Source organism: Hymenobacter sp. H14-R3 (genome assembly GCF_030063445.1).
In the GTDB taxonomy this organism is placed as follows: domain Bacteria; phylum Bacteroidota; class Bacteroidia; order Cytophagales; family Hymenobacteraceae; genus Hymenobacter.
In genome coordinates this window covers 1-57,364 of record NZ_JASITD010000017.1, presented here as the reverse complement: position 1 = coordinate 57,364, position 57,364 = coordinate 1, and the positions used below count along the sequence as shown (strand labels likewise).

General features: G+C 61.3%; 46 protein-coding genes and 3 pseudogenes (1 of these 49 cut by a window edge). 30 read left to right on the top strand and 19 right to left on the bottom strand.

Annotated elements, in window-relative coordinates:
- Positions 1 to 3,572: the 5' portion of a PAS domain-containing protein gene (locus QMK33_RS15690; RefSeq protein WP_283565558.1), read on the bottom strand. It extends 631 nt beyond the left edge of the window; only the first 3,572 of its 4,203 coding nucleotides appear in the window; it begins with the start codon at positions 3,570 to 3,572; its stop codon lies off the left edge, out of view.
- Between the two features lie 312 nt (positions 3,573 to 3,884).
- Here QMK33_RS15690 and QMK33_RS15685 point away from each other — a divergent pair, with 312 nt between their 5' ends.
- From QMK33_RS15685 to QMK33_RS15660, 6 genes and pseudogenes are all read left to right on the top strand, one after another.
- Positions 3,885 to 4,538, top strand: a complete 654-nt coding sequence (locus QMK33_RS15685; RefSeq protein WP_283565557.1) for an urease accessory protein UreF — start codon at positions 3,885 to 3,887, stop codon at positions 4,536 to 4,538.
- A gap of 30 nt (positions 4,539 to 4,568) precedes the next feature.
- Entirely contained in the window at positions 4,569 to 5,384 is an 816-nt protein-coding gene (locus QMK33_RS15680) for a hypothetical protein (RefSeq protein WP_283565556.1), read from the top strand.
- A gap of 291 nt (positions 5,385 to 5,675) precedes the next feature.
- Positions 5,676 to 6,206, top strand: a pseudogene (gene ureG / locus QMK33_RS15675) (urease accessory protein UreG).
- A 349-nt stretch (positions 6,207 to 6,555) separates the two neighbouring features.
- On the top strand, positions 6,556 to 11,058 hold the full coding sequence (gene gltB, locus QMK33_RS15670; RefSeq protein WP_283565555.1) for a glutamate synthase large subunit: 4,503 nt from the start codon (positions 6,556 to 6,558) through the stop codon (positions 11,056 to 11,058).
- Positions 11,059 to 11,319: 261 nt separating this feature from the next.
- Positions 11,320 to 11,601 carry a hypothetical protein gene (locus QMK33_RS15665; RefSeq protein WP_283565554.1) on the top strand — a complete coding sequence of 94 codons (282 nt, stop codon included), beginning with the start codon at positions 11,320 to 11,322 and terminating at the stop codon, positions 11,599 to 11,601.
- Between the two features lie 144 nt (positions 11,602 to 11,745).
- Positions 11,746 to 13,215, top strand: a complete 1,470-nt coding sequence (locus QMK33_RS15660; protein ID WP_283565552.1) for a glutamate synthase subunit beta — start codon at positions 11,746 to 11,748, stop codon at positions 13,213 to 13,215.
- 91 nt (positions 13,216 to 13,306) lie between these two features.
- On the opposite strand, the gene QMK33_RS15655 is transcribed toward QMK33_RS15660, so the two are convergent.
- Positions 13,307 to 13,771 carry a DUF7683 domain-containing protein gene (locus QMK33_RS15655; RefSeq protein WP_283565551.1) on the bottom strand — a complete coding sequence of 155 codons (465 nt, stop codon included), beginning with the start codon at positions 13,769 to 13,771 and terminating at the stop codon, positions 13,307 to 13,309.
- Here QMK33_RS15655 and QMK33_RS15650 point away from each other — a divergent pair.
- Together QMK33_RS15650 and QMK33_RS23635 are read left to right on the top strand one after the other, a co-directional pair.
- Positions 13,760 to 14,128 carry an IS5 family transposase gene (locus tag QMK33_RS15650; RefSeq protein ID WP_283565550.1) on the top strand — a complete coding sequence of 123 codons (369 nt, stop codon included), beginning with the start codon at positions 13,760 to 13,762 and terminating at the stop codon, positions 14,126 to 14,128. The genes QMK33_RS15655 and QMK33_RS15650 overlap by 12 nt on opposite strands.
- A gap of 41 nt (positions 14,129 to 14,169) precedes the next feature.
- The gene (locus tag QMK33_RS23635) at positions 14,170 to 14,403 is read left to right on the top strand and encodes a transposase (RefSeq protein WP_502867069.1); all 234 of its coding nucleotides are present in this window, start codon (positions 14,170 to 14,172) and stop codon (positions 14,401 to 14,403) included.
- Positions 14,404 to 14,425: 22 nt separating this feature from the next.
- Here QMK33_RS23635 and QMK33_RS15645 read toward each other — a convergent pair whose 3' ends face one another.
- Together QMK33_RS15645 and QMK33_RS15640 are read right to left on the bottom strand one after the other, a co-directional pair.
- Entirely contained in the window at positions 14,426 to 15,274 is an 849-nt protein-coding gene (locus QMK33_RS15645) for an IS3 family transposase (protein WP_283565549.1), read from the bottom strand.
- The gene (locus QMK33_RS15640; RefSeq protein WP_283565548.1) at positions 15,265 to 15,555 is read right to left on the bottom strand and encodes a hypothetical protein; all 291 of its coding nucleotides are present in this window, start codon (positions 15,553 to 15,555) and stop codon (positions 15,265 to 15,267) included. The genes QMK33_RS15645 and QMK33_RS15640 overlap by 10 nt, the downstream gene beginning before the upstream one ends.
- A gap of 26 nt (positions 15,556 to 15,581) precedes the next feature.
- On the opposite strand from QMK33_RS15640, the gene QMK33_RS23630 reads away from it, so the two are divergent.
- Both QMK33_RS23630 and QMK33_RS15635 read left to right on the top strand, forming a co-directional pair.
- A complete protein-coding gene (locus QMK33_RS23630; RefSeq protein WP_502867072.1) occupies positions 15,582 to 15,749 on the top strand; it encodes a transposase in 168 nt (55 codons plus the stop codon).
- Between the two features lie 213 nt (positions 15,750 to 15,962).
- Positions 15,963 to 16,985 carry an RNA ligase (ATP) gene (locus QMK33_RS15635; protein ID WP_283565547.1) on the top strand — a complete coding sequence of 341 codons (1,023 nt, stop codon included), beginning with the start codon at positions 15,963 to 15,965 and terminating at the stop codon, positions 16,983 to 16,985.
- Between the two features lie 152 nt (positions 16,986 to 17,137).
- Here QMK33_RS15635 and QMK33_RS15630 read toward each other — a convergent pair whose 3' ends face one another.
- The 3 genes and pseudogenes from QMK33_RS15630 to QMK33_RS15620 all read right to left on the bottom strand — a co-directional run bounded on the left by QMK33_RS15630 (position 17,138) and on the right by QMK33_RS15620 (position 19,211).
- Positions 17,138 to 17,704 (bottom strand): YdcF family protein, encoded by a 567-nt coding sequence (locus QMK33_RS15630; protein ID WP_283565546.1) that lies wholly within the window; start codon positions 17,702 to 17,704, stop codon positions 17,138 to 17,140.
- Between the two features lie 43 nt (positions 17,705 to 17,747).
- Positions 17,748 to 18,572, bottom strand: a pseudogene (locus QMK33_RS15625) (urease accessory protein UreD).
- Between the two features lie 225 nt (positions 18,573 to 18,797).
- Positions 18,798 to 19,211, bottom strand: a complete 414-nt coding sequence (locus tag QMK33_RS15620) for a DUF6960 family protein (RefSeq protein WP_283565544.1) — start codon at positions 19,209 to 19,211, stop codon at positions 18,798 to 18,800.
- Positions 19,212 to 19,432: 221 nt separating this feature from the next.
- Between QMK33_RS15620 and QMK33_RS15615 the strand changes: the two genes are divergently transcribed.
- From QMK33_RS15615 to QMK33_RS15610, 3 genes and pseudogenes are all read left to right on the top strand, one after another.
- Complete coding sequence (locus tag QMK33_RS15615) at positions 19,433 to 20,812, top strand: T9SS type A sorting domain-containing protein (protein ID WP_283565543.1); 1,380 nt, start codon at positions 19,433 to 19,435, stop codon at positions 20,810 to 20,812.
- 325 nt (positions 20,813 to 21,137) lie between these two features.
- A pseudogene (locus tag QMK33_RS23625) lies at positions 21,138 to 21,590 on the top strand (lamin tail domain-containing protein); the annotation flags it as partial.
- A gap of 78 nt (positions 21,591 to 21,668) precedes the next feature.
- Entirely contained in the window at positions 21,669 to 24,473 is a 2,805-nt protein-coding gene (locus QMK33_RS15610; RefSeq protein ID WP_283565542.1) for an IPT/TIG domain-containing protein, read from the top strand.
- Between the two features lie 257 nt (positions 24,474 to 24,730).
- On the opposite strand, the gene QMK33_RS15605 is transcribed toward QMK33_RS15610, so the two are convergent.
- The gene (locus tag QMK33_RS15605; protein WP_283565541.1) at positions 24,731 to 25,189 is read right to left on the bottom strand and encodes a hypothetical protein; all 459 of its coding nucleotides are present in this window, start codon (positions 25,187 to 25,189) and stop codon (positions 24,731 to 24,733) included.
- Between the two features lie 228 nt (positions 25,190 to 25,417).
- Between QMK33_RS15605 and QMK33_RS15600 the strand changes: the two genes are divergently transcribed.
- Positions 25,418 to 27,307, top strand: a complete 1,890-nt coding sequence (locus tag QMK33_RS15600) for an alpha-amylase family glycosyl hydrolase (protein ID WP_283565540.1) — start codon at positions 25,418 to 25,420, stop codon at positions 27,305 to 27,307.
- Between the two features lie 81 nt (positions 27,308 to 27,388).
- On the opposite strand, the gene QMK33_RS15595 is transcribed toward QMK33_RS15600, so the two are convergent.
- Positions 27,389 to 28,018, bottom strand: a complete 630-nt coding sequence (locus tag QMK33_RS15595; RefSeq protein ID WP_283565539.1) for a nitroreductase family protein — start codon at positions 28,016 to 28,018, stop codon at positions 27,389 to 27,391.
- Between the two features lie 85 nt (positions 28,019 to 28,103).
- Positions 28,104 to 28,439 carry a protein-tyrosine phosphatase family protein gene (locus QMK33_RS23620; RefSeq protein ID WP_502867071.1) on the bottom strand — a complete coding sequence of 112 codons (336 nt, stop codon included), beginning with the start codon at positions 28,437 to 28,439 and terminating at the stop codon, positions 28,104 to 28,106.
- Between the two features lie 359 nt (positions 28,440 to 28,798).
- Between QMK33_RS23620 and QMK33_RS15590 the strand changes: the two genes are divergently transcribed.
- From QMK33_RS15590 to trpS, 7 genes are all read left to right on the top strand, one after another.
- Positions 28,799 to 30,637: a glycosyltransferase gene (locus QMK33_RS15590; protein ID WP_283565538.1), complete on the top strand. Its 1,839-nt coding sequence runs from the start codon at positions 28,799 to 28,801 to the stop codon at positions 30,635 to 30,637.
- A gap of 58 nt (positions 30,638 to 30,695) precedes the next feature.
- Complete coding sequence (locus tag QMK33_RS15585; protein ID WP_283565536.1) at positions 30,696 to 31,574, top strand: DUF4198 domain-containing protein; 879 nt, start codon at positions 30,696 to 30,698, stop codon at positions 31,572 to 31,574.
- A gap of 117 nt (positions 31,575 to 31,691) precedes the next feature.
- Complete coding sequence (locus QMK33_RS15580; RefSeq protein ID WP_151089188.1) at positions 31,692 to 32,066, top strand: STAS domain-containing protein; 375 nt, start codon at positions 31,692 to 31,694, stop codon at positions 32,064 to 32,066.
- A gap of 166 nt (positions 32,067 to 32,232) precedes the next feature.
- On the top strand, positions 32,233 to 33,150 hold the full coding sequence (locus QMK33_RS15575; RefSeq protein WP_283565535.1) for a ribonuclease Z: 918 nt from the start codon (positions 32,233 to 32,235) through the stop codon (positions 33,148 to 33,150).
- Between the two features lie 114 nt (positions 33,151 to 33,264).
- Complete coding sequence (locus QMK33_RS15570) at positions 33,265 to 34,017, top strand: queuosine precursor transporter (RefSeq protein ID WP_283565533.1); 753 nt, start codon at positions 33,265 to 33,267, stop codon at positions 34,015 to 34,017.
- Positions 34,018 to 34,073: 56 nt separating this feature from the next.
- Positions 34,074 to 34,757, top strand: coding sequence for a hypothetical protein (locus QMK33_RS15565; protein WP_283565532.1), 684 nt, complete (start codon positions 34,074 to 34,076; stop codon positions 34,755 to 34,757).
- A 10-nt stretch (positions 34,758 to 34,767) separates the two neighbouring features.
- Positions 34,768 to 35,742, top strand: a complete 975-nt coding sequence (trpS, locus tag QMK33_RS15560) for a tryptophan--tRNA ligase (RefSeq protein ID WP_283565531.1) — start codon at positions 34,768 to 34,770, stop codon at positions 35,740 to 35,742.
- A gap of 172 nt (positions 35,743 to 35,914) precedes the next feature.
- Here the strand turns inward: trpS and QMK33_RS15555 are convergent, their stop codons facing one another.
- Entirely contained in the window at positions 35,915 to 36,718 is an 804-nt protein-coding gene (locus QMK33_RS15555; protein WP_283565530.1) for a hypothetical protein, read from the bottom strand.
- 243 nt (positions 36,719 to 36,961) lie between these two features.
- Here QMK33_RS15555 and QMK33_RS15550 point away from each other — a divergent pair, with 243 nt between their 5' ends.
- The gene (locus QMK33_RS15550; protein WP_283565529.1) at positions 36,962 to 39,133 is read left to right on the top strand and encodes a S9 family peptidase; all 2,172 of its coding nucleotides are present in this window, start codon (positions 36,962 to 36,964) and stop codon (positions 39,131 to 39,133) included.
- A 165-nt stretch (positions 39,134 to 39,298) separates the two neighbouring features.
- Here QMK33_RS15550 and QMK33_RS15545 read toward each other — a convergent pair whose 3' ends face one another.
- A complete protein-coding gene (locus QMK33_RS15545; RefSeq protein ID WP_283565528.1) occupies positions 39,299 to 39,940 on the bottom strand; it encodes a Dps family protein in 642 nt (213 codons plus the stop codon).
- 390 nt (positions 39,941 to 40,330) lie between these two features.
- Between QMK33_RS15545 and QMK33_RS15540 the strand changes: the two genes are divergently transcribed.
- Positions 40,331 to 40,996, top strand: coding sequence for a response regulator transcription factor (locus tag QMK33_RS15540; protein ID WP_283565527.1), 666 nt, complete (start codon positions 40,331 to 40,333; stop codon positions 40,994 to 40,996).
- A gap of 1 nt (position 40,997) precedes the next feature.
- Complete coding sequence (locus tag QMK33_RS15535) at positions 40,998 to 42,377, top strand: sensor histidine kinase (protein WP_283565526.1); 1,380 nt, start codon at positions 40,998 to 41,000, stop codon at positions 42,375 to 42,377.
- A gap of 119 nt (positions 42,378 to 42,496) precedes the next feature.
- On the opposite strand, the gene QMK33_RS15530 is transcribed toward QMK33_RS15535, so the two are convergent.
- The 4 genes from QMK33_RS15530 to QMK33_RS15515 are packed head-to-tail and all read right to left on the bottom strand — an operon-like array spanning position 42,497 to position 45,476.
- Entirely contained in the window at positions 42,497 to 43,426 is a 930-nt protein-coding gene (locus tag QMK33_RS15530) for a glutamate--tRNA ligase family protein (protein WP_283565525.1), read from the bottom strand.
- A complete protein-coding gene (locus QMK33_RS15525; RefSeq protein WP_283565524.1) occupies positions 43,423 to 43,956 on the bottom strand; it encodes a hypothetical protein in 534 nt (177 codons plus the stop codon). The genes QMK33_RS15530 and QMK33_RS15525 overlap by 4 nt, the downstream gene beginning before the upstream one ends.
- Before the next feature lie 21 nt (positions 43,957 to 43,977).
- Positions 43,978 to 45,036: a selenide, water dikinase SelD gene (selD, locus tag QMK33_RS15520; RefSeq protein WP_283565523.1), complete on the bottom strand. Its 1,059-nt coding sequence runs from the start codon at positions 45,034 to 45,036 to the stop codon at positions 43,978 to 43,980.
- 50 nt (positions 45,037 to 45,086) lie between these two features.
- Positions 45,087 to 45,476, bottom strand: coding sequence for a VOC family protein (locus QMK33_RS15515; RefSeq protein WP_283565522.1), 390 nt, complete (start codon positions 45,474 to 45,476; stop codon positions 45,087 to 45,089).
- A gap of 84 nt (positions 45,477 to 45,560) precedes the next feature.
- On the opposite strand from QMK33_RS15515, the gene QMK33_RS15510 reads away from it, so the two are divergent.
- The 3 genes from QMK33_RS15510 to QMK33_RS15500 all read left to right on the top strand — a co-directional run bounded on the left by QMK33_RS15510 (position 45,561) and on the right by QMK33_RS15500 (position 48,748).
- On the top strand, positions 45,561 to 46,478 hold the full coding sequence (locus tag QMK33_RS15510; protein WP_283565521.1) for a carboxypeptidase-like regulatory domain-containing protein: 918 nt from the start codon (positions 45,561 to 45,563) through the stop codon (positions 46,476 to 46,478).
- A gap of 179 nt (positions 46,479 to 46,657) precedes the next feature.
- Complete coding sequence (locus tag QMK33_RS15505; RefSeq protein WP_283565520.1) at positions 46,658 to 47,434, top strand: bacteriorhodopsin; 777 nt, start codon at positions 46,658 to 46,660, stop codon at positions 47,432 to 47,434.
- A 255-nt stretch (positions 47,435 to 47,689) separates the two neighbouring features.
- A complete protein-coding gene (locus tag QMK33_RS15500) occupies positions 47,690 to 48,748 on the top strand; it encodes a Brp/Blh family beta-carotene 15,15'-dioxygenase (protein WP_283565519.1) in 1,059 nt (352 codons plus the stop codon).
- A 397-nt stretch (positions 48,749 to 49,145) separates the two neighbouring features.
- Here QMK33_RS15500 and mnmH read toward each other — a convergent pair whose 3' ends face one another.
- Positions 49,146 to 50,153, bottom strand: coding sequence for a tRNA 2-selenouridine(34) synthase MnmH (gene mnmH / locus QMK33_RS15495; protein ID WP_283565518.1), 1,008 nt, complete (start codon positions 50,151 to 50,153; stop codon positions 49,146 to 49,148).
- A 202-nt stretch (positions 50,154 to 50,355) separates the two neighbouring features.
- On the opposite strand from mnmH, the gene QMK33_RS15490 reads away from it, so the two are divergent.
- Positions 50,356 to 51,834, top strand: a complete 1,479-nt coding sequence (locus tag QMK33_RS15490) for a complex I subunit 4 family protein (RefSeq protein ID WP_283565517.1) — start codon at positions 50,356 to 50,358, stop codon at positions 51,832 to 51,834.
- A gap of 180 nt (positions 51,835 to 52,014) precedes the next feature.
- Complete coding sequence (locus QMK33_RS15485; RefSeq protein WP_283565516.1) at positions 52,015 to 53,439, top strand: NADH-quinone oxidoreductase subunit N; 1,425 nt, start codon at positions 52,015 to 52,017, stop codon at positions 53,437 to 53,439.
- A 528-nt stretch (positions 53,440 to 53,967) separates the two neighbouring features.
- Here the strand turns inward: QMK33_RS15485 and QMK33_RS15480 are convergent.
- Together QMK33_RS15480 and QMK33_RS15475 are read right to left on the bottom strand one after the other, a co-directional pair.
- Positions 53,968 to 54,738 carry a LytR/AlgR family response regulator transcription factor gene (locus QMK33_RS15480; RefSeq protein ID WP_283565515.1) on the bottom strand — a complete coding sequence of 257 codons (771 nt, stop codon included), beginning with the start codon at positions 54,736 to 54,738 and terminating at the stop codon, positions 53,968 to 53,970.
- Entirely contained in the window at positions 54,713 to 56,563 is a 1,851-nt protein-coding gene (locus QMK33_RS15475) for a sensor histidine kinase (RefSeq protein ID WP_283565514.1), read from the bottom strand. Before QMK33_RS15475 ends, QMK33_RS15480 begins: the two co-directional genes overlap by 26 nt.
- A gap of 119 nt (positions 56,564 to 56,682) precedes the next feature.
- Here QMK33_RS15475 and QMK33_RS15470 point away from each other — a divergent pair, with 119 nt between their 5' ends.
- Positions 56,683 to 57,300 (top strand): helix-turn-helix domain-containing protein, encoded by a 618-nt coding sequence (locus tag QMK33_RS15470; protein WP_283565513.1) that lies wholly within the window; start codon positions 56,683 to 56,685, stop codon positions 57,298 to 57,300.
- The last annotated feature ends 64 nt before the right edge of the window (positions 57,301 to 57,364 follow it).

Genomic DNA, 57,364 nt, shown 5'->3' with positions numbered 1-57,364 from the left:
AGGCTTTCGATGTTGGTGATGGGCGCCTTGAGGTCGTGCGAGGCGGTGTAGATGAAGTTATCCAGGTCGGCGTTGGTGCGCGTGAGGTGGGCGTTGGTGGTGCGCAGCTCGGCGTTGGCCTGGGCCAGCTGCTGGCGGGCCAGCTGGCGCTGGCTCACGTCGGTGGCCACTATTACCACCGCGGTCACCTGCCCTAGCTCATCGGCAAGCGGCTGGTATACAAAGTTAAAATATATTGTTTCGAGCGCGCCATGCCGTAGCAGCTGCGCGGGCTCGCCCTCGGACACAAACGGCACGCCCGTGCGCCGCACCTCATCAAGGAGGTGTGAGTAGCCCTGGTCTATCACCTCCGGCAGCACGCTAAACAGGGGCTGGCCCAGCACCTGGGTCAGTGAGCGCCCCCACATTGCGCAAATGGCCGGGTTGGCCACCTCCACCACGTAGGTGGGGCCCGCCAGCAGGGCCAGGGCCACGGGGGCCTGCTCAAACACAGTTTGCATGCGCGCCAGGCCAGCATCGTGCTCCTGGCGCGCGCGCACCTGCTCACTCACGTCATAGCCAAAAACGGAGACGCCCATAATCACCCCGTTTTCGCGGTAGGCCTGGTACGTAAAGTTGAAGTACCGCAGCAGCGGCGGGCCGGTAGGCTGCGTGATAGTCAGCGGCAGTTCGGTGCCCGAAAAGGCTTCGCCCGTTGCGTATACCTCCGCTACCAGCGTAAAAAAGCCCTGCGGCACCGTTTCGGGAAGGGCATCGGCTATGCGGCGGCCCCGCAGCTCGCGGCCGGGAAACAGCTGCACACACGCTTCATTCACGTAGTCGCACCGAAACTCGGGCCCATACATGAGGGCCACCACGGCTGGCGTTTGGGCAAATACCTGGTAGTAGGTTTCGCGCTCCTGGGCCCGGCGCTGCACGGCGGCCAGCACTTCGACCTGCAAGGCTTCAGCGTGCTGCTGCACCCGCACCTGGGCCGTAATATCGAGGGCAAACAGCAGCACCCCGTCGATGCGGCCGTGCTCGTCGTAGCGCGCCTGCTGCACGTACTGAAAGTAAAACTCGACTGCCGGGCCGCCGGGCTGCTGCACCAGCGGTACGCGCGCGCGGGTTTCCTCGTGCGTTTCGCCGGTGGCATACACCCGTTGCAGCTGCTGCCACACGGGCTGGCCAGCCAGCTCGGGCAGGGCCACCAGCAGCGGCAGCCCCAGCAGCGGGCGGGTATGAAACAGCCGCTGCAAGCCAGGGTTCACGAGCTCAAACACCAGGTTGGGCCCATCGAACACGCACACGGCCGCCGGGGCTTGCTCAAAAAAGCGCTCCAGGCGCTGGCGCTGGCGCTCGGCGGTGGCCTGGGCCCGCTGGGCCGCGGCTACGCCGGCGGCCACGCGGCACTCCAGCTCCTGGTTGAGCCGCTGCACCTGGCGGCGGGCCAATACCTGCTCCGTTACGTCGCTGGCAATGGTTAGCACCCCCGTTACCTGGTTCTGCTCGTCGAGCACGGGCTGGTACACAAAGTTGAAGTAGCCGGTTTCCAGCTTGCCGGCGCGGTGCACCAGCAGCTCCGTTTCCTGGCCCCGCAGGGGCGTGCGCGTGCGCACTACCCGGTGCAGCAGCTGGTCAAACCCTTTGCCTTGCAGCTGGGGCAGGGCCTCCAGCAGGGGGCGGCCCAGCAGCTCATGCGGGAGGCAGCCCCACACCTCGCCCGCCGTGGCATTAAAGGCTATCAGGCGCAGCTCGGGGCCCTCTACGTAGCCAATGGGCACAGGGGCCTGCTGGATGATGGCCTGGAGCTGCCGGCGCTGGGCTTCGGCCTCGGCGCGGGCGGCCTGGGCCTCGCGGGTGCGCTCCTGCACGCGGGTTTCGAGCTCGTGGTTGAGCTGCTGCACCTGCTGGCGGGCCAGCACCTGCGCCGTCACCTCAGTGGCAAAGATGAGCACGCCGTCTACGGCCCCGTGCTCGTTGCGGCGCGCCTGGTAGAGGCAGTCGAAGTAGCAGTCTTCCAGCTGCCGGCTGGGGGCGCGGGGCATTTGCATGTGCACTTCGCGGCCCTCGTAGGTGCCGCCCGTGTCGTACACGTTGCGCAGCAGGCCCATCACGGCCTGCTCGTCTACGCCGGGGTGCGCGGCGGCCAGCGACAGCCCCAGCAGGGGCTTGCCCGGAAAGAATTGCTGGTACACGGGATTCACCAGCTCGTGCACCAGTTCGGGCCCATCGAGAATACAGATGGCCACCGGCGACTGCCGGAACAACCGTTCCAGGCGCTGGCGCTGGCGCTCGGCCTCAGCCCGGGCCCACTGCGCCTCGGCCACGCCGGCCGCCAGCTCCTGGTTGAGCAGGTGCAGCTCATGCTGGGCAGTGGTTAGCTTATGGTAGCTGGTGCTCAGCTCCTCGTTAAAGGCGTGCAGCTCCTCATTCAGCTCCTGCACCTGGCGGCGGGCGGCTACCTGCTGGCTCACGTCGGTGGCTACCAGCGTTATGCCCGCCGGGCGGCCAGCAAGGTCGTAATAAGGCTGGCAAGTACGGTCCCAGAACGCCTGCCTCTGGTGGCCGGGCGGATGCTGCGGCGTGGGCAGCTCGCGGGCCACGTGCGGCTTACCGCTGGCCAGCACCCCGGTTAGCACAGGCTCCAGCTCCTGGTGCAGTGCGGGGGGCAGCGCCTCGCGCAAGGGCCGGCCCAGCACCTGCGCGGGCCGAAGGCCCCAGTGGGCGCAGGCCGCCGCATTGGCCATTTGCACCACGTGGTGCGGGCCCTGCAACACGGCAATGGCTACCGGGGCCTGCCCAAACAGGCGCTGCCACTCGCCCCATTGCGCCTCGTGGGCGCGGTGGGCCAGCACCTGCTCCGTCACGTCGAAGGCAAAAACGGTGATGCCTATTACCTGGCCCTGCTCGCGATAGGGCTGGTAGGTGAAGTTGACGTAGCGCGTCGGCGGCGAGCCGGGCGGCGTGGCTACTACCAGCGGCACCTCCGTGCTGGCGTATGTGGCCCCGGTGGCATACACCCGGTTCAGCGGTTCCAAAAAGCCCTGTGCCACCAGCTCGGGCAGCGCTTCGGCCATGCCGCGGCCCAGCAGCGGGCGGCCCGGAAACAACTCCTGGTAAGCCACATTGCAGTATTCGTACGCGTGCTGCGGCCCGCGCAGCACGCATATGGCGGCCGGCGCGTGCTCATACATTTCGTAGCGCGGGGCCGCCGGGGTGGGCACTTGCGTAAACAGCAGCACCAGGTGCGCTTCCTGGCGCTGGGCGGTTGCGCGCCAGTGGCCGCCGCTTGCATCCTGGTAGGCTTCGGGGCTGGGCGGCGCGCTGGGGGCTGCCCAGGCCGCCTGGCAAAGGGCCAGCAGTGCCGGCGCCCCGGGCGCGGGGGCCAGTAGCGTGCCGGCTGGCTGCCCGGGCAGCCCCAGCAGGCGCCGGGCGGCCGGGTTGAGCCGCACAAAAGCAAAGTCGGTTATAGTGGTATCACTGGCCGCGGCATACACGGGCCGCAGCTGCACCACGCCATCATGCAGGGCGTCCACCAGCGCGGCGGGCAGGGCCAGTTCGGCCGGCGTAGGAAGGATGGGAGAAGTCATGGCGCAGCCCAAGAGCCAGCGTTGGATAAGCACAAAGCAGGCAGCACTGCCTCCTCTACGGCGCAGGGCGTACCCAGTACTCAGGCAAATTTACGTGGTATAATTATCTAATAGTAAGTTGTTTACATTTTTACTCGGCATGCTAACCCTCCGCCCGGTGTTCCTCCGGCAGGCCAAGCCAACCGGCACCTGCCGCTAGCGGCTGGCGGCCAAATATAGGCCCGCAGGTTAATGTTGCGCTTACGCCCAGTTGGGTGCCCAGCTACCAGGTTCGTTGTAGCTCAACAGTTCCTGGCACCAGCAGCACTGGGCATGAACACTCTACCGCTGGTGCGTAGCCTGCCCACCGGCTCCTTCGCCTACTCCTACGGCCTGGAAAGCAGCCTCACCTTCGGCCTGCTCCGCACCGAAACCGAGTTTCGGTCCTATCTCTACTCCTTTCTTCAGCAAGCAGCTAGCTCTGAGCTGCCGTTTAGTACTTCGGCTACCTTATTACCCTGCAATGAGTTAGCAATCATACTCGCCGAGTACGATGCCCAGCTGCTCGCGCCCGCGCTACACCGCGCCAGTCTCACGCAGAGCAAGAGCTGGCTCAAGCTGCTCGACTCGTTTTACCCAGTAGCCGGGCTGGCTGACCTGGGCGCAGAACTAACGCGGCAGCAACTGCCCGCGCATTTCGCCCCGCTGTTCGGCCTGACCCTGGGTCGGGTCGGCTTCAAACCAGCTGCTATTCAGGCTACTTACCTGCACCTGGCCCTGCGCAACCGGCTGAGCGCGGCCATCCGCCTGGGCTTCACCGGGCCGATGGCCGAGCACCGGCTGCAACACAATTTTTACGGCGTGTTTGAGAATTTGCTGAGCGCAGCGGATATTCGGCCCCACACCGAGGCCGCGCGCTGCACCGTGCTGCTCGATGTGGCCCAGCTGCTGCACGAGGCTATTTATTCGTGGCTAGTTCAGTGTTAGCGCATTATTCAAAATTGGCGGATGAGCGTTGTGAAGATTCCCAAAAAATTACAGGTAGCTTTCAAAGCAATCCGCAATGGACAGTTGGAGAGTGGCTTAGCACAGCTAGATAGTATTGATGGCTTCGAGCCGCAAAAAGCTTCGGCTAAAGCGGAAATCAGCTACTTCAAAGGTCATTTTGCAGACGCAATGATTTGGGATGAGCAGGCAATTGCATTTGATACGCAGTGGTATGCGGGCAATGTATTGACTGAGCACCTGTTTGCGTATTCGAGCGCGGCAATCCTGAGTAACAACGTAGAACGAGCTCGGGATTTCCTCACGGGCTTCCTGGCCGAAAAAGAAAAGCTGGAACTCCCGGCCCATAGCCTGAGCTTTTATCGCTACCAGGTCGCGCAACACCTAAAAAGGCTCGCCGGCAAGCAAAACCTGCCCATCGAACCCGAACCACTGCCCCTCTTGGCAACTGGCCAGCCATTGGAATCATTTGCGGCGCAACTGCACCAGTACCGCCCAAAGCTTACGTTCGACAGCACGGCCGGTGCCGAATACCTGCTACATTTCTTGTTCCAGGCCGCCGCTACGGCAGAGGCGCTACGTTACTACCGGGCGTATGCCAGCAGTATCCGCCTTGAAGACCACCACCTCAGTGCGGCGCGGCTCTACACTAGCCTGAATGAAATAGAAAACGCGCAACAAGCTCTGCTGACCTACGCGGCAATTGCCTGGTGTCCCGTCGAGCACACCCAGGTTGCCCCCATGCGGCTCTGGGAATTCGCCGAGCTAGCTCCCGCCTTAACGCAGGAACTGAAAGACAAGCTATTAGCTCTGCCTAAAGCCTTGTAATACAAGTTTTTATCTTACCAAGCAGCTTGTTGCACCAACGCTTCTCTAATAATCTAACTACTCCCTAGATGGCTTTCGTCGACAAAATCGCCCTCCTCCTGCACGGCCACAGCCACTAGGCCCTGGCGTCGCCCGGCGACTTTGCGGCCCGCGAAACGCGGCGGCGGCGGCCCTCCCGCAACTTTCGCAAGCGCGCCTTTACCGTGGGCATCGGCGGGCCGGTGGGCACTGGTTAAAACGGCGCTGCTCAAGACGTTGTGCGAAAACCTACGCGCCGGCTACCGCCTCGGCGTGGTTACCAACGATATTATTACCCGCGAGGATGCCGAGTTTTTAATTTGCGAGAGCGCCCTCACCGCCGACCGCATCGTGGGCGTCGAAACCGGCGGCTGCCCCCACGCTGCCAGCCGCGAAGACATTTAGCTGAACACGGACGCGCTCGAAGGGCTGATGCAACGCTTTGCTAATCAAAACGATTACCTATTCGTGGAGAGCGGCGGCGACAACCTGGCCGCCCACTTCAGCCGCGAGCTGGTCGATTACTCCATTTACGTCATTGATGTATCGGGCGGCGACAAAATTCCGCGCAAGGGCGGGCCCGGCATTACGCAGTCCGATTTACTGGTTATCAACAAGATAGACCTAGCCCCGCTGGTGAAGGCCGACCTGGGAGTAATGGACCGCGACTCAAAAAAAATGCGCGGCGACGGGCCCTTCGCGTTTGCCCGTGCCTCCGACGGCCATAACTTAGCCACCATCATTGCGCACATTCACTCGGCCCGGGCCCGCGCCCTGGCCGCCGTGTGCGAAGACCGACGCTAGCTACGTAGGCTGCTGTTTGCCAGCGGCGGCGTATCTTACTCTTCGGTTTGCGCACCCACTGCGCCAAACTGCCCCGGCAACGGCTGACTTTGTTAGCTTGCGCTTCTCTTCTGCCCTCTCCCCCCTCCCCCACCCATCACGGATGCCGATTTTCGGCACTAGCCTCGCTGCTTTCTCGAAAGCAGCTTGGGGCCAGCGCCGCGAAGCCGTGCCCGGTCCGCTTGCTCGTAGCGTGGGCTCTGCGAGTCCGCGCGTGGGTAGGCAGCCGGCCGATAGCACGCGCGGACTCGCAGCGTCCACGCTACATCCGCCCCATTGCTCCTTGCTTATTGCTCATTACTACTTGATTATGAACGCGCCTACCCTTTACCGGCCCGAGTTTGAGCACGATGCGTGCGGCACGGGCTTCATCACGTACATCGACGGGCGCAAGAGCCACCAGATTGTGGCCGACGCCCTCACCATGCTCGCCAACATGGAGCACCGCGGCGCGTGCGGCTGCGATTCCGACTCGGGCGACGGTGCGGGCGTGCTCATTCAGCTGCCGCACTGGTTTTTGCTGGAGGAGTGCGTGAAGCACGGCATTCGGCTGCCCGAGCCGGGTGGCTACGGCGTGGGCATGGTGTTTTTTCCGAAAAATGAGAAGCTGCGCGAGGCCAGCAAGCTGATTATCAGCGAGGCAGCGCAGCGGCTGGGCATTGCGGTGCTGGGCTACCGGCCGGTGCCGGTGCGCACCGAGGGCATCGGCGTCACGGCCCTCTCGGCCGAGCCAGTAATGGAGCAGCTGTTTCTGGCCCGGCCCACTGGGCTGGCTACGGAGGCTGATTTCGACCGCAAGCTCTACGTACTGCGCCGCCTGATTATCAAGACGTTGAATGAGCAGCTACCGGCCGCACTCGATGCGTTTTACTTCGCCTCGCTCTCGTGCCGCACCATCGTGTACAAGGGGCAGCTGACCACGTTTCAGGTCGGCATGTACTTTCCCGACCTCAGCGACGAGCGCGTGACCTCGGCCTTTGGGCTGGTGCATTCGCGCTTCTCCACCAACACCATGCCCTCGTGGAAACTGGCCCAGCCGTTTCGCTACCTGGCTCATAATGGGGAGATTAACACGCTGCGCGGCAACCTAAACTGGTTTTTTGCCGGCCTGCCCACCTACACCTCGCCCTACTTTTCGGCCGAGGAAATGGAGATGCTGCTGCCCGTTATCGACGCGGGGCAATCGGACTCGGCTTGCCTGGATAACATCGTGGAATTGCTCACGCACTGCGGCCGCTCGCTGCCCCACGTGATGATGATGCTGGTGCCTGAGGCCTGGGACGGCAACGAGCAGATGGACCCGCTCAAAAAGGCGTTCTACGAGTTTCACGCCACCTTTATGGCCCCCTGGGACGGCCCGGCGGCGCTCAATTTCACCGATGGCAACCTGGTGGGCGCCATGCTCGACCGCAACGGGTTGCGCCCGCTGCGCTACGCCATCACCAACGACGGCCGCGTGCTCGTGGCCTCCGAGGCCGGCACGCTGCCGCTTGCCCCGGAGATTATTATCAAGAAGGGCCGCTTGCAGCCGGGCAAAATGTTTGTGGTGGATATGGCCGCCGGCCGCATCCTCACCGACCGCGAAATAAAGGCGCAAGCCGCTGGGCAACAGCCCTATGGCACCTGGCTCGATAACTACCAGATTCAAATGGCCGACCTGCCCGAGCCGCGCCTCACCTTCACCGACCTCGGCGCGGAGGCCGTGCTGAAGTACCAACAGGCCTTCGGCTATACCCGCGAAGACCTCGAAACCATCATCGCCCCAATGGCCCTGGAGGCCAAGGAACCCATCGGCTCGATGGGCGTGGACGTGCCGCTGGCCGTGCTTTCCGACCAACCGCAGCACCTGAGCAGCTACTTCAAGCAGTTTTTTGCGCAGGTCACCAACCCGCCCATCGACCCCATTCGGGAGCGGCTGGTGATGAGCCTGGCCACCTTCATCGGCAACAACGGCAACATCCTGGACGAAAACCCGCGCCACTGCCACTGCGTGGCCGCTAAGCAGCCCATCCTCAGCAACCGCGAGTTGGAGAAGCTGCGCAGCATCGACACCGGCTCGTTTCAGGCCAAAACCTTGCAGACCTATTTCAAGGCCGACGGCAAGCCGGGCGCTTTGCAGCGGGGCCTGGAGCGCCTGTGCCGCTACGCGGAAGACGCGGTGAATGACGGTTTTGAGGTGCTGATATTATCGGACCGTGCCATGGACTCGGAGCACGCGCCCATCCCGTCGCTGCTGGCAGTTTCGGCGGTGCATCACCACCTCATCAAGCGCGGTATGCGCGGCTCGGTGGGCCTGGTGGTGGAGGCCGGCGACGTGTGGGAGGTGCATCATTTCGCCTGCCTGCTGTCGTTCGGGGCCACGGCGATTAACCCATATCTGGCGCTGGCGACCATCCAGACGCGCCGCGCGGCCGGGCTGTTGGGCACAGACCTGCCCGCCGAAAAGCTGGCTTACAACTACATCAAGGCAGTGTGCGATGGCTTGCTGAAGATTTTCTCGAAGATGGGGATTTCGACCTTGCAGAGCTACCACGGCGCACAGGTATTTGAAATACTGGGACTTAACCAAAGTGTGGTGGACCAGTATTTCACCGGCGCGGTGACGCGTATTCAGGGGCTGGGGCTCGATGAGATTGCCAAGGAAACGCTCTTCAAGCACCAGCACGGCTACAAGCAGGAGAGCACCGTGGGCCCCGAACTGCTCGACGCGGGCGGCGTGTATCAGTGGCGGCGCAAGGGCGAGGCGCACATGTTCAACCCCGAAACGGTGCACCTGCTGCAACACGCCACCCGCACCGGTAACTACCAGACCTACAAGAAGTACGCCCAGCTGCTCAACGAGCACCCGAACCAGCTCTTTACCATTCGCGGGCTGCTGGGCTTTGCCAAGCACCGGCCCCCCATCGCGCTCGAAGAAGTGGAGCCGGCCGAGGCCCTGATGAAGCGCTTTGCCACCGGCGCCATGTCGTTTGGCTCGATTTCGCACGAGGCGCACAGCACGCTGGCCATCGCAATGAACCGCATCGGCGGCAAGAGCAACACCGGCGAGGGCGGCGAAGACCCGCTGCGCTACGAAGTGATGGAAAACGGCGATTCGATGCGCTCGGCCATCAAGCAAATCGCCTCGGCCCGCTTCGGTGTAACGGCCCACTACCTCACCAATGCCGACGAGCTGCAAATAAAAATGGCCCAGGGCGCCAAGCCCGGCGAAGGGGGCCAACTACCTGGCCACAAGGTAGATGACTGGATTGCCAAGGTGCGCCACGCCACGCCCGGCGTGGGCCTCATTTCGCCCCCGCCGCACCACGACATCTACTCCATTGAGGACCTGGCGCAGCTGATTTTCGACCTCAAAAACGCCAACCGCGCCGCCCGCATCAACGTGAAGCTGGTGAGCAAAGCGGGGGTGGGCACCATCGCGGCGGGCGTAGCCAAGGCGCACGCCGACGTGATTCTCATCTCGGGCTACGACGGCGGCACGGGCGCGTCGCCGCTCAGCAGCATCCGCCACGCCGGCCTGCCCTGGGAGCTGGGCCTGGCCGAAGCCCACCAGACGCTGCTGCGCAACCAGCTCCGCAGCCGCGTGGTGCTGCAAGCCGATGGCCAGCTGAAAACCGGCCGCGACCTGGCCGTGGCCGCCCTGCTGGGGGCCGAAGAATTTGGCGTGGCCACGGCGGCGCTCATCGCGGGCGGCTGCATCATGATGCGCAAGTGCCACCTCAATACCTGCCCGGTGGGCGTAGCCACCCAAGACCCCGAGCTGCGTAAGTTGTTTAGTGGCAAGCCCGAGCACATCGTCAACCTGTTCCGCTTCCTGGCCGAAGAGCTACGCGAAATCATGGCCGAGCTGGGCTTCCGCACCCTCAACGAGATGGTGGGCCGCAGCGAATTCCTGAAAGTGAACCCCGAAGCCGGCCACTGGAAAGCCAAGCTCATCGACCTCGACGCGGTGCTGCACCCCGCCCCCAATAGCTCGGGCGGCACCCTCTACAACAGCGAAAGCCAGGACCACGGCATCGCCGAAGTGCTTGACTGGCAGCTACTGGCTCACGCCCAACCCGCACTGGAGCGTCAGGAAGTGGTAACCGGCGAGTTCGACGTGAAGAACACCGACCGCACCATCGGCACGCTGCTCAGCAACGAGATTGCCAAGCGCTACCACGCCGCCGGCCTACCCGCCGATACCATCCGCTACAAGTTCACCGGCTCGGCTGGCCAGAGCTTCGGCGCGTTTTCGGCTAGCGGCCTCACCTTCAAGCTCGAAGGCGAAGCCAACGACTACGTGGGCAAGGGCCTGAGCGGGGCGCGGCTGGCCATTTTCCCGCCCGCCGCCAGCACGTTTATCCCCGAAAACAACATCCTCATCGGCAACGTGGCGCTCTACGGCGCTACCTCGGGCGAGCTCTACGTGCGCGGCAAGGCGGGCGAGCGCTTCGCGGTGCGCAACTCGGGCGCGACGGCCGTAGTGGAGGGGGTAGGCGACCACGGCTGCGAGTACATGACCGGCGGCCGGGTGCTGGTGCTGGGCCGCACGGGCCGCAATTTCGCGGCCGGCATGAGCGGCGGCCTAGCCTGGGTCTACGACCCCGCTGGCCAGTTCCCAGTCAACTGCAACCCCGACATGGTAGCCCTCGAAGGCCTCGCTGAAACGGACGAAGCCGAGATTCAGGCGCTGCTCCGGCAGCACGTGGCGCTGACGGGCAGTCACTTGGCTAATTTCCTGCTGGGCAACTGGGAGGAGGAAGCCGGGCGCTTTGTGAAGGTGTTCCCGCTGGAGTATAAGCGGGTGCTGGAGCGGGCGGTGGCGCGGTAGCCCCACCCCCGGCCCCCTCCCCTGCGGGGGAGGGGGAGCCACGGCGGCACGATATATTGTCATGCTGAGCTTGCCGAAGCATCTTATCAGGTTCGTTATTTGTTCTCTATATCTTTAAAACTGCAATGCTCAACTGTAATGAAACTTAAGAAGCTCAGGGCGATTAGCCACAACGCAGCTCATTCATATTTCAGTACCCTAGGGCATATTGGACAAGAATACACTAGTACTGTTTTACATAGATTGTCTCTACAAAATAACATGATTCGACTAGAACTGGATGTATTAAATACGAGGTTGCAGCCAGCTCAAAACACAGCATTTGAAGCATCGCTTTTTGATTTTCGCATGCAGTTTTTTGATATGCTTCAGCATGAAAACATTCCTGTAGAAGCTGTGAATTCATATAAAATCTTTGTAGAGCGTTTGAGTGACAGAATGGATGTTATAGATATTCGCTGTCAGCCAGAATTAAAGGACTCAAATGGCAAAGTTTACAATTGTGCTGAAGTCTTCTCTAAATACCCTGCGCCAGTGCGGTAGAGATGCTTCAGCAAGCTCAGCATGACGTTTCTTAGAAACTTCTGACTACACAAGTACTCAATTTTCACGACTACTCTAATTCATCTCGCCGCCTAGGCTCCCCCTCCCCCGCAGGGGAGGGGGCCGGGGGGTGGGGCTGCACACATGGGCAACATCACCGGCTTCAAAGAATACCCGCGCACCGCGCCGCCCAAAGCGGCCCCGACCGAGCGCGTAGGGCACTACCAGGAATTCATCGGCCTCTACCCCGAGAAGGAGCTGCACCACCAGGCCGCCCGCTGCATGAACTGCGGCGTACCCTTCTGTCACGCAGGCTGTCCACTGGGCAACATCATCCCCGAGTTCAACGAGGCGGTGTACCGGCAAGATTGGCGCGAGGCCTACGATATCCTCTCGGCCACCAACAATTTTCCCGAGTTTACGGGCCGCATCTGCCCTGCGCCGTGCGAGTCGGCCTGCGTGCTGAGTATCCACAGCGCGCCAGTGGCCATTGAGGAAATCGAGAAGCACATCATTGAAATTGCCTTCGAGAAGGGCTACGTGCAGCCCACCGCGCCGGTGCTCAAAACCGGCAAAACGGTGGCCGTCGTCGGCTCCGGCCCGGCCGGCCTGGCCGTGGCGGCGCAGCTCACCGAGGCCGGCCACACGGTCACGGTGTTTGAGCGCGACCCGCACGCGGGCGGCCTCATGCGCTACGGGGTGCCTGATTTCAAGCTCGAAAAATGGGTGATTGAGCGCCGCATCCAACTGCTTGAAGCGGCCGGCGTCACCTTCCGCTACAACGTCGAAATCGGCCGCGATATCTCGGCCGACGAACTGCGCCGCACCTTCGATACGGTGGTACTGGCCGGCGGCGCCTCGGCCCCGCGCGAGCTGCCCCTGCCCGGCCGCGACCTCAAGGGCATTCACTACGCCATGGAGTACCTCACGCAGCAAAACCGCCGCGTGAGCGACACGCCCCTGGACAGCGAGCACATCCTAGCCGATGGTCGCGACGTGGTGGTGATTGGCAGCGGCGATACGGGCTCCGACTGCGTAGGCACGGCTAACCGCCAGCAAGCCAAATCAGTAGCGCAGTTTGCCATGATGCACCAGCCCGGCGAAGAGCGCCCCGCTCACACGCCCTGGCCGCTCTACCCCACCGTATTCCGCACCAGCAGCTCGCACGAAGAGGGCTGCCAGCGCTACTGGGGCGTGAACACCAAGGCCTTCCTCGGCGACTCAACCGGCCAGGTGCGCGCCCTGCTCGTGAGCGACGTAACCTGGGAAACCGACGACCTGGGCCGCCGCGTGCGCTTCGAGGAAGTGCCCGGCTCCGACCGCGAAATCCCGTGCCAGCTGGTGCTGCTGGCCCTGGGCTTCACCGGCCCTGCCAACGGCGGCCTGCTCAGCCAACTAGGCGTAGAGTTGGATGAGCGCGGCAACGTGCACGCCCCCGAAACCACCTACCACACCAACCTCCCCGGCGTGTTCGTGGCCGGCGACATGCGCCGCGGCCAGTCGCTCGTCGTCTGGGCCATCTCGGAAGGCCGCGAGGCCGCCCGGCAGGTCGATATGTTTTTGATGGGCAAGACGAATTTGCCGAGCAAAAACGCAGTGGGGATGTTTGGATGAGGGTTTTGGTGGTAAAAAAGAAGCCCCGGAAGCAGTCGCTTTCGGGGCTTCTTTTTTTACTTGGCATTTTTCACATTTTGCAGAATTCACATTACCCTAAAATATACTCGAACTTTTCAAAATCAAACTTCACGTTGTTAGTTCTTTCAAAAAGAGCTGCACTACCCTCATCAATTCCATAGTTCCAATGATAATAATAGTCGTCCTGCACATAGCTAATTACCTTCCTTAGCTGACTAATTGTTATCTGATTTGGCAATTCTATTTCTACTACCAACACCTCCGCACGAGTTGTCATGATGCCATGAACATGATAGTTTTCACTTAATCTTTTGCGGTATTCTTTTTCGTAAACATCTATTGACCTGCTAAATAGCTGAATACCACCTCCATAACGGTTGCAAATATATCCTTCCTCGTAAAGCATATTTTTTGCTTTTTTTAACGACGCACGGCTTCTATTTAGCTGAAATGCAATGTCTTCCCAACTAAGGCGTGAGGACAATAAAGCCGGGTAATATATCTTTGTTTTTAACTTACCTTTATGCGTCGTCACGAAGTTTCAGATATTACCTGGGAGGTGGTTCGCCCCCAATTGTCGGGCAAAGCCAGTGATTGTGGGGTAACGGCCAAAGATAATCGCTTGTTTTTCAATGCAGTGCTTTGGATTGCCCGCACGGGCTGCCCCTGGGCCGACTTGCCTGAGCGCTTCGGCAAGTCTAATACGGCTTGCAGACGCTTTAGCCCATTGGCTAAAAAAGGGGTGTGGGAGCGGCTCTTCGCCGCCGTCCAAACGCCCGACTTAGCCTGGGTGATGCTCGATGCGACCATCCTGCGGGCCCATCAGCATTCGGCGGGCCAAAAAAAAGCGACCCCCAAACCGAATGCCTGGGCCGTAGCCAGGGGGGAGTAAGCACGAAGATTCACGCCTGTGTCGAAGCGCAGGGGCACGCCGTGCGCCTGATTGCCACGATGGGCCAGGCAGGTGACACGCCCCAGACGCTGCCCTTGCTGGCGGGTCTGCAACCAGGCAAAGTACTGGCCGATACGGCCTATGACAGTGACGAAAACCGGGCTTACTGCGCCGAACAGGGCATTGAGGCGGTGATTCCAAATCGCTCCAATCGGGTCGAGCCTTTCGCTTTAGACCAACAGACTGTACTACTCCCCAAAAACTGGACAGTTTAGCGGGGCTTGTTAAGTAATATGGTTATACTTTGGTAAAAGAAGGTTGAGCGAAGACCTGGGCTGGGGTTTGGCCATTCAGACTTTGGTGGGGACGGCGGTGATTGTAGTAGGCAAAGTACGCCTGCAATTGGTGATGGAGGTGGTGGCCGTCATCGGCGGGGTTAAGGTAAATGTGCTCCCATTTGAGCGTACGCCAGAGGCGCTCGATGAAGGCGTTGTCGGTGGCGCGGCCCCGCCCATCGCGGCTGATGCGGCAGCCGGCAGCCAGCAAGGCCTGCTCGTAAGCCAGGCTCGTAAACTGGCTGCCCTGGTCGGAGTTGAAGATATGCGGGGCCGGGGCCACGCGCAAGGCGGCGGCCAGGGCTTGCAGGCAAAAGCCCACGTCGAGCGAGTTAGAGAGCTGCCAGCTCAGCACGTAGCGCGAGTGCCAATCGAGTACGGCGGCCAGGTAGAGAAAGCCTTTGGCCATGGGCACGCAGGTGATATCCGTGCTCCAGACCTCGTTGGGGGCCGTGGCCGGGCGGTCCCGCAACAGGTAGGGATAGGGCGTAACGCACTGACCAGTAATACATAAGCGCGGCTTGGGGTAGACCGGCTCGTGGCCCATCAGGCGCACCAGGCGGCGCACGCGCTTTTCATTGACGACGTGTCCGGCCAGGCGCAAATGGTCGCGTAAGCCGAGCACGCCCTTAAAATTATGCTGCGTAAACTCCTCGTCCAGCAGGCGCATCAACTCCAGGTTGTAGGCACTCTCCCCGCCGGGCTGGTAGTAGAAACTGCTGCGCGAGAGACCCAGGGCCTGGCAGCGGGCCTGCACCGAACTGGCCGGGTCAGCTTGCGTGACCAGGGCGCGTTGCTGGGCTACTGACATGGACCCAACGTTTTTTTTAGCAGCGCGTTTTCCATTTGCAGCCGGCCAATAGCGGCATACAAAGGCTCTACGTCGGGCAATAGGGCCGGCGCCGCCGGCGCATCGGCAAAGACTTGCGCGGCCTGCTGGCGCAAGTGAAGCTTCCAGCGCGTGATTTGGGTGGTAGCCAGTTGGTAGTGGGCGGCCAACTCGGCCAGCGGCTGGCGCTCGGTGAGGGCGGCCAGGGCCACTTCGGCTTTGAACTCGGCCGTGTAGCGACAGCGGGTGCGTTTGGGAGTCATAATCGGGCTAAGCTAGCCCGCTTTATCTGTCCAGTTTTTGGGGAGTACTACAGACCTACCGCCAGCGCAAGAAAATTGAGCACTTTTCTGGACGGCTCAAGCAGTACCGCCGGCTGGCCACGCGCTATGAAAAAACCATCGTCTCTTTTCTTGGCTTCTGGTATATTTGCGCTGCAATATATTGTATTACTTAATTCATTAATTGTCCTCACGCCTTAGTCCCGTCACTGGCCTTTACTAGTTTCATAATTTTATTTTCAAGCTTTGTCATAAATTCTTGTCGAATATGGTTATTTGTGGGCTTTGGTTTATTTTTTTCGTGCTTGCAGCTTATCCAATTTGCGGCAGCGGTGTGAGCTTCCGGCCCTCACTAAAATAATATCTTACCCTGAAATTTCAAAATAACTATGAGAAAACTGGCTTCCATTCGCAAAGTAGCCGAGCTAAAACCCATTGCGGGGGCCGACCTTATTGAGTTAGCACTGGTAGACGGCTGGCAGTGCGTGGTGAAGAAGAACGAGCTGGCAGTGGGCGATTTAGCCGTGTACTGCGAAGTCGATTCCTTGCTGCCAGTGCAGGAGCGGTTCGAGTTTCTGCGGACCAGCAGCTACAAGAAGCTGCCGACGGGTGCCGAGGGGTTCCGGCTCAAAACCATGCGCCTGCGCGGGCAGCTTTCGCAGGGGCTGCTGCTACCGCTGGCGGTGCTGGGGCCCTTGGCTACCCCGCCCCTAGAGGGCGACGATGTGACGGACCTGCTGGGTATTACCAAGTACGACCCGCCGCTACCCGCCGCCCTGAGCGGCGTAGCCAAAGGCGTTTTTCCCGCTTGGCTGCCCAAAACGGACGAGGAGCGCATCCAGAATTGCTGGGCCGACCTACCTAAGGACGCCGACTATGTCATTACGGAAAAACTGCACGGCACGAGCGCCACGTTTTACCTGCGCGACGGCGAATTTGGCCTCTGCTCGCGCAACCTCGACCTGCTGCCCGATGCGGGAGGCCTGTACACCGACGTAGCGGTGGCCCTCGATGTGGAGGCAAAGATTCGTGCCTACGCCGCCGCCACGGGCCGCTCGGCGGGCTTGGCCTTGCAGGGCGAGATTATTGGCGAGGGCATCAACGGTAACTACTACCGGATTGCGGGCCGCCAGCTCTTCCTATTCAACGTATTCGACGAGGCTACTGGTTACCTGCCGCCCGCTGCGGCTAGCTTGGCAGTGCAGCACATGGGCCTACAGGAAGTTCCCGTACTCGACGCCGCCTATCGCCTGCCGGCTACCTGCGCAGCCGCGCTGGCGCAGGCTGAAGCAGCCTCTATATTTATGGAACAGCCTGTACGCGAAGGTATTGTGCTGCGCCACTATCCCGCCAGCGGCCCACGGGTGTCGTGCAAAATAATTTCCAACCAGCACTTGCTTAAAGAAAAATAACCGCCGCTCCGCATTTGAGCGGGCCGCAATGCGGAGTAAAAACCTCGTGCTGCGGCCCGCTTGATTGCTGGTGACAGTGAGGCAATAGGTGGCATTGCCATTTACTGTGCACATTTCAGCCAGCAGCACCGAATCAGGTTACTTGTAAATTATTAACTTTCAGGTACTTCTGTAAAAAATAGCCCCTGATAATAAGCCGCGAATTCGCGTAGCAGCGAGTATATATCGCGCAGCTCAAAATAGATTGGGCTCACGCCACTCACTTCCGTGAAGCCCGCCTGCCGAAAAAGCATTTTGATGCGGCTGATGTGGTAAAACTGCGACACTACCAGCACACTCCGAATGGGCAGCTGCGCGCGCAGCCGCGCCGTATTGCGCACGGTTTGCTGCGTGTTGTTGCCGGCATTGTCTACCACAATGGCGGTATCGGGCACGCCGTGGCGGCGCAGATACGCGCGCATTTTGGTGCCCTCATAAAAGCCCTCCCGGCCCAGCCCGCCGCTGACCAGCAAACGCGGGACGCGGCCACTGCGGTAGAGCGCCAAGCCGCAGGCCAGGCGCTGGGTAAGCCGCTCGGAGAGCGTACCATCCTCGTTGACTTTATTGCCCAAAATAACGCCGATATCGGCGTGCTGCCGGCGGTCGCGCAGGCCATCCAGCGTGATGAGCAGCGTGTGCGCCAGCAGCCAGGCGGCCAGCATCAGAAGGATACCTTTCACTTTCCTGAGACCAGAAGGACGGTGCGCCATAATTAGAAAACGCTTAATGCCTGCGCTCCAACGCGTTAAACCCCAGCAGCGTTTCTCCCGCCAGCGCCGCCGCTGCTGCCTGATACACGGGCTCCAGGTCGCGGCGCGCCATGCCCAAGGCACGCACCAGCAGTACATTATCGCGGGTCTGGGTCACGGCCACCACGGCAGGGCAGCCGGCCAGGGTGGCGTGCAGGTCCGTTTTGCCGGGCGGCGGCAGCTGGCGCAGGGCGGTGGCCAGCTGCTGAAACTGCGCGCCGTCGGGCGGCCCCACCAGGTAGATATTCAGCGCCGAGCTATAGGGCCCAAACGTGGCCTGCGAGGTGTCGGGCCGCAGGGCGAAGCGGTCGAGCAGCACCAAGCGGCCGGCTACGCTCACCTTCAGTTCCGTAGCAACTGACGTGAAGGCAATCTTTTCACCCAGGTCGGTGCGGCCGGCGTGGTACCAGTCGGCCAGCAGCAGGGTGGCGCTTTCGGCCAGGTGCCAGTGCTGAGCCTGGTGGTAGCGGCTGGCGGCCTGGGGCACCAGGGGATCGGGCAGCACCACGGCCAGGGCGTTTTCGGCGAGGTAGCCTCCGGGTATTTGCACGGCCCGGCTACCATATATCATCTTGAAAATGAAGTTATTAGCTTAAGTAGTGAGCAATAGGCGCGCCTCAGCTTTACACTGCACGCGCAGCCGGATGCAATCGCCGGCCACGAGGCCGCCACCGTAGCTGGCCAGCACGGCATGGCAGGCCAGGCCAGCCGACTTGGGGTTGATAATCTTAAGGGGCTGCACGCTGCGGCTGGCTACCAGCCGCAGCGTGCAGCCGCACCTGCGCCACCGTGAGCGCACTCCACAAAGTAGCTGCCTGAACCACGGATTTATCGGATTTATCGGATTAATCGGATTTTGTGGGCGATTACCTTCGGGCGCTACCCGCTTGCAAAATCTGACCTATTCGGCAAAGATGGCGAATTGCGTGTGCCTGCGTAATCGCCCGCACACGCTGTAAGCCGGCAAAGGCGGCTGATTGGATGCACTGGCATAATCGCCCACAAAATCCGATGAATCCGTGGCTCAGACAGCCTTGCGTAGCTCTTCGGGCTCAAATATGCGGGCCAGCTTGCGCTTGCGCTCCACCAGCTGGAAGGTGGCGCGGTCCTGGCTCTCGCTCCAATAAATATCGGAAATCAGGCCCAGGTGGGCGGGCTGGCCGGGGGCGGGCTGCACCTCCTCTACCAGGTCGCCGAAGCCGAATGAGGGCTTGTTGTACAGCTCTTTAAACAGCTCGCCGCGTACCAGAAACTGCTGCTCATCGTAGCGCAGCGTTATCCAATCGGAGTCATCGTCGAGGTCGCTTACTTTCTCAAATACTTTACCCACCGGCTCTAGCAGCTCAAACGAGCGGCGATTGGCGGGGTGCAGGTAGCGGTAGCCGTAGTCGGGCGACCAAGCATACAAACCAAAAACAACGGGACGGGGGCGAGGCATAAGGCAGGTAAAAAGCGGGCGTAGGCCCTGTGCTAACAGCAAATAGTTGGCTGGGGTTGCCACTAACAAAGCTGACAAACTTATAGGTCAGCATGTCAGCGAGTTAAGCGTTTGCTGCTATTTGGTGTCTGGCACCTAGCCAATAATCTCCCTATTTTTGTCAACCATTTCTGTGGAATTTAAATTTTTACTTATACCACCTTGCATTTGCAGATAATTTTATGCAATCTATTTCTTCCTTTTTGCAGCGGCTTGGGCTGCTGAGCGCGGCCGTGGGCCTGCTAAGTTCCGCTACCGCCGCGGCCCAGACCCCAAAAGCCTTTACGGCCGGCAACTACGTAGTGGCCCGCGTGGGCGATGGCACGGCTGCGCTTACCTCGGCGGCCACCGCCACCTTCCTGCTGGAATACACGGCCGCCGGAACGCTGGTGCAAACTATTGCCCTGCCAGTAGCCGACGCCACCCCCAACTTGGCCCTGACCGAAACCGGCACCTCCGGCACCGATGCCGCCCTCACGCGCTCGGCCGATGGCCGCTACCTGGTGCTGACCGGCTACAACGCAGTGCCGGGCGCGGCCGCCCTGGCCAACACGCCGGCCGCCACCACCAACCGCCTCATTGGGCGCATTGCGGCCGATGGCACCCTCAATACCACCACGCGCATCACGGATGCGTTCAGCGGCACCGCTTCTTCGGGGGCCAACATCCGGGGGGCTGCCTCGGCCAACGGCTCGGCTTTTTACGCCGTGGGCAACGCGGGCGGCGTAGTGTACGTGCCACTTGCCAACGTGGCAGCCAGCAAAAGCATCTCTACCGGCTCGCCCACCAGTGACCGGGCTGTTGGCATTTTTGGCGGCAACCTGTACGTTAGCTCAGGCTCGGCACCCACGTATGGCGTGGTGCAGGTAGGCACCGGGCTCCCCACCACAAGCGGGCAGGCCCAAACGCTGCTCGCGGGCTTTCCGACGGTTAGCGCGAGCAGCGCCAGCTCCTGTGCCTTCCTCTTAACCGACCAAAGCGCTACGGTGCCGGGCCTCGACGTGCTATATGTGGCCGATGACGGGGGCGGCAGTGCCGCAGGCGGCATCCAGAAGTGGAGCCTGGTGGGTAGCACCTGGGTGCTAAACGGCACCATTACCGCCACGGCCACCGTGCGCGGCCTCGCGGGCAGCCTGAGCGGCACCACTGTTAGCCTGATGGCCAGTAGCACCAGCAGCCTCTATACCGCAACCGACAACGCGGGCTACAACGTGGCTCCCAGCACCGCCGCCCTGCCCGCTGCGGTAGCCACCGCTGGCACCAACGCAGCCTTCCGCGGGGTGGCCCTGGCCCCGGTAGCCACCGCCCTGGCCACCCGCCTCGAAGCCACCCAAGGCCAGCTGGCCCTCTACCCCAACCCGGCCCAGAATATGCTCACCATCAGCCTGGCTACTGGCCCGGCCGCCGGCCACTTGGCCGAAGTGCGCGACCTGCTGGGCCGCTCCGTGCACACGGCTACGCTGCCCGCCTCAGGCCAACTGAGCCTGGCTGGGCTGCCCGCCGGCAGCTACCTGCTCACCGTGGATGGCAGCCTGACCCGCCGCATTAATAAAGTGGATTAATTGACTGATTTTTAAATTCTTATCTTTTGAAAAAGCCTCCGTAAACGGAGGCTTTTTTGTGTCTATTTATGCCGCTGATGTTACTATAGTTGTTCAACGATTGAAAACAACTGTCGTTGCTGCGTGCGTAAATATTTAATTATAATTATACTATTACTCTAATAAACTACGAACACACTTAATTAATTGACTTTTTGAAGAAAAGAAATAACTAAAAAGTCAACAAATAATTAAAATTGAACCCACATAAAACAGATTCTCAGTATCTTTGTGGTTAACTTCTTTGATTATTTTACATAGCTCATCTTACGCACTGTTGTTTTTTATGGAAATAACATCTACTCATTTCTCTTTTTTACGGCGCTATTCGGCCCTTGTGCTAGCTCTGCTGCTGCTGCTGTTTCCCTCATTGGGCTGGGGGCAGGCTGGGGTCGTAATCAGCCAAGTATATGGCGGTGGGGGTAATAGTGGTGCCTCTTTTAACCGCGATTTTGTAGAGCTGCACAATAACTCATCCAGCAGCCAATCACTGAATGGGCTCTCTGCTCAATATGCTTCATCAGGTGGCACTGGGTGGACTAGTGTCTCATTATCCGGGACTATTGCGGCCGGGGGCTACTACCTAATAGGCGGAGCCAGCGGTGCAGCAGGAGCGTCTCTACCAACCCCAGAGGTAACTGGTTTGCTGAACCTAGCAGCTGGTTCGGGTAAAGTAGCTTTAGTTGTTGGTACTACTGCGCTATCAATTACGTGCCCCACAGCTAATCTGCTAGACTTGGTAGGCTACGGCTCAGCCACTACTTGCGTTGAAGGGGCAGGACCAGCCCCTGGGCCAAACGATAATATGGCCGCTGTAATGCGAAAAAATAATGGCTGCACTGACACTAATAACAACGCCGCTGACTTCACATTACTAGCGGCGGCCCCTCGTAATTCTGCCAATACGGCCAATATTTGCAATACGGCCATCCCAGCCATCACCAGCTTTACGCCCGCCAGCGGCCCCGTCAACTCGGTAGTTACCATTACCGGCACGGGCTTCACGGGCGCTACCGCCGTCCGGTTCAACGGCACGGCGGCAGCTAGTTTTAGCGTGACGGATGCCAGCACCCTTGTGGCCACGGTGGCGGCAGGTACTACCACGGGGCCCATCGGCGTGACGACTGGCAACGGCACGGCTACTTCGGCCACAAATTTTGTGGTAACGGCCACGCCTACTACGTTTTACGCCAAAGCCAGCGGAGCGCTCAACCTGCCGGCTTCGTTCGGGGCGAACGCGGATGGCAGCGGAGCCGCGCCAATCAATTTTTTGGCCGATAATACCTCTTACATCATTAGTGGCCTAAGTCGCTCTTTTACTGCTGATTGGGTTGTAACTGGCACTGGCTCGAAGGCTGTACTGGCCGCTGATGCCTCACTGGTTATCCCAACTAGCTTTACATACAAGGGCGTGCTCGACCAACTGGCTAACAGCACGCTGGTTTTGCAGAATGTGGCCTCGGCAACGTATAGCAACATCACGCAAGGCGTGCAGGATGCTAGCAGCACCATCGACTTTGCGCAGGCGGGTAACTATACCTTACCGGTGCTGTCTTCTGCCAGCAGATTCGTCCTTCAAAACCTGAAGCTGACTGGTGGCACCAAGCGCTTTGCTGAGAATGTGAATGCCACCAGAAATGGCACGTTTGTGCCCGGCAACCTAATACTAGATGCCACTGTGGTAGCCGGGGCTGTTATGCCCTCTGTTTCTTCTGTGGCGCTGCGTGGCAATCTTACGCTGCTCAACGGGGCATCTTTCGCCACGGTTTCTGCCAGCAAGATTACGCTCGCGCTTGTATCGGCCACGCCCCAGACGCTGACGGGCAACGGCAACGATATCGTTCTATTAGAATTGGATGCACGGACGGCCAAGGGTGGGGCTATCCTATCTGACACCGGCGGCAGCACTAATTTGGAGTTGGGTAATGCCGTGGCGGGCGGGTATTTTTTAGATACTGGCACCACTCTGCAACTCAACGCCAACACGCTGAGATTTACCAGTGGCGGCCAAGCCACTATTTTCAATGGTAGTACCCCTAAAAATGGCCTGGGAACGGTTACGCCATCGGCCAGTTCCTCAATAGACCTGGAAAATACCGGCACCAGTCCTATCGGCACACTACGGCTGACACCGGGCGCTACCACGGTAAACAACCTGCGCCTCTCCTCCTACGATGATGTGCTGGAAGTTGCTTCTGGCTTGACAGTCAATGGCTTGCTAACGCTGGATAAGGGCAGCATCCACATCGACAATACCAGCACCCTCACGCTGAATGGCACCACTACACGCGCCAGCGGTACCCTCACGGGCTCGGCCGCTATGAGCCTGGTTGTTGGGGGTACCGGGCCACTGGGCAGCCTTGCGTTTGAGTCAGATTTTCAGCAGCTCAAAAACCTCACCATCAATCGCCAGGCCGGCGGCACGGCCACCCTGGCCAGCCCGCTCACCGTGGGCGGCACCCTCACGCTCACGGCGGGCCTGCTAGCCACTGATGCCACCAATGTGCTTACGCTGCCCGCTACGGCCACGGTAGCCGGCGGCTCGGATGCCAGCTTTGTGAGCGGGCCGCTGGTGCGGCCGGTGGGGGCGGTGAGCAGTGCTACCGCCTGCATGTTTCCGGTGGGCAAAGGCGCGGCGTACCGGCCGCTCACGCTGACTATCCGCACCCAAACCGGCACCACCTACTACCGGGCCGAGCAGCTGGAGGGCCGGCCCACGCCCACCACCCTGGCCAGCCCTGATGCCAGCGGCCCCGACCTGGTGCGTATCAGCCGGGTGCGGTCTTTCACGCTCAGCCCATTTGCCACTGCCCCCGGTGCTACCACGGTGTCCGCGCAGCCGATGGACTTTACGGGTACCGTTACGCTCAGCTTTGGCACCAATGATGGCGTAACCGCGCCCAACGACCCCGGCCTGGTAGTGGCCAAGCGCACCGACAGCACCACGCCCTGGGCCAACGCAGGCAGCTCGGGCGTGGCCACCACCACTACCGGCCCAACGGCCAGCGGCACCATTACGTCGGGTACTATCACCTCGTTTTCCGACTTTGCCCTAGGCGCTACCAATCCTGATAACCTCAACGCTATAAACCCATTGCCCGTGCAGCTGACCAGCTTTACGGCGGCCCGCCGGCCCGGCGGCGTGCAGGTAACCTGGGCTACCGCCTCGGAGCTAGGCAGCGCCCGCTTTGTGGTAGAGCGCTCGCTCGATGGTCGCGCATTTGCCGCCGTGGCCAGCGTAGCGGCGCAGGGCCGCAGCACGCAGGCCCACGCTTATATTACCCCCGACCGTACTGCCCCCGCAGGGCACCTTTACTACCGCTTGCGGCAGGTTGACACCGACAGCACCGTGGCCTACTCACCCACCGTGGCCGTGGCCGCTACCGCAGCTGCCATCCCCGAGCTGGTGCTGGCCCCCAGCCCCGCCCACGACTACCTCGGCCTGCTCACCAGGCTACCCACAGCCTACGTGGTGCGCAATACCCTCGGGCAGGCAGTGCTGAGCGGCACCACGCGGGCTGGCACTACTGCGCTGGCCGTGGCCGAGCTGCCAGCCGGCGTCTACCTGCTGGAGCTGCGCACCGATGCGGGCCGGGTGGTGCGCCGGTTTGTGAAAGAGTAGCGGTGAGGCTCATGTGCAGAAAGGCCCTGGGCAAGTTGCCCTTGTCCTTACCCAAAACTAAAACGCCCTTCCGGCCATATGGCCGGAAGGGCGTTTTTGCGTAGTTGATTGCCCTATTCACTACTTTTTAAGCGGAGGCAGCCAGCAAAAAAGAGCCTTGATGCTATCTCGGGGTAGTCCGAAAAAGATTTGGGTAAGGACAAGAGCAGCTTGCCCAGGGCCTTTCTGCGCATGAGCCTAGAGGTGGCTTAGGCCGGTTAGTAGCTGGTGGCCGCCCGACGGGCCAGGGACCGGTCGCCGGTTTGCTGGTCGCGCAGCCAGGCATGGGCGTGGGCGGCGTTGTCGAAATAGAAAGGGAAAATAGTAAACGCCGCCGCCCGGCGCAGCAGCAGCTCGGTGCGGCCATCCTCTACTTGCAGCCGCTGAGCAGGCCGCACCACGCAGGCCATGAATAGCGGCTGGCCCAAAACTGCGCTGACCTGCGGCACAAAATACTCACCAAACCACTGCGCAAAAGCTGCATCGTGCCAGTCGCGCTGCTGCATGTCGAGGAGCCAAAAGCGGCACGCCCCGTGCGCCTGGGCCATGGCTAGCAGCTGGGCGTAGCAAGCAGGCAGCGTGGCGGCGGCTACCGGCCCAGCCCAGCTGCCGCGCAGCGTGGCGGTAGCGGGCTCGTAGGCGCAGGCAAACTTATCGGCGGGTAGCGCAACGTCCATAGGCAAGGGGCTGCCTCGTTAGAGTAGCTTACGTAGCAGCACGCAAGCGGGGCAGGGTGGGCGCGCAACCGTGCCAGCTGGGCGATAGTTCCCCCGGCAGCTTGCTAGTTGGCTTAGCGGTAGCAGCGGCGTGCACATCCTAATCCGGTTAGCCTTCGTACAAGCCTCATTACCTGCCAGCCGCGCCGGTGAGGCTCCGCATATAGAGCCCGCGTGGGGGCTTTTTTTATGTCTACCCCTACCGTTTCGAACACTAAGACTGCCAAACCGGCGGCTCCTATCGCTAAAGCTATTCCTACCGCCTCAGCCAGAACTACTACTACGCCCGCCCCGGTTGCGCCGGTGCGCGATGGCTTTGGGGCCCTGCCCCACGCGGCAGGCACCACCTTCCGGGTGTGGGCCCCGGCGGCCACTGCCGTGGCGGTAGTTGGCACGTTCAATAACTGGGATAACCAGGCGCATCCCTTGCAGGCCGAGGCCGATGGCAACTGGGCCGCCGACCTGCCCGGGGTGAAAGCCGGCGACGGCTACAAATTTGCCCTCACTACGCCCGCTGGCGAGCTGACCCGCAACGACCCCTACGCCCGCGCCGTCACCAACTCGGCCGGCCACTCGCTGGTATTTGATACCCAGGACTTTGATTGGGAAGGCGATAACTTCCAGATGCCCGCCTGGAACGACCTCATTATCTACGAGTTGCACATCGGTACTTTTAACGCCAAGGAAGCCGACAAGCCGGGCACCTTCCGCGACGTGATTGAGCGCCTCGGCTACCTGCAAAGCCTGGGCATCAATTGCATTGAGATTATGCCCGCCACCGAGTTTCCGGGCGCTTACTCGTGGGGCTATAACCCCTCCAATCCCTTCGCGCTGGAAAGCGACTACGGAGGAGCCGAAGCCTTCCGCGAACTCGTAAAAGCCGCTCACCAGTACAGCATCGCCGTTATTTTGGATGTGGTGTACAACCACTTCGGCCCCGGCGACCTCGACCTGTGGCAATTTGATGGCTGGCAGGAAAACGACGGCGGCGGCATCTATTTCTACAACGACTGGCGCGCCGAAACGCCCTGGGGCCATAACCGCCCCGACTACGGCCGCCCCGAGGTGCGCCGCTACATCCTCGACAACGCCCTGATGTGGGTGGAGGACTACCACTGCGATGGCCTGCGCATGGATGCTATCGCATTCATCCGTAACGTGCGCGGCGAAGAAGACCCCGGTGCCGACCTGCCCGATGGCTGGACCCTGATGCGCTGGGTAAATGAAGAAATCCGCAGCCGCCAGCCCTGGAAAATCACCATCGCCGAAGACCTACGCGGCAATCACGCCATTACGGCCACTACGGAGCAGGGCGGCGAGGGCTTCTCGGCCCAGTGGTCGTCATCATTTATCTACCCAATACACGAGGCCCTCAAAACCTTTGCCGATGCCGACCGCGACATGCACGCCGTGAGCCGCGCCATTTGCACAGCTTACAATGGCGATGCATTTCAGCGCGTTATCTACACCGAAAGCCACGATGAAGTAGCCAACGGCAAGAGCCGTCTGCCCGAAGAAATCGTGCCCGGCGATGTCGAAAACTACTTTGCCAAGAAGCGCACTGTACTCGGGGCGGCCCTCACGCTCACGGCCCCCGGCATCCCGATGCTATTTCAGGGTCAGGAGTTTCTGGCCCCCGGCGCGTTCAACGACACCGAGCCGCTCGAGTGGGCCTGGGCTGAGTCGCACGCCGGCCTCACCCAGCTTTACCGCGACCTCATTGCCCTGCGGCGCGACCTGCGCGGCGTTACGCCCGGCTTGCGCGGCCAGGGTTGCCACGTCTTCCACATTAATAACGACGCCAAGGTCATCGCCTTCGCCCGCTGGGACGGCCACCCCGAAGATGCCACCATCGTCATCGCCAATTTTGCCAATGTGGCCCACGAGGGTTACACTATCGGCCTGCCCGCCAAGGGCGAGTGGAAAGTTCGCTTCAACTCAGACTGGGCTGGCTATGATGCTGATTTTCAGAATTTTCCCAGCTTTGGTACTCAGGCCAAAAAAGGTTCCTACGACGGCTACCCGCAGCACGGCCGCGTTGCCCTGGGCGCCTACGCCGTAGTAGTTCTGTCGCGCTAAATGCAGTGAGTGAAGGAGAGCGGGGTGAAGGAGTGAATGTTGCGGAAAACATTCACTCCTTCACCCCGCTCTCCTTCACAATTATACTGGGGCTTGGTCGTAGCGCTCGTCGGCCAGCGTAGGCCAGCCGCCTTCAAATACGAACTCGGCCAGCGGCTTGCGGCTGCGGGGGGCCAGCTCACGCTCGCGCAAGCCATCGGGCAGCGCATCGGCACTGCCGGGATAGCCGATGGTGAACACGGCCACCGGCTGGTAATCGGCCGGAATATTGAACGCCGTGCGGGCCGCCTCTTGCGAGAAACCAGCCATCTGGTGAATTTGCAGGCCTAGCTCCACCCCCTGCACGGCCAGCGTAGCCACGGCCTGGCCCACGTCGTGGGTAGCCCAGGCGTTGGAGTTGTTGTCGTGCGAAAAGGTGGTCTTGGCGATGCTGATGGCCAGCACGGGCGCTTCCTTGGCCCAGGGCTGGTTGAACGGGGCCAGTGTGCCCAGGATTTTGCCAAACGCCTCGGCACTAGTTGTTTTGCTACCCACCACAAAGCGCCAAGGCTGCTCGCCAAAGCACGAAGAAGCCGAGCCAGCAGCCACAAAAAGCTGCTGCAAGGCCTCGGCCGTTACCGGCTGGGAGGTGTAGGCGCGCGGGCTGCGGCGCTGGGCCAATTGAGGCAAAATGGAGTGCTCGGTCGGGAGCACATTGAGAAGGTCGGCCATAAGTAGCAGAAGGAATCAGGTGAGCCGGGTAAACCGGGAAGGACTTAATTTGATTTTGTAGCGGGTCTTTATCCGCCTATTTCCTTTAGTACCAGCGTAGTTTGGGCTGGTCCAGCGCAGGCTGGGCATAGCGGCCGCTACGCCCCCGCGGGCCACTCGCGCACCAGCTGGCACTGGGCGGGGGTTTCCGGCGGTTCGGTGTCTCTTTTGGCATCGGTGCGGCGCAGGTGCTGCACAAAATCCAGGGTACGCGGTCCGGTGGCGTAGCCGTGCGCCCGCGGCCGCCCCAGCAGTGCACGTAGGCCGGCTGGCCCGCGGCCAATAACGCATCGAGTACATTTAGAATGCGTTGCATGTGCGCAGCGGTGGGCACGCCGAGGTCCACAATGGGCAGGCGGTGGGCGGTGGCGGCTACGCCCAGGGCAGCAAACTATTCGGCCAGCTCGCGCTCGTAGCCCGGAATCACCGCGCCGTCGTAGTTACGCTCGTCGTCGTGCATGAGATTTACAAACGTGCGAATGCCCTGGCCCAGCAGCGCGCGCAACTGCCGGCCAGCAGCCGGCTGGGCAGTACCCTATAAGCGCGGCTTAAGGGCAAAACGGGGCACGGAACGGAGGTCAGAAACGCATCAGCCATGCGCCAAAGAAAGGGCCGGGGCCGGTTGTTTTTAGCCAGACAGCCACTTCTTGCGCCGGCTTGCCGTATGAATAAGCATTTGGTGTAAGCTGAACTACGCCCCTACATTCGTTCTGCTTATAATTTCGTACCGTCCCACCCGCTATGCAGCCACAGCCCCACGCGCCCGAAGCCCTGTTTCCCGATTCTCTGCTCATCGAAGTTGCCTGGGAGGTGTGCAACCAGGTGGGTGGCATCTACACCGTTATCCGCTCCAAGGTGCCGGCCACCATGCCGGCCTGGGGCGGGCGCTACTGCCTGCTGGGCCCCTACTTTCCGCAACAGGCGCAGGGCGAGTTCGAGAGCTACGACGACGACCAGCTGGCCAGCATGAACGACCCCTACGCCCAGGCCGTGCGCACGCTACGCACCCAGGGAATGGATATCTGCCTTGGCGTGTGGCTCGTAACGGGCCGGCCCCGCGTGGTACTCATCAACCCGTTTCAGAAATATAACGAGCTGGGCACGCTGAAAAACGACCTCTGGCGCGACCACCAGATACCCGCCCCCGACAACGACGACCTGCTGCACCAGGTGATTGCCTTTGGCCATCTGGCTACCCTGTTTATCGAAACCGTGGCCCGCCAAACAGTGGACCAGTGGAAGGTGGTGGCCCACTTTCACGAGTGGATGACGGGCGTGGCCATTCCGGAGCTGCGCCGCCGCCAAGCACCTGTGCACCTGGTATTTACTACGCACGCCACGCTACTAGGCCGCTACCTGGCCATGAACGACCCGGAGTTTTACGACCACCTCATGCTGGTGGATTGGCGCACCCAGGCGCGGCACTTCAATATTGAGCCGGCCGTGAGCATGGAGCGCGCCGCCGCCCACGGCAGCCACGTGTTTACTACCGTGAGCGAACTCACCGTGCGCGAATGCATCTACTTATTGGATAGAATACCCGACGCGGTGCTGCCCAACGGCCTCAACATCGAGCGCTTCGTGGCCCTGCACGAGTTTCAGAACCTGCACAAGCTCTACAAGGATAAAATCCACGAGTTTGTGATGGCCCACTTTTTTCAGAGCTATTCTTTCGACCTCGACCAGACGCTTTACCTGTTCACGTCGGGCCGCTACGAATACCACAACAAGGGCTTCGACCTGACTTTGGAGGCGCTGGCCCGCCTCAACCACCGCCTGCAAGCCAGCGGGCTGGAAGGCCAGGTAGTGATGTTTTTCATCACCAAGCGGCCCTACACCAGCATCAACCCGCTGGTGCTGCAAAGCCGCGCCCAGCTGGAGGAAGTGCGCCAGACCTGCCGCGCCATCGAGGAGCAGGTGGGCGAGCGCCTCTTTTACGCCGCTGCCGCCAGCGCCGACCACCGCCTGCCCGACCTCGACAGCATGGTGGACGACTACTGGAAGCTGCGCTACCGCCGCGGCCTGCAAAGCTGGAAAACTGCGGCCCTGCCTTCCGTTATCACCCACAACCTGGTAAACGACCAGGACGATGATATTCTCAACTTCGTGCGCCGCGCCAACCTGGTGAACAACCAGCACGACCGCGTGAAGATTGTGTATCATCCTGATTTTGTGAGCACTACCTCGCCCCTGTTTGGCATGGATTACGGGCAGTTTGTGCGCGGCTGCCACCTGGGCGTGTTCCCCAGCTACTACGAGCCCTGGGGCTACACCCCGCTGGAGTGCGCGGCGCGCGGCGTGCCAGCCATCACGAGCGACCTCTCGGGCTTTGGCGACTACGTGCAAAAGAACGTGCCCGAGCACGAGGAAAAAGGCATTTTCGTGGTGCGCCGCCAAGAGCGCACGTTCGACCAGTCGGCCGAGGAACTCACCGACATGCTCTGGAATTTTGTGCTGCTGAGCCGCCGCGACCGCATCAGCCAGCGCAACCGCGTGGAGAGCTCGGCCGATATTTTTGACTGGAAAAACCTGCGCGTGTACTACGACCGCGCCTACGCCCTGGCCCTGGAGCGGCAGTAGGATATCGTTCGGGAAGTTACCGCTGAGGTTTGCGGAGGTAACTTCCCACGCACCCCTAATGAAAAAGACACTCGCCCTCCTCCTCCTACCCGCCGTTGCCCTGGCCCACGAGTTCTGGCTGCAACCGGCCAGTTTTCGCGTAGCGGAGGGCGCAGCTGTACCCGTTAAGCTGCTAGTAGGCGAAGGCTTTGCTGGCGAAACTTGGCCCCGGCCCACGCGCCGGGTACGACGCTTCGTGCGCTTTGGCCCCGGCGGCCCGGCCGACTCCACCGACCTGCGCCCGGCTTTGCTCGCCGACTCGGTGGCCCCAGTGCTGCACTGCCCCGCGCCGGGCACGCACTTGGTGGCGCTCACCAGCCAGCTGTCCTTTATAGAGCTACCCGCGGCCCAGTTCACCGCCTACCTGCGCGGAGAAGGCCTAAGCACCGCCCTGCGCCAGCGCGAGGAAGCCGGCCAAACCGCCACCAAGCCCGGCCGCGAAGCCTACCGCCGCTGCGCCAAGGCGCTGGTGCTAGCCACCCACGGCCCGGCGGCCCACCTGCCCACGCCGGCCGCCGACACCGTTTTCAGCCGGGTGCTGGGCCTGCCGCTGGAGCTGGTGCCCGAGCAAAACCCCTACCGCCTGCGGCCCGGCGCGGCCCTCACGGTGCGGGTGCTGGCCCAGGGCCAGCCAGTGCCGGGCGCGCTGGTGCAGGTGTGGCAAGCGGGAGTTCGCTCAGCCGTGCAACCATCTGCCGCGCCGGCTGTTGTGCACTTCACTACCCACGCCAATGCCCAGGGCCGGGTGCTGCTGCGCCTGCCCGGTGCCGGCCCCTACCTGCTGGCTACGGTGCGCATGGAGGCTGCCCTACCCCAACTGGCCAACCGGGCCGATTGGCTCAGCACGTGGGCCTCACTCACCTTCGGTGGCCCGCAAACCGCTGCCAAAACGTACTAGCCCCACCCTGCCAAGTAGTTAGCGCTATACGTGCACTTCTGCCTGATTCTGCGTTTTCCTTTTTATCCTTACCTTCGCTTCTCAGCACCAAATTCTCATTCTCCCGCCGCGGTTTTTATGAAGTACTCCATCGATAAAAAAGAGAGCTATACCGTCATCACCATTGATGAAAAAAAGCTTGATACGACCGTCGCGCCTGACCTGAAATCGGAGTTTGTTAAGCTCAACGCGGAAGGTAGTAACAACCTGATACTCGACCTTCAAAACGTAAAATACACCGACTCGTCGGGGCTCAGCAGCATCCTGATTGCCAACCGCCTCTGCAATTCGACGGGTGGCCTGCTAGTGCTCACCGGCCTGCAAGACCACGTGCTGAAGCTCATCACTATCAGCAAGCTGGAATCGGTACTGCACATCCTACCCACCGTGGAGGAAGGCATCGACCGCATCTTTTTGCACGCTATTGAGCGCGACCTGACGGATAAAGAATAGTTTTTTTTTAATAAGCTGTTAGCCGTTAGCTATTAGCTGTTAGCTTCTCGTTGCAACGAAAGCCAGCACCTGATAGCTAGCGGTTATGCTTTTTCAGAAGCTACTCGTTGGTTCATCTTCTGAAAAAGCTAACAGCTGGCAGCCAAGAGCTAATAGCTAAACGTCAGTGACTTTCGAGCTTCAGATACTAGGTAGTGGCTCGGCCACGCCGATGGTGGGCCGCCACCCCACGGCGCAGCTGCTGGCCGTGGGCGAGGGCCGCTACCTCATCGACTGCGGCGAGGGCACGCAGCTGCGCCTGCTAGAGCACCGCCGCCGCCTTAGCTCGCTGCGGGTTATTTTCATTTCGCACCTGCACGGCGACCACTACCTGGGCCTGTTTGGCCTGCTGAGTACGCTCAGCCTGCAAGGCCGCCAGGAGCCCCTCACGGTAGTAGGCCCACCCGGCCTGGAGCTGGTAATTACCACCCAGGCCCTGCATTCGCGCATGCAGCCCTTCTACGACATCACCTTCGTGCCCGTCGATACCGAGGCCCATGGCGTGGTCTATGAAGATGCCTTGGTGCGGGTGTGGTCGCTGCCCATGCGCCACCGCATTCCATGCAGCGGCTACCTGTTTGAAGAGCAGCCGCGCCGCGCCAAGCTGGTGAAGGAGCTGCTGCCCGCCAGCCTCACCCCCACCGAGCTAGGCCAGCTGGCCCAAGGCCACGACCTGCCCGCCGACGAGGCCACCGGCCGCCCCGCCCTGGCCCACGCCGACGTGTCGATGCCCGCCGCCCGGCCGCGCCGCTACGCCTTCTGCTCCGATACTATGTACACACCCGCGCTGGCCGAGCTGGTGCAGGGTGTTGACCTACTCTACCACGAGGCTACCTTTTTGCACGACCTGCGCGAGCGGGCCGCTACCACCCACCACAGCACCGCCCGGCAGGCCGCCGAGCTGGCCCGCGCCGCCGACGTGCACCGCCTGCTCATCGGCCACTTTTCGTCGCGCTACAAGCAGCTCGACCCGCATTTGCAAGAAGCCAAGGCCGTTTTTGAGTGGACCGAGCTGGCTACTGAAGGCTTGCTGGTGAGCATGTAAGCAACTCGCACGTTTGCTAAAGTAACGTCATGCAGACCGCAGGGAAGCATCTCGCTCGCTTCGTCAGATGCTCCCACGCGAGATGCTACCCTGCGGTCTGCATGACGTTACTTTATGCCTACTAACACCCACGCCCACAAAAAACAGCAGCTTTACCTGGTGCTCAGCGGCATTTTTTTGGTAAATGCGCTGCTGGCCGAGATTATCGGCGTCAAGATATTTTCGGTCGAAAAGTCCTTTGGCCTCACTGGCAACCTCACGGCGGGCGTGCTGGTGTGGCCGGTCGTGTTCATCACCACCGATGTCATCAACGAGTATTTCGGGCGCAAGGGCGTACTGCGCATCACGTTCCTCACAGTGGGGCTGATTTTGTACGCCTTCCTGGTTATTCTGGGCACTACGAAACTGATTCCGGCCGATTTCTGGCTCGATTTGAACAAGACCGATGCGCAGGGCCGGCCCTTCAATATTGAGTTTGCCTACCAGAGCATTTTTCGGCAGGGGCTGGGCATTATCATCGGCTCGCTGGTGGCGTTCATTATTGGGCAGGTGTTGGATGCCAGTGTGTTTCAGGCGTTTCGGCGCGTCACGGGCAGCAAGTATATCTGGCTGCGGGCCACGGGCTCCACGCTCATCTCGCAGCTAGTGGACAGCTTTGTGGTGCTCTACGTGGCGTTTCACGTGTTCGGCAACTGGTCGATGGAGCAGGTTATCAGCGTCGCCAAATTCAATTACTGGTATAAATTCGCGGCGGCCATCGTGCTAACGCCAGTGCTGTATCTGGCGCATTATGCTATTGACCGTTACTTAGGACCAGCCGAAACGGCGGAATTGCAGGAGGCGGCGGCGGAAGACGTTAGTGTATGATTTTTTGAATTACTAGCTCCACCACCATGCGCCTTCTTTTGCTATTTGCGGGTTTAATGTTGGCCCAGAGCAGCCAGGCCCAAGGCACGGGCTTCAAAAAGTTTGCGGAAGGCTCTTACGTGTTGGCTGATAACCGCGCGGTGCGATACCCCGGCCAGATAAAGCTGCAAAGCGGCTCGAAGCTGGTAATTAAAACCCCAGATGGCACCACCGTCAAGCTGAAGCCAGCGCAGCTCTATTCCTTTATAATTGGGCAGCGGCAGTATACGACGGCGCGTGATTTTCGCGTTCAGGGAGGCTTCGGCACGGACGTAGACGAGGCCTTTGTGGAGCAGCTGGATAGTGGGCAGGTGATGCTGATGAGGTACGACTACACCGTTGGCAGCCCCATGATGATGGGCGCCGGTGGAGCCATGACGGGGGGCGGTGTTTCTGCGATGAGCGCCTACCTGCTGCGCCGCCCTACCGACAGTACGTACGTCTCCGTGCAGCCTGCCTTCTATTCCTTTGCTGGAGGCAACCGCTTCCGCGATGCAGTGCGGCCGTTTCTGGCTGGCCATCCCGACTTGCTAAAGCTACTGGACGAAAAGCGTATCACAATGGACAACCTGCCGGCTGTCATTCGGGCGCTGAACGCCGGCAAGCCCTACCAGCTACCCCTCTCTCACTATGAGTTCATGAAGCAGCAAGCCTTGGCCAAACAGGCTAAAAAAGCGGCTTCCGATTCTACCCGCCACTAACAACGTCCTAATGTCCCGCATCCTCACCGGCATCCAGAGCACTGGCCGCCCGCACCTGGGCAACCTGCTCGGGGCCATCCTCCCGGCCATCGAGCTGTCGAAAAACCCGGCCAACGACTCGCTGTATTTTATTGCCGACCTGCACTCGCTCACCACCGTGCGCGACCCGGAGCTGTTGCGCGCCAATACCTACGCCGTGGCGGCGGCGTGGCTGGCCTGCGGCTTTGATACCGAGAAAAATCTGTTTTACCGGCAGTCCGATGTGCCGCAGGTGACCGAGCTGACCTGGTACTTGTCGTGCTTCACGCCCTACCCAATGCTGGCTAATGCACACAGCTTCAAAGACAAGAGCGATAGGCTGTCGGATGTAAATGCCGGTCTCTTCACCTACCCGGTGCTGATGGCGGCCGACATCCTGCTCTACGACGCCGACATTGTGCCGGTGGGCAAAGACCAGGTGCAGCACCTCGAAATAGCCCGCGACATTGCCCACACCTTCAACAGCCGCTATGGCGATACGCTGGTGCCGCCCCAGGCCCGCGTCGATGCCGAGCTGATGACCATTCCTGGCACCGACGGCCAGAAGATGAGCAAAAGCTACGGCAACATCATCGACGTGTTTGCGCCCGAGAAGGAGCTGCTGAAGACCATCAAGACCATTATTTCGAGCAGCACGCTGCTGGAAGAGCCCAAGGACCCCGCCACCGACGTTACCTTTAAACTGTACTCGCTGCTGGCCACGCCCGCCGAAACCGCCAACCTGCGCCAGCGCTACGAGGCCGGTGGCTACGGCTACGGCCACGCCAAGCAGGAGCTGTACGAGCTGATACTGAGGCGCTTCGCCACGGAACGCGAGAAATTCACTTTCTACCTGAACAACCTGCCGGAGATTGACGCGCAGCTGGCCATCGGGGCCAAGCGGGCGCAGGAATACGGCGCGGGCGTGCTGGCCAAGGTGCGGCAAAAAGTGGGCTATGGCCAGTAATTAATCGTTCGTCCTTGCGAGCGCAACATTCTGCGCATCAAGCAGAAATGGAGCGAGGCAATCTTTCCTTCCCGGCGGGGTTACGAACCAAATGCCGAGGACGACCAAGGAAAGATTGCCGCGCGCCACTACGCCCTTGCTTGATGCGCAACATGCTCGCGGTGACAAACGGTTAAAACTGCTGCTGGCTGGAAAAGCTGAAACCCACCTTCCTACCCCAGCTCACCTGCTGATTCTCCAGCTTTTGCTTGACGCTGATTTTCTGAATCTCGGGCAGCGGCGGGGCGATGAGGTCGTTGTTGACGGCCGCAATCATGGCGCTTTCTACGAAGAGGCGCAGCGACTCGTCAGTTATGGCATTGTGGCTCATATCGTTGTCGGGTAGTTTTAGCTGCTGCACGCCTTCGAGGAAGTAGTGGCTGTCGATGTTGATGAGCAGGCGGCCCAGCAGGTAGCCGGGGTCGTTGAGGCGCTGGTAGCGGATGCTATCAGCCATGAAGTTGTAGGCCATGATGTGGCCGAAGAAGCGTCGCCGAAAGTCGGCTGCCACGTAAGGCGTGGTAAGCGGGCCAAAATCATCGGGAAACGTGACGATGTTGGAGTGCATCACGAACACCAGCAAATCGCCGGAGAAGCGAATGTGAAATTCCATCTCGTTGACGGGCAGGCACTCGATGCGCACGCTGGCGTCGGCATCGGTGGTTACTTTTTGGGTAAGTTCCAGGCACAGCTGCTGCGACACCTGGCGCAGCAGCGTAAACGTGGCCTGCGTAGCCCGGAAAATGGCCTGCTTGGCGCTGGACTTTTCGCGCAGGCCCTCGGCAATGAGGTGGAGGCGGTCGGGCGGCAGGGCCTCGGCAGTAGCGGCGGGCGCTGGGGGCGTGGCGGGGGCCTTTTTAGGGCGGGCAGTCTTTTTGCGGGGAGCCGGCGAAGGAGTGGGTGAAGCCGGCGCAGAGGAAGCAGCAGATGTAGCCATAGGTACCAAATAAGTGATGGGCGGCGCACGCCGTGCGCACTACGCCACTCCCTGAAGTACGCAAGCTAGTGCGGGAGCGGTTACGGGCCGGTAGGTGGGCCCGCCTATTAATCAGCGGCCAAGCCACCTATGGGTGGCAACCGGTGTCCTTGCGCAGCAAGGCGGGCAAGTGCGCAACCAAACCGGCCGCAACGGCCGCGCCGGCCTTAATTTCAGCCCTACAAACCTTCTTATTTCCCAAACATGATACAGCACACAGTGCGCCAGGCGGGCGTGGTAGCGGCCTTCTTACTGGCCGGCACCAGCGCCGCGTGGGCGCAGGTTGGCCCTGGCACCCAGTGGACCAAAGACGGCTACGGCTACCTGCGGGTAGAAAAGGACGAAATAGTGCAGCTCGATGCCCGCAAAACGGGCCAGCCAACTACCATTCTCAGCAAGCAGCAGCTCACGCCCCAGGGTGCCACCGAACCGTTGAAAGTGCGGCGCTTTTCGCTCTCCGACGATGGCAAGCTGGTGCTGCTCAACACCAACACCAAGAAAGTGTGGCGCTACGACACCCGCGGCGACTACTGGGTATATAACCGCAACAGCAAGCAGCTGAGCCAGTTGGGCAAAGGCCGGCCCGAGTCGTCGCTGATGTTTGCCAAGTTTTCGCCCGATGGCAGCAAGGTGGCCTACGTGAGCGAGCACAACCTGTACGTAGAGAACCTGGCCGACCACGCCATCACCCAGCTCACGCAGGACGGCACCGACCGCCTCATCAACGGCACCTTCGACTGGGTGTACGAGGAGGAGCTGGACTGCCGCGACGGCTTCCGCTGGGCCCCCAACGGCCAGAGCCTAGCCTACTGGCAGCTCGACGCGACCAAAACGCGCAACTACCTGATGCTCAACACCACCGAGCAGCTCTACCCCTACACCGTGCCCGTGGAGTACCCCGTGGTGGGCCAGGACCCCAGCCGCGCTCGCATTGGCGTGGTGGCGGTGGCCGGCGGCGCTACCAAGTGGATGGACATCCCCGGCGATGCCGTGCAGCATTACCTGCCCCGCATGGAGTGGGCCGGCCCGAGCGAACTCATTGTGCAGCAGCTCAATCGCCGCCAGAACGAGAGCAACATTATTCTGGCAAATACCACCACGGGAGCGGCCAAGCCGATTTACAGCGAAACCGACAAGGCCTGGGTCGATGCCAAGGACGGGGCCGTGGGCTGGAACTGGATTGACCACGAAAAAAGCTTCGTGTGGGCCAGCGAAAAGGACGGCTGGCGCCACCTCTACGCCATCGACCGCACGGGCAAGGAAAAGCTACTTACACCGGGCAACTACGACGTTATCAGCGTCGAAACCATTAGCGAGCCCACGGGCACGATTTACTTCATGGCCTCGCCGGCCAACGCCACCCAAACCTACCTCTACAAGGTGGCGCTGAAGGGCGGCAAGGCCGAGCGCGTGACGCCCGCCGCCCAGGCTGGCTCCAATAGCTACGACATCTCGCCCAACGGCAAAATTGCGCTGCACACCTACTCCAGCGCCGCGAGCCTGCCGGTGGCCGACGTAGTGAGCCTGCCCGCCCACCAGCGCCTGAGCGGCGGCGAAACGCCCCCCACGCCCGCCGGCTTCAAGGTGCCCAAAACGGAGTTTTTCCAAGTGAAAACCGCCGATGGCGTGACCCTGGACGGCTGGATGGTAAAGCCCACTAACTTCGACCCTAAGAAGAAGTACCCAATTGTATTTTACGTGTACGGCGAGCCCGCCAGCCAGACCGTAACCGACCGCTTCGGCACGGGCCTCAACCGCCTCTACCAGGGCAACATGGCCGACGATGGCTACATCTACGCCTCGCTCGAAAACCGGGGTGCGCCCGCCCCACGCGGCCGCGAGTTTCGCAAGGCCATTTACCACAACATCGGCTCGCTCAACATCCGCGACCAGGCGCTGGGCGCGCAGGAAGTGCTGAAAAACAGCTACGTAGATACCAGCCGCGTGGCGGTGTGGGGCTGGAGCGGCGGCGGCTCCTCCACCCTCAGCCTGCTGATGCAGTACCCCAAAATCTACAAAACGGGTATCTCCATTGCGGCCGTGGACAACCAGCTCAACTACGACAACATCTATCAGGAGCGCTACATGGGCCTGTTGCCCGAGGACAAGCACTACTTTGTGGATAATTCGCCGCTGGCCCACGCCAAGGACCTGCGCGGCAACCTGCTGCTCATCCACGGTACCGGCGACGACAACGTGCACTACAACAACGCCGAGCAGATGATTAATGAGCTGATTAAGAACAATAAAACGTTTCAGCTGATGAGCTACCCCAACCGCTCGCACAGCATTTCGGAGGGCGAGGGCACCGGCCGCCACCTGGGTTCTACCTACACCAAGTTTTTGAAGGAGAATTGCCCTCCCGGCGGGCGGTAGGGTATCAGCGTGTTTTCACCGCAGCAGACGCAGATGAGACGCAGAGGTCGTTCTTCTGCGAAGCCCGCTGCGTCTGCTGCGGTGAAAACATATCAACCACAAAAAGGCCCCGTTTCCAACCTGGAAACGGGGCCTTTTTTATGGCCTATTGCGCTTACAGGCAGCTTATTGCATGTGCACGCGGAACTGCCATACCTGCTTGTCGAGCGCGTAGCTCAACTCTTGCAGCAGGTTGGAGGTTACCTCATCTACCTTGCTCTGGTGGTCGATGCGCTGGCGCACGCGCTTGGCTACGACGGTGATGCGCTCGGTCATCATGATAAGCACTTGCTTATCTGTGAGATAGCCACCGGGGAAATCGCCTAGGTTGGCCGTGGCGGCTACTACGCCCGTGCGGCTGTCGATGGGGCTACCCACTTGCAGCACGCGCTCGGCCAGGATGTCGGCGTACTTGCGATACTCGTCGGCGTTTTCCTGAAGCTTTTCGTGCAGCGGCAGGTAAATGGGGCCGCGCAGGTTCCAGTGGCTCTGCTTGGATTCGTGAAACAGCTCCAGCAGCTCTACTACGGTGGCTTGCAGGTCGTCGGTGATGGGCTTGCGCTTGTCGGCCTCCACCGGAATTTGGGCGTCGGCGGCCGGGTTGCGGTAGTCGAGCTTGCCGTTGGCGTCGGCGGGCGGCGTGGGGGTGTTATCGGGGGCCATGGTGCCGGTGGCGGCGGGGGCATTGCGCCGGTTTTGGGCAGCGGCTTCGCGGGGGGCACTCAGGGCCAAAACGGCCACCGCAGCGGTCAACAGATAAATTTTCATAACGTAAAAAATGCGTGAACTAGGCGTTGGAGCCCATTGGAAAGTAGTTCTTACTTCTGGCTAAGTAGTCCTTTAACGGATGGTCACCTTAGCGTTTTCTTAAGGAAAAATTAAAATATCCTTAAGAATCCTGGGTTTCCCTACCAGCCCACCCCCACCCGGCGCGCATTACCGTTACCAGCTTATACGGGCGCCGGGCAGCTAATCGCTTCGGCGCTCTTTATTTTAACGCTCTTTATTTCAGGACTCACGCAAAAGCCGTTTGTCCTTGCGAGCGCAGCGAAGCAATCGCACTAAAACGAGCTGTTCGGGGGCTATTATTTCGCTGCGCTCGCAAGGACAATTATTTTTCGTAAGCTTTATACTTAATACAAATGATAATGTTAAGCCATGCCCCTACTATTGATAGAAGATGAGCCCGGTATTGCCCGGTTTTTGAAGCAAGGCCTGGAGGAGGAAGCCTACCTGGTAGACGTGGCCGACAATGGCCCCGAAGGCTTGGCCCGCGCCCTAGCCCAGCCCTACGACCTGCTGCTGATAGACTGGATGCTGCCCGGCCTCACCGGCCTGGAGGTGTGCCGGCAGCTGCGCGGCCAGGGCGTGGGGGTGCCCATCATCTTTCTCACGGCCAAAGACACCGTGGCCGATACCGTGGCGGGCCTGCAAGCGGGGGCCAACGACTACATCCGGAAGCCGTTTCACTTTGAGGAGCTACTAGAGCGCATTCGGGTGCAACTGCGGCCGGCGGCGGGGCCCACCGAGCAGTTTGGGGTGGGGCCCATTGTGCTCGACGTGGCTACCCACCAGGTGCACAAGCATGGTGAGGAAATTGCCCTTACCCAGAAAGAATTTGCCCTGCTCGAATACCTGCTGCGCCACAAAGGCAAGGTGTGCCGCCGCCAAAGCATTATTGAGGACGTGTGGGATATTCACTTTGAGTACAACACCGGCGTGCTCGACGTGTATATGAACGCGCTGCGCAAGAAGCTGCGCCTGGGCAAGGAAGAGGAATATTTGCACACCATTCGCGGCATTGGGTATGTTGCGCGCGACTAACATGAACCTGCGCTTTAAAGACCGCATTGCCCTGCACTACATGCTGGCCACTGCCGCGCTGGTGGCGGCCGCCTACCTAGTGGTGTTTGGAGTGGTGCACCACCGCGTGTATACTGACCTAGACCGCAACCTGCGCTTTGAGGCCACCAAGCACATGGGCGAGCTAGCGGTAACGGCCACCACCATCCGGTTTGCCAACCGCAGCGAGTGGGAAGAGCGCGAGCACCTGGAGGTGCAGGTTGCCCCAGTATTTATTCAGGTAAACGACGCGCGCGGGCACCTCACCGACCGCTCGCCCAACCTCAAGGCCGACCAGCTGGCCTTCGATGCCACGCCGGGCTGGCGCGCGCCCCGCAACTCGGTGCTGCGTGGCAAGGCCCTGCGGCAACTGCAAGTACCGGTGGTGCGGGGCGGGGCCACGGTGGGCTACCTGCTGGCGGCCATTTCGTCGGAGGCGGCGCAGCAGGTGCTCAGCAGCCTGGAAATGGTGCTGCTAGGGTCGTTTCCGGTGGTACTGCTGGTGCTGTTTGGCAGCGCGCGGGGGCTGGCGGGGCGCAGCATTGCGCCCATTATTCAGCTTACGGCGGCCACCAACCGCATTACGCGCACCAACCTGGCCGAGCGCGTGGCCCTGCCCCCACGCCCCGACGAACTGCACACCCTGGCCAGCGCCATCAACGGCCTGCTGCACCGCGTGGAGCAGGCCGTGGAGCGCGAAAAGCAGTTTACCGCCGATGCCTCGCACGAGCTGCGCACGCCGCTGGCCGTGCTGCGGGGCACGCTCGAAGTGCTGGTGCGTAAGCCCCGCACGGTGCCCGAGTACGTGGAGAATATCTCGCTTGGTATTCAGGAAATTGACCGTCTCACTTACCTCGTAGACCAGCTGCTATTATTGGCGCGCTTCGAGAACCACGCCAAGACCCTTAATCACCGCGAGCTGGCCGTGGGCAGCTGCGTGCACGACGTGCTACACCGTCATCGCAACAGTCTCAATACCAAACATATACGTGTAGATGTGCAGGACCCCGACCCCACGCCCATTACCTCGGACCCCTACCTGGTCGATTTAATTCTGGATAACGTGCTGGCCAATGCCATCAAGTATTCGCTGGCGGGCTCGGCCATTACGGTGGTGCTGGCCCCGGCCGGGCCGGGGCTCAGTTGCACCATCCGCGACGAGGGCATTGGCATTCGGCCCGAGGAGCTGGACAAGATTTTCGACCCCCTCTACCGCTCCGATGCCCTGAGCCACAAGCACATCGGGGGTACCGGCCTGGGCCTGTCCATCGTGGCCAAGGCCAGCGCGCTCCTCGGCATCAAGCTGGAAGTGCAGAGTGTGCTAGGGCAGGGCACCGCGTTTACGCTACGCTTCCCCGCGTAGCCAGTCGTTGCGCCGGTGCATGCGTCAACCAGTCGGCCGGCTGCGCCGGCGCAACGACTGGCTACACGGCGCATACGTCAACCGGTCGGCCGGCTGCGCCGGCGGACCGGCGCAACGACTTAAAGCCTTCTATAAGCTGTTGGTGATTCAGGCAAAGCAGCCTGCAACGTTGCCAACGACTCGCCCGCGCCGGAGGGCAGACCCAGCAGCCGGGCCACCGCCTGGTACACCACCGCCGGCCCCGCCGAGTGGCGCAGAATACCAGTCTCGCCGGCCGCCTGCGTCGCCTTGCTCAGCTTTTGCCCGGTCGCGTCAGTGAGCAGGCCATGGTGAAAAAGCTGAATAGTGTTCTGGTTAAAATCCTTTAAATCAGAAACCTGACCAGCTAGCCACAACTGCGCCGCCGTGCTGGGCAGCAAGTCGTGGCCGCGCACAATGAGCGTAGTACCCAGGCGCAAATCGTCTACCACCGAGGCCAGTTGATAGGCAACCACACCGTCTTTTTTGCGCACTACAAAATCGGGCATTTCGGCCGCTAGCGATACGTTCACGGCCCCTTGCCCCCCATCGGCCCAGCTGATAGTGGTGCCCGCCGGCACCCGGGCGCGCCAGGCCACGCCGGGCGTGGCCAGTGGCACGGGCGCGGTGGCCCCGCCCGTGCGCGAGCGGGGGCTGCCGTAGAGCAAGCCCGGCGGCGGGGCGGCCCCGGGCAGGGCCAAGCGCCGCAGCGCGTAGTTGTAGGCGGGCAGGTGCAGCAACTGCGAGTGGTGGCGTAGAAAATCATCGGGGCCACTTGGCCCGTAATCATACTCTACTTTTAACCAATTGATTACCTCAAATATATTGCCAAGGTAAGCCTGACGCAGGCGGGCGCGGTCGAGGTCGTCAATGCGCAGGTGCAGGGTGCCGCCGGCTTGGCGTACCAGCAGCCAGGTGAGCACAAAGTTGACCGCGTTGCCCAGGTGCAGGTAGCCGCTGGGCGTGGGGGCCAGCCGGCCGGTTATTTGTTGCTCATTAGGCGTTTCCTGTTTTCCGGCGGGCAAATTCATGCCAGAAATCGGGCTATAATTTCAGCAGGAGTTAGCCGGTAATATGTGCCGTTTTTTCGTTTTTGCCGGGTGAAATAACTATAATTATAATTTTTGGGGCAGTTTATTTTCAACAATTCGTAGTAATAATCCTCCAAGTAATACTGGCTGAATTGTTGGGCAAACGTCAGGTTCTGCCACTCTTCGGCTGGCTCCTCAACCTGTTTGGTAAGTCGATTGACAAGTTCGATTACTTCGCCCTGCGTAATATTTTCAACCCGCACCGGCGGGGGCAGCGAGAACCGAAAGGCTAGCTCTTCTTTACTCCCGCTTTCGTAGTATTCAAACAGGTCGCTTTCGGAAATTGGCTTGCCAGTCAGCGACTTAAGCTGCTCAAGAACCTTCTTTAGCCCAGCCTCATCGCCGTGGTCGCTGGCTGCATCATACTCGGCTATCAGGTGCAATACCCGCGGATAGCGCTGCTCAGCCCTACTCAATTGCGGCTTCAGCTCCGGGCGAAGCGGCTTAAAATCAGCGATGTTGCTTTTCATAATGCGTTGCGAGGGTTGCGCTTACTCCACCACTATCCACGGCTCACCTTTGGTATGCGCCCGCAGCTCGCCAAAACACTCCAGGGTCAGCCCATACTGGGCAAACACGGCCTGGGCGGCCGCCTCGGCCGCGCCGGGCTCTACGCACACGAGAAGGCCGCCCGAAGTTTGGGGGTCGCAGAGGTAGAATTTCTGCTCATCGGTGAGCGGGCCAATTTTGTGGCCGTAGCTCTGGAAGTTGCGGATGGTGCCGCCGGGCACCGCACCTTGCAGCAGGTAGCGCTCGGCTTCGGCTAGGCGCGGCACGTGCAAGTAGCGCACTACCGCCTGCACGCCGCTGCCCTCGCACACCTCCGAGAGGTGGCCCAGCAGGCCAAAACCCGTGACGTCGGTCATGGCTTTTATACCCGCAATCTCGCCCAGGTCGGCCCCAATTTTATTGAGCTGGCGCATTTGGGCGGGGGCCACGTCGGCGTCTTCGGGCCGCAGAATCTCGCGCTTTTGCGCCGTGGTCAGTATGCCCACGCCCAGCGGCTTGGTGAGGTAGAGGCGGCAGCCGGCGGAGGCCGTGTCGTTGCGCTTCAGGTTTTGCTCGCTCACCAAGCCCGTTACGGCCAGCCCAAAAATGGGCTCGGGCGAGTCGATGCTGTGGCCGCCGGCCAGCGGAATGCCCGCCTCGGCGCAAATGGCGCGGGCCCCCTCCGTTACGCGGGCCGCCACTTCGGGCGGCAGCTTGTCGATGGGCCAGCCCAGCACGGCAATGGCCAGCAGCGGCCGTCCGCCCATGGCGTACACGTCGGAAATGGCATTGGCCGAGGCAATGCGCCCGAAGTCGAAGGCATCATCGACGATGGGCATGAAGAAGTCGGTGGTGCTGATAACGCACTGGCCGGCCTGGCCCGGCAGGCGGTACACGGCCGCATCGTCGCGGCTGCCGTTGCCCACCAGCAGGTTGTCGTAGTTGGGCTGGGGTAGGCTGCTGTGCAGGATTTTATCGAGCACGCTGGGCGCAATTTTGCAACCGCAGCCCGCGCCGTGGCTGTATTGGGTGAGGCGGATTTGGTCGAGTTCGGGCGTCATAGGATGAGGGGCGTAAGTAGGTACTAACCGACGGGCGGTTGTTTTTCTTTCTAGAGCGTCCAGGCGGCGTGCTGCAACACCACGCGGTAGCCGTCGGGGTCGGCAAAGGTGCGGCCCCGCTGGTCCCAATACGCATTGTGGGCCGGCACCGCCGGGTAGCCGTGCGCCAGCAGGCGGGCCACGGCGGCATCCCAGGCGGCACGCTCGGGCAGGTAAAAAACCAGCAGGTTTTCGGCGGTTGGGGCGGGCGGCACCACGTGGCCCGCCTGCTGGGTAAACTCCAGGTGGTACGGGGCTTGCGGCTGGCCCACCAGTAGGCCATCGAAGCCATCGTGGCCCGCGAAGGCGTACAACTCGCTCAGGCCCAAGGCCTCAATGTAGAAGTGGCGCAGGGCAACCAAGTTGTTGGTTGGCCGCGCTACGCGGAGCGTTGGGGTCATGGGCAATTTTATTTAGTATTACTACTAGTTAATTCAGGCTATCAGCTGAGCTACTTTTAGTGGCCTTCATTAGCGACCAAACGCATGCTTCATCGCCTTTCAAACGTGCTTTTCCTTCTGGGAGGAATATTCTTCTTACCAACAATTTCGCAGTCTCAAATCCTTATTGCGGTTAAAGACGCGGCTACGAACCAGCCGATAGAGTACGCGCAAGTGGCGGCCCTGCGCCTCAACGAAGGTGGTTTAACGGATGCGCAGGGAAATATGCAGCTCGGCAACCCCGCGCCGTTCGATTCCATTCTGGTTTCGGCGCTGGGTTACACGAGCGAAAAGCTTTACCTGAAGACGGTGGCCAGCAGCCCAATAGTCTACTTAAAGAGAGCGCCGATAGCCCTGAGCGAAGTAGCCGTTTCGGCCAAGCGCCAGTCGGTAAAATTTTATACGCAGCGCATTGGGTGGGTTGACGACCGGGTAAACACCTTTTTCAATCTGAGCCGCGCCTGCACCAGCAAGGGCACCCGGGTAGTAGTATGGATTGAAAACCAAACGCACACGGCCGGCCTAGTGGAAGGAGTGGTACTCAAGCTGCTCGCAAGGCCCAACGCGCAGCACCCCAAACCCACGCTCGTGCGGGTTTGCGCGCTGGCGGGTAGTCAGGCAACCGGCCCCACGCAGGAAACTGGTACGGAATCGATGATTTTCAAGGTTGCCCCTGGCAGCCAAACGCTCCGCCTCCAGCTAGCGAAAAGCCAACTGACCCTACCCGCGCAAGGAGGCTTTGTGGGCGTAGAGTGGGTAGATAACCCAGCCGAAGCCCTCCCCTTCTGCCTCGCTCTCACAAATTCCGATGCCAATACCAATGACCTGAGCAACACCTGGCAAAGCTACCGTGGCAAAAAATGGACGCGCTACGGCGTAGGGTACGGGGCCGATGGCAAGCTGCGCCGCTTCCGCAATAGCAACGCCCGGGTTGATGCGCTGGTGGCTTTTCCTAAACAATAGCGCATACCGGACGGCTCCGGCGGCCGCCAATGGCACGTGCGGCCGCCGGGGCCACCCGGGCACTTTGAGGCTAAAAAAGCCTCTTTCAAAAAAATAAAGCCCTTTTATATCCTACAAATAAAACATTAATTACCAATTACTTATTATTGAAGTGTAACGCCACTTAACCCCCTCCCATCATGCGCAGCATTCTACTCGACGTCATGCGAATCCCGGTTGATGACCCGGTCGCTTTTACCTTCTTCACCGGCTACATGGCCATGATGGCAGCGGCGGTGTTCTTCCTCTTCGAGCGCGGCACCGTGGCCGACAAGTGGAAAACCTCGCTGTTGATTTCGGGCCTTATTACGGGTATTGCTTCCGTGCATTACTACTACATGCGCGACTACTACGTGAGCACCCATGAAACGCCGGTTGCCCTGCGCTACATTGACTGGACGCTGACTGTGCCGCTGATGGTAATAGAGTTCTACCTGCTCGTGCGCGCCGCCGGGGCTAAAATTGCCTTGCTCTGGAAACTCATTCTGGCGGCCGTATTTATGCTGGTGTGCGGCTACATTGGGGAAGCCTTCACCGATGGCTCGATGAGCCACTCCATGATTTGGGGCTCGCTCTCGACCCTAGGCTACCTCTATATTCTGTATACAGCCTGGCTGGGCGAAGTGGCGCAGCTGGCCGCCAAAACCGACTCGGTGGCGGTGCAGAAAGGCGTGCGGGCCCTGGCTTGGTTTATCCTGGTGGGCTGGGCCATTTACCCAATTGGCTACATGGCCATGCCGGGCGGCCTGCTCGGTAGCAACGGCGGCCTGGGCATTTTGAACGCGCACAGCCTCGACCTGATTTACAACATTGGCGATGCGATTAATAAAATCGGGTTTGGCCTCGTGGTCTATGGCATTGCCCGTAGCGAGTCGGCGGTGAAAGTAGCGCCCTCCTCCGCCGCTTCTGTGGTGTAGCGAGCCGGCTGGCTCACCTGCTTTTTTTACTGGCAGCCCGCCGCACGCCTCGGCGTGCGGCGGGCTGTTTTGGTTTTGCTGCATCAGCGCGAAATAACCTTCTCGTGTTCAAGCAGATAGTTTGGCTCAATAGACCCGAGAACTGTGCTAAGCGAGGCGAGTTGCTCGCACTCGCCGTTCAACTTTAGCAGGCTTTAGGCGAAGCAAAGTCCACCGGCCGCCAGACCGGTAGTTGGTTAATTTTTATTTCTTCTCATGGCTCTCCTCTCGCAAACCACGCCCAGCGGCTGGCCCTACCGGTACTATTCCTACGCTGCTGTGCTGGGGATGGCGGGCCTGGGGCTGGGCTTTCCGGCGCTGGCCGGGCGGCTACTGGGGCCGCCGCTGGCCATGGGCATGGTGCTGCTGGGCGTGGCCCACGGCGCTTGCGACCACCTGGTGATGCCAGCCGGTGGCCGAATGGCCACCGGCTGGCGCTATTGGCTGTGGTTTTTAGTGGGCTACCTGGGCCTAGCTGGGGCGGTGGGCCTGCTGTGGTGGCGCTGGCCGGCCCCGGCGGTGGGCCTGTTTCTGGTCCTCACGGTGTGGCACTGGGGGTCGGCCGATGCGCCGGCCCTGTGCCAGGGGCAACCAGGGTTGTGGCTGGTACACAGTGTACTACGAGGCCTGCTGATATTTGCCGTGCCCGCCTGGTGGTGGCCGGCTCAAACTGCTAGTGTCATCAACGGCTTGTTGACCTTCACCGGGGGCCAGCCAGTGCTCGCGGCCACATTCGCGGCGGGAGCCGCAGGACTGGGGTTGCTGACTTTGGTTGGGCATTTGGCACTGTGGGGTTGGCATGCCCGCCAGCAGCACGGGGCCGCGCTGCGCACCGATATATTGGAGACATTGCTACTCGCGGGCTTGTTTGTGGCGCTGCCGCCCCGGCTGTCGGTGGCCGTGTACTTCGTGTTTTGGCACAGCTTACAGCACGTGTTGCGGCTTACCAGCTGGCTGGGCTACGCCGTGGGGCAGCAGCGGGGCCGGCCGGCTAGCCCGGCCCTGCTGCCGCGCCTGGCGTTTTTTCTGAAGCGGGCGGCCCCGCTGCTACTGCTAAGCTGCGTGGCCCTGTTGGTGCTGGGCCGCCTGGCGGCCACCCGCCTACCAGATTCCGAGGCTTGGTTTAGTCTGGCGCTAGTGGTAGCGTCGGTGGTAACGCTGCCGCACGCGGTGCTCGTCTCCACTATCATGGATGCACCCTTTTGGAGGGGGCTGAGCCGCCGCCCGCCTGGCCAGCGCGGCTTGCGCGCCTCTTCACCAGCCGTGCCGCTGTAGCGAGGGCGTGTCGCGCGGAATCATATCCTTCTGGAAGAACGATTGGCGAGTTACGGCCTTCACTGCGTGGGTAGTTGCTTTTTGAAATAAGTATTACTGGCTGAGCTTATTTGGTGGTGGCCCATGCCTGGGGCGACTCATGCTTCCCACGTGAGCAAGTTTTTTCTGCGGTTCCTAAAGCGGTTTTCAGGTTAGCGTACGGGGCGGACTAGCAGAGTTCAGCCGGCTGCCCGCTCTTTGAAAAAACAAGCAGCGTGAACAACGAGCGGACAACCGCCCGTCCGCTGCGCGCACTTCCATTACACCAACCTTAAAATTATTGGAGGCCCGGGTACGTGCTCCGGTCGGACGGCTCTACCGTCAGCCCGGAACACATACCCAGGCTAGGGAAGTTGCGCTAGTTTTCAACCGCTGCCAGCACCAGCGCCGCATTTGCCGCCGCCTCTACCCCCTCGGTGGCCACCGTCACGGCGGGGCGGCCAGTAAGGCCGAAGCCGTAGGTTTTGTCGTAGTAGCCCAGCACGAGGTCCACCATGCGGGGCATGTCGTTGTCGGCGATGGCACCGAGGGCCTCTTTGGTAACAAGGCCGCCGAGGCGCTTGTGCAGGCGCAGCACCGCAGCAGCCAGCCCGGCGGCATCCTGGCGGCCGTAGTTGGCGGCCAGGTACTGCACGCGGGCTTCGCGGGGCACGTCGAGCACCAGCAGCGGGGCAGCCTGCATTTGGGCAAAAAAGGGCGTGGGCACGGTGAGGCTACCGATGCTGCGACTCTCATCCTCCACCCAAATGGGGCGGCCGGTGGGCAGGGCCGCCAGCGCGGCAGCCAGGTCGTTTTCAAACTGCTCCTGGGTGGGCTGCGGCGGCTGGCCCAGCGCCCCAAACGACGAGCCCAGGTGGTTGGCCAGGCCCTCCAGGTCGAGCACGGGCTCGCCCTGGGCGGCCAGCGCGTGGAGCACGGCGGTTTTGCCGCTGCCGGTGTAGCCACCCAGCACGCGCAGCTGGTGCGGGCGGGCCAGCTCGGCCAGCGCCCAGCGGCGGTAGTCTTTGTAGCCTTTGTCGAGCAGGTTCACGTGCAGGCCGCCCAGCTCCAGCAGCCACTGCACGGCGCCGCTGCGCATGCCACCGCGCCAGCAGTGCAGGCGCACTTCCTGGCCGGGAGCCAGCTTGCGGGCCTCCTCCACCATCGTGCGCATTTTGGGGCCGAAGAAGTCGAGGCCCATCAGCACGGCCTTGTCGGGGTTCACCTGCTTGTAGGTGGTGCCAATGCGGGCGCGCTCCTCATCGGTGAAGAGCGGCAGGCTGAGCGCCCCCGGAATGTGGCCCTGCGCGTACTCGGCCGGGGCGCGCACGTCGAGGATGGGGCCGGTGGCGGTGGTCAGGAAATCGGTAATCGGGTGGCGGGGCATGAGCGGGTAAATAGGATAGTCAAACTTACGGGCCGGGCGGCCGGGCGGGGGCAAACCACGGGCAAGCCAGTGGCACCGCCAGCCCTTAACGGCGCTTTTTCGTTCCGCGGGTGGCCTACCTTCCCGGTGCGGGCAGTAAGTTTGCAGCTAATTCGCGGTAAACTCTCCGGGCTTCCGGCCGGCTTGCCGTACGCTTTCGCTAATGCTGACAGCTTTTCTCGTCTTCTTCCCGCTTGCCGCCGCCCTTCTGTTGCACTTCGCCAAAGGTAGCGCGGCCCGCGCCCTGGCCTTGGGCGCTTCCTTCCTGGAATTGGCCGTGGCCGTGTTTGCGGCCTTCGCCTTCGTTCGCAACGGGCCGGCCGGCTTCGACCTCAACCTCAATTGGATACCATCGGCGGGCATCAATTTTCACCTTGGTATTGATGGCCTGAGTTTGTGCTTGGTGCTGCTCACCACGGTGCTGGTGCCCATCATTCTGGCCACCGCGTTTCGGCACGAGGAGTACGAGAACCCCGGCGCGTTCTACGCCCTGGTGCTGTTCATGCAAACCGGCCTGCTGGGCGTGTTCACGGCCATGGATGCGTTCGTGTTTTACTTCTTCTGGGAAGTGGCGCTGATTCCGATTTATTTCCTGGCCGGGGCCTGGAGCCGCCACGAGCGGCGCATCCAGATTACGTTCAAGTTTTTTCTGTACACCATTATTGGCTCGCTGTTTATGCTGGCCGGCTTCGTGTACTTATACCTGCAAACCAGCCCGATGGCCGGCTCGCTGGCCGCGCATTCGTCTGATATTCAGGCGATATATGCCGCAGGCAAGCAGTTGGCCGCCTCGGAGCAGTCGTGGCTGTTCTGGCTCATCTTCGCCGCCTTTGCGGTGAAGATGCCGATTTTCCCCTTCCACACCTGGCAGCCCGACACTTACACCGAATCGCCGGCCCCGGCCACCATGCTGCTCTCGGGCATTATGCTGAAAATGGGCATCTACGGCTGCCTGCGCTGGCTGCTGCCGGTGGTGCCCCTCGGCGTGAGCCAGTGGCAGCAGCTGGTGATGGTGCTGGCTATTATCGGCATTATCTACGGCGCTATCATCGCCATTCGGCAGCGCGATATGAAGCGCCTCATCGCCTACTCATCGCTCTCGCACGTGGGCCTGATGATTGCCGGCGTATTCTCGCTCAAGGCCATCGGCCTGCAAGGCGCGGTGGTGCAAATGCTGGCCCACGGCGTTAATGTGGTGGGTATGTTTCTGGTGGCTGATGCCATTGAGCGCCGCACTGGCACCCGCGACCTGGCCGACCTCGGCGGCCTCACGCGCCGCACGCCGCTGCTTTCGGTTTGCTTTTTGGTAATGCTGCTGAGCACCGTGGCCCTGCCGCTCACCGGCGGTTTTGTGGGCGAGTTCCTGCTGCTGGCCGGCGTGTACGAGTTCAATATGTGGGCCGGGGCCATTGCGGGCCTCACCATTATCTTCTCGGCCGTGTACTTGCTGAGCATGTACCAGCGCGCTATGCTGGGGCCCGACTCGGCTTATTCGGACACAATTACCGACCTCACCGGGGCCGAGCTGGGCATGTTTGTTCCGCTCATCGTGCTGGTATTCTGGCTAGGCTTGTTTCCTGGCACGTTCCTGCATTTATCGGAGCCCACCATTAGCAGCATCCTGACGGCCGTTGGCCGGTAAGTTTTTTGGCTATTAGCTGATAGCTTTTAGCTGTTGGCTTTTGTTCAATCAGCTAGTTGTTACTAACAGCTGACCATTCAAAAAGAGCAAACGGCTATGGGCCGCACCAACGCCTCCATTAGCAGCTAACAGCTCAACATCAAGCTATCAGCTAACAGCTATTAGCCAACAGCTAAAAATATGCTCCCCATCGTTCTCCTCTCCGTCTTCGGCATCATCAACCTGTTCTTAGGCTTCATGCGCTCCAACCGGGCGCTGCTGCCGTTTGCGCTGGTGGTGCTGGCCCTCGTGTTCGGCGTCAACCTGCTCGACTGGAACCACGCTGGTAGTATTACGGGCCTGTTCGACTCGCCCTACGTGGCCCAGATGCTGACCGTGGACAACTACTCGGTGGCCTTCAGCGGCATTGTGCTGCTCACTACGCTGGTGCTACTGCCCTTCTCGCGCTCCTACGTGGCAGCCGGCGAGCCCAACCTGGCCGAGTACTACTCGCTACTGCTGTTTTCGCTGGTGGGGGCCATTATGATGGTGAGCTACAACCACCTCATCATGCTGTTTGTAGGTATTGAAATCCTGAGTATCAGCATGTACTGCCTCGCGGGTTCCGACAAGCGCAACGTGCGCTCCAACGAGGCGGCGCTCAAGTACTTTTTGCAGGGCGCGTTTGCCACGGGTATTCTGCTCTTCGGCATTGCGCTGGTGTATGGCGCTACCGGCACCTTCCAGCTCAACGAGCTGGCCGCCGCCATTGCCACGCCCGCCAACGCCAGCCTGCAATCCATGCTGTATGTAGGCGTGCTGATGATGGTTATCGGTATCGGCTTCAAGGTATCGGCCGCGCCGTTCCACTTCTGGACCCCCGACGTGTACGAGGGCACACCTACCTTCTTCACCGCCTTCATGAGCACGGTGGTAAAAACCGCCGGCTTCGCCGCCTTCCTCAAGCTGCTGCTGGTGGCCCTGCCCGGCGCCAGCGCCGTGTGGCTGCCCACCATCGTGGCCATGGCCGTGCTTACGCTGCTACTCGGCAACGTAGGGGCCGCCGTGCAAACCAGCGCCAAGCGCATGCTGGCCTACTCCAGCGTAAGCCACGCGGGCTACCTGCTACTGGGCCTCATTGCCGGCCGTGGCCAGCTAAGCGGCCCCGCCGCGCAGGCCATTTTCTTCTATAGCCTCGCTTATTCCGTTGCTACGGTAGCGGCCTTCGGCGTGCTCAAGCTCGTGTCGGACCAGCGCCAGCGCGAAGACTACGCCGGCCTCGCGGGCCTGGCCCGCACCAACCCGCTGCTGGCCTTCGTGATGACGGTGGCTATGCTGTCGCTGGGCGGCATTCCGCTCACGGGCGGCTTCTTTGGTAAGTTCTTCATTTTCACGGCCGTAGTGGCGCAGGGCTACATCTGGCTGGTAGTATTTGCGGTGCTGATGAGCATGGTGGGCATCTACTATTATCTGAAGCCTGTGATTGCCATGTACATGCGCCCCGCCGAGCCGGGCAACGAAGCCCCGATTGTGGTCGATGGCTTTCAATCGGCCACGCTGGTGCTACTAGCTATTATGACGCTGGTGCTGGGTATTCTGCCGGGTTTCCTGAGCGGTTTGCTATAAGCGGGCGTCTTTGGTAACGCCTCGCTAAGCGATTATAAAAGAGAACGGTCATGCTGCGCTTGTCGCAGCATGACCGTTCTCTTTTTGCCTATTTAGCTAGCCGCTGAGAGAAGCTCTCAAACCCGCATGAAGAATTAAAAGTCTAATAATCAGACTTATAACTTATTATAAGACCTGTGCAGAAAGCTCTTTTTTAGCCCCAGCGGAGCGATATGTCACTAGCAGCCACCTGCGCAAAAACAACAAAGCTCAGTAGAGGCGCACTCGGGCCACGCAGCATTAGAGTACCGTCCTTACGGGTCTTTAATGCTGATTTTCAACAGCTTACTAGTAACATATTGCCCCGCTAATGCTAAAAAAAGGCCGTTTGTGTAAGTTCTGATACAGAAAGGTAGTCATGCTGCGCTCGGCGAAGCTTCTCTATTGTTCACTAAATCAATCGCTTAACTAAGCAGCAGGAACGGCAGGGATTTTCCGTCAAGCGCAGCATTATATTCAGCTAACCTATTAAAATATAGACACTTATACCTAAACGCTGGGCGGCTCGCTCAGCTGCCGGTCGGCCAGGTGGCCGTTTTCGAAGCAGGTGCTGCCGCAGTACACCGACTGTTCGTCGTGGCTGGTGATGTGCTGGCGATGGAGCAGCACGCTGCGGCTGACGCGCAAAAACTGCCCGCGCAGGTGGGCCGGCACCAGCTGGTCGAGCACGTAGGCCAGCGAGCCGCGAATAGCGTGCACGAGCTGCAGGGCGGGAGCCCGCAGGGTGACGTAGTTTTTACCGGCTTCGAGGCTGGCCACGTCGTTCCAATTCAGCTTGACGATTTGCAGGCCCGCTTTCACGAAGAAATAATCGGGGGTGCCGGTGGGGTCGCTGGGGTCGGGCAGGGGGGCCTGCGGCTGGGTGATGCCGCGCTCAATGGCCGTTTGGATGGCCGCAAACAGCGCCGCATCGTTGGCCGGCTTGATGAGGTAGCCGCTGGGGCGCAGGCGCGTGGCCTGCCGAATGGTATCGAGGTCGTTGTAGGCCGTGAGGAAAATGAAGGGCGGCGGCGCGGGCTGCTCGCGCAGCTGCTGGGCCAGGGCTAGGCCGTTGTGGGTGGGGTTGGCGCTGCGCAGGTTGATGTCGAGCAGCACCAGGTCAGGCTGGTACTGGGCCAGGGCTTGCTGGGCCTCGGCGTAGGAGTAGCAGGTAGCCAGCACGTTATAGCCCAGGTCTTGCAGGGTATCGCCCAGCTCCTGGGCTATCAGGGCTTCGTCCTCGACTACCAGCAGGTTAAGTTTGGGTGGGGAGGGCGACATGGGGCAGGCACAGGGCGTAGTGAAAGGGCTGGGCGGGGCGGGTAGTGAGGGTGGCGTTGAGCTGGCGGGCCAGCAAGGTAATAATTTGGGTGCCGAGGCCGCCTAGCTCGTGCGCCGGCTGGGGCGGGGCCGGCCGGTGGGGGTCGGGGGGCCAGCCGTTGTCGGCATAGTCGATGCAGGTGACGTCGGCGCGGCGGGTCACGCTCACGTTGATTTCCAAGGCTTGGTCATCGGTGTCGGCGTACTTGATGGAGTTCGTTACCCACTCGTTCAGAATGAGCGAGAGCGGAAAATGGCTATCGGTGGGCAGGTCGAGGTCGTCGGTGCGCAGGTGCGTCACCACCTGGCGGCCGTTGGCCAGGCAAGCTACCACGGCCGAGATGAGCGCCCGCAGGTAGTCGGCCACATCCAGACCGGCGGGGTTGCGCAGCAGCTGGTTGTGCAGGGTGGCAATACTTTCGACGCGCAGGCGGGCGGCCTGCAACTGCTCCAGCACCTCGGGGTTGTCGGTGCGGCGCTCCTGCATGCGCAGCAGGCTGAAGAGGATATGCAGGTTGTTTTTGACGCGGTGCTGGATTTCCTTGTTCAGCAGCTCCACCTGGGCTACCTTGCCGTCGAGCTGCTGGTTGCTGGCGGCCACGGCCTGGCTGGCAGTGGCCAGCTCCTGGTTGGCGGCGCCAAGCTCCTGGTTCATAGTGGCCAGCCGGTGCGCCTGGCGGTTGGCGCGCCCCCCCTGCCGGGCCAGGTGAAAGCTCAGCAGCGAAATAACGACCAGGCCCACGCTCAGCCCCCACAGGATGCGGGTGCGGGCCAGCTGGCTGGCGGCCTCGGCGGCACTCTGCTGGCGGCCGGCGGCCTCTTCCGAACGCAGCAGCGCCTGCCGCAGCCGGCCCACGTCAGCACTGCCGCGCAGGCTGTCATTCAGGTGTTGGTAGTCGCTCAGGTAGTGGTAGGCCAGGGCATACTGCCCGGCGGCGGCAGTAAGCCGGGCCAGGTTTTGGGCGTAGAAAAGGCGGTCGGGGGCGGGGTGGGTGCGGCGGTAGGCCCCGCCCAGCGAGTCGAGGTAGGGCGAGCCGGGGCGGTGCCTACCCAAGATATCGACCCGGCTGCGCACCAGGTAATAATGCGTGAGGTGGTCGTAGGTTTCGGGGTCGTTGTGCACCCAGGCCCGGCGCGCGAGGGTAGTGAGCAGCGAATCGGCCAGGATGTAGTGGCCTACCTCGGTGGCGATGAGGGCCATTTCGACGGTGAAGGGCAGCTGGCGCAGCAGGGCGGGGGGCTGCCCGGCCAGCTCGCGGCGCATGGCCTGCAGCTCGGCAATGGTGCGCAGGGTGTCGGGCACCTTATCGTAGGCGTGGGCCACCAGATGCCAGGCGTAGTAGTAGCGCAGGCGCTGGGCGGGCACCCGCCGAAATAGCGCCGTGGCCTGCCGGAACAGGGCCACCGTGGTTTGCGGCTCCTTGTTCCAAGCATCGTACACGCGGCCCCGGGCAAAAATGGCCTCGGCCAGCAGCAGCGTGTCGTTGGCGGTGGTGGCCAGCGCCTGGGCCCTGGTGTAGTAGTTGAGGCTGTGGGCCAGCGACTCGTCGCCGCGCTTGAGGGCATATACCGAGTCGCCGGCGTGCAGCAGGGCGAAGAAAGGTACCTGACCGGCGTTGACGGGTACGGGCAGGTGGTCGGCCAGCGGCGCGGCGGCGGGGGTGGGGCCAGCCGGCGCGGGCTGGCCGGCCGCGTTGGCTACAGCCAGCAGCAGCAGCAGCCCCAGCGCCGGCCAGCCCCACCGCCATCGGCCCGGCAGCTGCCAACGGATGAAGAGAGAACTCATAGCGGAGGCTGTAAAAAGAAAGCAAAGGTACCGGCCAAGCAATGGCTTAGTCAGCGCCGCCAGCCTCAAAGTGGCCGGTTCCCGACCTCAAAAAATGAGGTCGGGCGTGTCAAGTATTTTTGTTTTTTTATAAAATACTTCACATCAAGTCGTCATTGGGTGTGCCGCGCCGCACCCACCCTCCTGCCCACGTGCGGGCCTGGTTTGGCCTCTCGCAGGCCGAACTGGCCTTGGACCTGGGCATCACCTCCGCCATGCTCAGCTCGCTGGAAGGGGGCAGCCGGGCCTTGAGCGCCGCCGTGCGCCCGGCCCTGCTGCCGCTGCTCCCCCATCTGCCCACTGCCCCCGAGCCGGCCCCGGCTCCTACTGCCGCCCTGCCCGCCGGCACTGCCCCGCCCGAAGCCGCCGACCTGGACCTGCGCCGCCGCCAGTGCCAGCAGCGGGCCGCCCACCTGCTGGCACTGGCCGACCAAGCCCAGGTGGCGCGGCACTGGCAGGCCGCCCTGCTGGCTACGGACGCCACCGAGGCCGCCGCCGCCCCCGAGGCCAATGCCCAGGCCCGCGCCACCTGGCGCACCAGCCGGCTGCACCGCCACGCCCGCCCCCTGCCCGCTGCCGCCGCCACCCAGCACCGCTTGCTGCTGGCCCGCGCCGCCGGCCTACTCGCCGAGGCCGCCGCCCTGACCGAAGCCGCCGCCCTGGCATTCGGGGCCCCGGCCACCAAGGCAACCAACTAGAGCGGTTTCCAAGTCCGTGTACGAAGCCGGGGCGGGCTGCCGGCTTTTCGCCGGCTGTCCACTC

What these genes read in the sequence shown, in the direction of transcription:
- QMK33_RS15685 (WP_283565557.1), top strand. Translation starts at nt 3,885, where the DNA reads ATGAACACTCTACCGCTGGTGCGTAGCCTGCCCACCGGCTCCTTCGCC.
- gltB (WP_283565555.1), top strand. Translation starts at nt 6,556, where the DNA reads ATGAACGCGCCTACCCTTTACCGGCCCGAGTTTGAGCACGATGCGTGC.
- QMK33_RS15665 (WP_283565554.1), top strand. Translation starts at nt 11,320, where the DNA reads ATGATTCGACTAGAACTGGATGTATTAAATACGAGGTTGCAGCCAGCT.
- QMK33_RS15660 (WP_283565552.1), top strand. Translation starts at nt 11,746, where the DNA reads ATGGGCAACATCACCGGCTTCAAAGAATACCCGCGCACCGCGCCGCCC.
- QMK33_RS15650 (WP_283565550.1), top strand. Translation starts at nt 13,760, where the DNA reads ATGCGTCGTCACGAAGTTTCAGATATTACCTGGGAGGTGGTTCGCCCC.
- QMK33_RS15645 (WP_283565549.1), bottom strand. Translation starts at nt 15,274, where the DNA reads ATGTCAGTAGCCCAGCAACGCGCCCTGGTCACGCAAGCTGACCCGGCC.
- QMK33_RS15640 (WP_283565548.1), bottom strand. Translation starts at nt 15,555, where the DNA reads ATGACTCCCAAACGCACCCGCTGTCGCTACACGGCCGAGTTCAAAGCC.
- QMK33_RS15635 (WP_283565547.1), top strand. Translation starts at nt 15,963, where the DNA reads ATGAGAAAACTGGCTTCCATTCGCAAAGTAGCCGAGCTAAAACCCATT.
- QMK33_RS15620 (WP_283565544.1), bottom strand. Translation starts at nt 19,211, where the DNA reads ATGCCTCGCCCCCGTCCCGTTGTTTTTGGTTTGTATGCTTGGTCGCCC.
- QMK33_RS15615 (WP_283565543.1), top strand. Translation starts at nt 19,433, where the DNA reads ATGCAATCTATTTCTTCCTTTTTGCAGCGGCTTGGGCTGCTGAGCGCG.
- QMK33_RS15610 (WP_283565542.1), top strand. Translation starts at nt 21,669, where the DNA reads ATGCGAAAAAATAATGGCTGCACTGACACTAATAACAACGCCGCTGAC.
- QMK33_RS15605 (WP_283565541.1), bottom strand. Translation starts at nt 25,189, where the DNA reads ATGGACGTTGCGCTACCCGCCGATAAGTTTGCCTGCGCCTACGAGCCC.
- QMK33_RS15600 (WP_283565540.1), top strand. Translation starts at nt 25,418, where the DNA reads ATGTCTACCCCTACCGTTTCGAACACTAAGACTGCCAAACCGGCGGCT.
- QMK33_RS15595 (WP_283565539.1), bottom strand. Translation starts at nt 28,018, where the DNA reads ATGGCCGACCTTCTCAATGTGCTCCCGACCGAGCACTCCATTTTGCCT.
- QMK33_RS15590 (WP_283565538.1), top strand. Translation starts at nt 28,799, where the DNA reads ATGCAGCCACAGCCCCACGCGCCCGAAGCCCTGTTTCCCGATTCTCTG.
- QMK33_RS15585 (WP_283565536.1), top strand. Translation starts at nt 30,696, where the DNA reads ATGAAAAAGACACTCGCCCTCCTCCTCCTACCCGCCGTTGCCCTGGCC.
- QMK33_RS15580 (WP_151089188.1), top strand. Translation starts at nt 31,692, where the DNA reads ATGAAGTACTCCATCGATAAAAAAGAGAGCTATACCGTCATCACCATT.
- QMK33_RS15570 (WP_283565533.1), top strand. Translation starts at nt 33,265, where the DNA reads ATGCCTACTAACACCCACGCCCACAAAAAACAGCAGCTTTACCTGGTG.
- QMK33_RS15565 (WP_283565532.1), top strand. Translation starts at nt 34,074, where the DNA reads ATGTTGGCCCAGAGCAGCCAGGCCCAAGGCACGGGCTTCAAAAAGTTT.
- trpS (WP_283565531.1), top strand. Translation starts at nt 34,768, where the DNA reads ATGTCCCGCATCCTCACCGGCATCCAGAGCACTGGCCGCCCGCACCTG.
- QMK33_RS15555 (WP_283565530.1), bottom strand. Translation starts at nt 36,718, where the DNA reads ATGGCTACATCTGCTGCTTCCTCTGCGCCGGCTTCACCCACTCCTTCG.
- QMK33_RS15550 (WP_283565529.1), top strand. Translation starts at nt 36,962, where the DNA reads ATGATACAGCACACAGTGCGCCAGGCGGGCGTGGTAGCGGCCTTCTTA.
- QMK33_RS15545 (WP_283565528.1), bottom strand. Translation starts at nt 39,940, where the DNA reads ATGAAAATTTATCTGTTGACCGCTGCGGTGGCCGTTTTGGCCCTGAGT.
- QMK33_RS15540 (WP_283565527.1), top strand. Translation starts at nt 40,331, where the DNA reads ATGCCCCTACTATTGATAGAAGATGAGCCCGGTATTGCCCGGTTTTTG.
- QMK33_RS15535 (WP_283565526.1), top strand. Translation starts at nt 40,998, where the DNA reads ATGAACCTGCGCTTTAAAGACCGCATTGCCCTGCACTACATGCTGGCC.
- QMK33_RS15530 (WP_283565525.1), bottom strand. Translation starts at nt 43,426, where the DNA reads ATGAATTTGCCCGCCGGAAAACAGGAAACGCCTAATGAGCAACAAATA.
- QMK33_RS15525 (WP_283565524.1), bottom strand. Translation starts at nt 43,956, where the DNA reads ATGAAAAGCAACATCGCTGATTTTAAGCCGCTTCGCCCGGAGCTGAAG.
- selD (WP_283565523.1), bottom strand. Translation starts at nt 45,036, where the DNA reads ATGACGCCCGAACTCGACCAAATCCGCCTCACCCAATACAGCCACGGC.
- QMK33_RS15515 (WP_283565522.1), bottom strand. Translation starts at nt 45,476, where the DNA reads ATGACCCCAACGCTCCGCGTAGCGCGGCCAACCAACAACTTGGTTGCC.
- QMK33_RS15510 (WP_283565521.1), top strand. Translation starts at nt 45,561, where the DNA reads ATGCTTCATCGCCTTTCAAACGTGCTTTTCCTTCTGGGAGGAATATTC.
- QMK33_RS15505 (WP_283565520.1), top strand. Translation starts at nt 46,658, where the DNA reads ATGCGCAGCATTCTACTCGACGTCATGCGAATCCCGGTTGATGACCCG.
- QMK33_RS15500 (WP_283565519.1), top strand. Translation starts at nt 47,690, where the DNA reads ATGGCTCTCCTCTCGCAAACCACGCCCAGCGGCTGGCCCTACCGGTAC.
- mnmH (WP_283565518.1), bottom strand. Translation starts at nt 50,153, where the DNA reads ATGCCCCGCCACCCGATTACCGATTTCCTGACCACCGCCACCGGCCCC.
- QMK33_RS15490 (WP_283565517.1), top strand. Translation starts at nt 50,356, where the DNA reads ATGCTGACAGCTTTTCTCGTCTTCTTCCCGCTTGCCGCCGCCCTTCTG.
- QMK33_RS15485 (WP_283565516.1), top strand. Translation starts at nt 52,015, where the DNA reads ATGCTCCCCATCGTTCTCCTCTCCGTCTTCGGCATCATCAACCTGTTC.
- QMK33_RS15480 (WP_283565515.1), bottom strand. Translation starts at nt 54,738, where the DNA reads ATGTCGCCCTCCCCACCCAAACTTAACCTGCTGGTAGTCGAGGACGAA.
- QMK33_RS15475 (WP_283565514.1), bottom strand. Translation starts at nt 56,563, where the DNA reads ATGAGTTCTCTCTTCATCCGTTGGCAGCTGCCGGGCCGATGGCGGTGG.